This window comes from Rhodococcus sp. NPDC060090 (assembly GCF_042729855.1).
In the GTDB taxonomy this organism is placed as follows: Bacteria; Actinomycetota; Actinomycetes; order Mycobacteriales; family Mycobacteriaceae; genus Rhodococcus.
In genome coordinates this window covers 1-46,064 of the sequence record NZ_JBHWXB010000026.1, presented here as the reverse complement: position 1 = coordinate 46,064, position 46,064 = coordinate 1, and the positions used below count along the sequence as shown (strand labels likewise).

The window sequence follows — 46,064 nt, the reverse complement described above, 5'->3', positions numbered from 1 at the left end:
CAGGTTCCGGTGCGGGCGTTGTTCGAGGCGTCGACGGTGTCGGCGTTGGCGGCGCGGGTGGAGCAGGAGTCGGGTCGTGGTGGCCGGGTTCCGCTCGAGGCGCGGTCGCGCCCGGCGCGGGTGCCGTTGTCGCCTGCGCAGCAGCGGATGTGGTTCTTGAATCGGTTCGATCCGGAATCGACGGCGTACAACATTCCGTTTGCGTTGCGGTTGACCGGCGAACTCGACGCCGCAGCGCTGCAGTCCGCAGTCGCCGACCTGGTGGCGCGGCACGAAACGCTGCGCACCGAGTATCCCGAGACCGGCGACGGTCCCGTGCAGAGGATCCTCCCCGCTTCCCAGATGTCCGTCGATCTCACTCCGATGAACATCGACGCGGGAGACCTCGAGACGCGCCTTCGGGCGATCGCCGCGACGACCTTCGACGTGACGGCCGAAGTGCCGATGCTCATGCAGCTGCTGCGAGTGGCCGACGACGAGCATGTGCTCGTGGTCGTGGTGCACCACATCAGCGCAGACGGCTCGTCGATGGTTCCGCTCGTGCGCGACCTCGTCACCGCCTACGCGGCGCACACCTCCGGTACCGATCCGGTGTGGCCGCGGCTGCAGGTGCAGTACGCCGACTACGCGCTGTGGCAGCGTGAGGTGCTCGGCTCCGAGGACGACACGGAATCGATTGCGGCACAGCAACTCGGATACTGGCGCGAGGCGCTCGCCGATCTGCCCGACCAGCTGGATCTGCCGCTCGACCGTCCGCGGCCGGCGCAACAGACCTTCCGCGGTGATCGCGTCGAGTTCGTCATCGGCTCCGATGTCCACGCCGGGCTCCGAGACCTCGCCCGTAGCCACAATGCAACCGTGTTCATGGCGGTGCACGCGGCCTTCGCGGCGCTGCTCGCGCGACTGTCCGGAACCTCGGACATCGCGGTGGGCACCCCGATCGCGGGCCGAAACGAGCAGGCCGTCGAAGACATCATCGGCATGTTCGTCAACACCCTCGTGCTCCGGCTCGACGTATCCGCAGAGGCCACGTTCGCCGATCTGCTCGCAGCGGCTCGCGAGACGGATCTGCAGGCATTCGCTCACGCCGACGTGCCGTTCGAACGACTCGTCGAGGTGCTCAACCCGGCGCGTTCGACGGCCCGCCATCCGCTGTTCCAGGTCGGTTTCTCGTTCCAGAACCAGGCCGGAACCGAACTGCAACTGCCCGGACTCGAGGTGTCTCCGCTCGATCTCGAAGGTGGAACCGCCCAGTTCGACCTGCACCTGATCGTCGCCGACCGCTACGACGACGACGGTGCACCCGCCGGTATCGACGCGATCCTCACGTACGCCACCGATCTGTTCGACGACGACACCGCCCGCGGTGTCGCTGCGAGGTTCGAACAGCTTCTCGGTGCCGTCCTGCAGGCCCCCACAGTGCCGGTCGGTGATCATGCGGTGCTGCTCCCCGGCGAGCGCGACGACGTGCTCACCACGTGGAACGACACCGATCACGACGTCGACGGGACGCGCACGCTCGTCGACCTGTTCGACGAGCAGGTCGAACGCGACGGCGACGCGGTGGCGCTCGTGTACGAGGGCGCACAGTGGACGTACGCGGAATTCGATACGGCCGTCAACCGTCTCGCCCGGCACCTGATCGGGCTCGGCGTCGGGCCGGAGAACCGCGTCGCACTCGCCGTTCGCCGCTCACCCGAGTTGCTGATCGGCATGTATGCGATCGCCAAGGCCGGCGCCGCCTACGTGCCCGTCGACCCGGACCAGCCGTCGGAACGCAACGAGTACATCCTCGGTACCGCTGCACCCGCGGCGGTGATCACCACGACGGCCGACAGGATCGAGTATCCCGGTGTGGCCGAGGTCGTGCTCGACGATCTCGACCTGTCGAATCTGTCCGACGCGCCGATCACCGACCGCGACCGCACGGCCCCGCTGCGCGCACACAACACCGCCTACGTGATCTTCACGTCGGGGTCGACCGGTCGGCCCAAGGGCGTCGCGGTACCGCATGCTGCGATCGTCAACCAGCTCGAGTGGAAACGCGCCGCGTTCGACCTCGGACCGGACGACGCGGTGCTGCTCAAGACCATCGCCACGTTCGACCTGTCGGTGTGGGAGTTCTGGTCTGCCCTGACCTCGGGGGCGCGTCTTGTCGTCGCAACCGCCGACGGTCACCGTGACCCCGACCACCTGCTGACCCTGCTGCGTGAGCAGCACGTGACGACCCTGCACACCGTGCCGTCGATGCTGTCGATGCTCATGACCGTCGCGAACGGTGAAGTGTCGCAGTTGTTGCGGCGGGTGCTCGCCATCGGCGAGGCACTGCCGGCGCCGGTCGCACAGCAGTTCCGCGCGTCGAACAGTGCGGCCCTGTTCAACCTGTACGGCCCGACCGAAGCCGCCGTGTCCGTCACCGTCCACGAGGTGGGCGACGACGACACCGCCGCTGTCCCCATCGGTGTGCCCGAGTGGAACACCGCTGTGTACGTGCTCGACGGTCGCCTGCGGCCGGTCCCGCCGGGCGTGGCCGGCGAGCTGTACCTCGCGGGCGCCCAGCTCGCCCGCGGTTACCACGACCGCGCCGACCTCACCGCGGACCGATTCGTCGCCGACCCGTTCGGCCGCGGGCGGATGTACCGCACCGGCGACATCGTGCGCTGGAACCGTGAAGGCCACCTCGAATACCTCGAGCGCGCCGACTTCCAGGTCAAGGTTCGCGGTTACCGCATCGAACTCGGCGAGATCGAAGCGGTCCTGCGCGAGCGCGACACGGTGCGCGACGTCGCGGTACTCGTCCGCAGCGACGCCCACGTCGGTGACCGCCTCGTCGCGTACGTCGTACCGTCGGGCGAGGATGTCGACATCGACACGCTCAGAGTGCAGCTCGGCGAACGGTTGCCGTCGTACATGGTGCCGTCGGCGTTCGTCGTCCTCGACGCCCTGCCGCTCAACACCAACGGCAAGCTCGATCGGGCGGCACTGCCCGAACCGGAACTCGACGCGGGCACCTTCCGGGCACCCACAACTCCGGTCGAGGAGATCGTCGCGGCGACCGTGGCGGAACTGCTCGGCATCGAACGGGTCGGTCTCGACGACGACTTCTTCGAACTGGGCGGCAACTCGTTGCTCGCGACGCAGCTGTCGGCCCGACTCGGTGCGGCACTCGACACCCGTGTCGCGGTGCGCACCGTGTTCGAGGCATCGACGATCGTGGCACTCGCGGCGCACATCCAGCCGTCAGTCGGACGCGGTGCCCGTGCTGCGCTCGTGGCGGGCCTCCGACCCGATCGGATTCCGCTGTCGCTGGCACAGCAGCGCATGTGGACCCTCAACCAGGTCGATCCGGATTCCGGTGTCTACAACATCCCGGTCGCGGTGCGGCTCACCGGTGCCCTCGACACGGACGCGCTCCGTGCTGCGGTCGCCGACGTCGTCGCCCGGCACGAGGTGCTGCGCACGGTGTACCCCGACACCGAGGACGGTCCGATCCAGGTCGTGCTGCCCGTTGCGGAGGCAACGTCCGATCTCGAAGCAATCGAGGTGTCCGCCGCCGACCTCGTCGGACGGCTGACCGAGGTGCTCGGCACCGGGTTCGACGTCACCGCACAGATCCCGCCGGTGCGGGTCGCACTGTTCCGGGTCGCCGATACCACCGAGCATGTGCTCGCCGATACCACCGAGCATGTGCTCGCAGTTGTCGCCCACCACATCAGCGCCGACGGCTATTCGATGCGCCCACTGATCCGCGACGTGATGGTCGCGTACCTGGCGCGTGTCGAAGGTACGACGCCGGACTGGGCCCCGCTGGACGTTCAGTACGCCGACTACACGCTGTGGCAGTCGTCGGTGCTCGGTGACGCCGCCGATCCGGACAGCGAACTGGCACGCCAGCTCGCCTACTGGACCGACGAGCTCGCCGGAGTACCCGAAATGCTCGCGCTGCCCACCGATCGGCCGCGCCCGGCGCGACAGTCGACCAACGGTGAATCCGTCGTGTTCGGGCTCGGTGAGTCGCTCGCCCAGCGGGTCGAGAAGACCGCGCGTGATCAGGGCGTCACCGTATTCATGGTGATGCACGCCGCGTTCGCGGTGCTGCTGTCGCGACTGTCCGGATCCGAGGACATCACGGTGGGCACCCCGACCGCCGGCCGCGGGGAAGAGGCACTCGACGACCTCGTGGGCATGTTCGTCAACACCCTCGTGCTGCGCACCCGGGTCGCGGGAGGCTCGACGTTCTCCGACCTGCTCGGGCAGGCGAAGGAGAAGGACCTGGCGGCATTCGGCAACGCCGATGTCCCGTTCGAGCGACTCGTGGATTCGCTGGGGGTGCGCCGCACGAGCGCGCACACCCCGCTGTTCCAGGTGATGCTCACCTTCCAGAACATCGACACCGGCACACTCGAACTTCCGGGGCTGGCGGTCCAGCCGCTCGAGACCGGTGCGGACCAGGCGAAGTTCGATCTGCAGTGCACCGTCGTCGAACGGTTCTCCGCTGCCGGCCTCCTCGACGAGATGGACGTGACCTTCACCTACGCGACCGCGCTGTTCGATCGCAGCACGATCGAGGTGTTCATCGAACGGTTCCTCCGCGTCCTCGACGCCGTGACCGATGATCCGCAGGTCGTGCTGCGCTCCATCGATCTGCGAAGCGAGGACGAACGCGCGCGAGCAGCTCGACCACGGAAGGCTCGCACCGTGGCGGACCTGCCGGACCTCGCCGCCCGTGCGGCCGCGGTCGCCCCCGATGCCGTCGCGTTCGATCACGGCGACCGCGACGTCACATTCGGAGAGTTCGCGCAGCGTCTGGAGACGATGGCATCGACGACGGGCGGCGCACTCACTGCGGAGGCCTTGGTGTCGGTCGTGCTCAACGGGCTCGTCCCGGGAATGCTGCCTCAACTGGGTGCCGATGGCTTCGCTCAACTGATCCGCAACGTGATCGCCGCCGCCGAAGCCGTCGCGGACGGGGATTAGTCCGCTGCGGGTTGGTTCGGGATAATGGAGGATCGACTGTCGTTCGAACACCGGGGGCCGTACCGTCGCCGGTGGTATCGGGCTGCGGCGCGTGCGGGGATACGCCGGACGTAAGCAATTTCAGGAGGATGACGTACATGACGGGTGGTATGGCGGGCAAGCCGGCACTGACAATCGAGGACCTTCCTCGGTTGCTCGCCGCAGTTGTGGACATCGAGCCCGACCGCATCGCTCTCTCCGACGGTGACACGCACCTCACGTACGCCCGGTTGCAGGAGGAGATCACCACTCTCGACGCCGCGATGGGTGGCGTTCTCGGCTTCGACGCACTCCTTCCCGTCGTACTGTCCAACGTCGCACCCGGCCTGCTCGGCGGCGATGGCCTCCCCGCGGTCGTCGACACCCTGCTCACCGACTCGTCCGAGGTGCTCGGAGACGAGGCTCTCGTCCCCGCGACCGCGGACCCGAATACCCTCGTCGCCCGCTTCGACGCGCAGGTCGCGGCTACCCCCGACAGCACCGCACTCGAATTCGAGGGGGAGACCCTCACCTACCGCGAGTTCGACGCACGCGTCAACCGCCTCGCACGTCACCTCATCGGGCTCGGCGTCGGACCGGACGCGCGAGTCGGCCTCTCGATCCGCCGTTCCTTGGACCTGCTCATCGGCATGTACGCCATCGTCAAGGCCGGCGGCGCGTACGTCCCCCTGGATCCGGATCATCCCGCCGACCGCAGCGAGTACGTGCTCGACACGGCCGAACCGGTCGCGGTGGTCACCACCGAACGTGACGCCGTCGATCTGCCCGGTACCGTGCCGGTCGTGGCGATCGACACCGTCGATGTGTCGGGATACGCCGACGACCCGATCGGCGAGGACGAGCGCACCGGTCCACTGACCGCCGCTCACCTCGCCTACGTCATTTTCACCTCGGGTTCGACCGGCCGCCCGAAGGGCGTCGCAGTGGAGCACCGAGCCATCACCGCGAATATCGCATGGCGTCAGTCCGAATATGCGATGCGCGCCGACGACGTCGTGCTGCAGAAGACGCCGTTCACGTTCGACGTGTCGGTGTGGGAGTTCTTCTGGCCCCTGCAGGTGGGCGCGACCCTGACCATTGCGGTCCCCGACGGGCACCGCGACCCCGCCTACCTCGCCCGGACGATGATCGACCGGGGAGTGACCATCGCGCACTTCGTGCCGTCGATGCTCGCGGTCTACCTCGCCGAACCCACCGCCGCAGCGGTGAGCACCCTGCGCTACGTCTTCGCGTCCGGTGAAGCCCTGCCTCCGCAGACGGTTGCCCGCTTCTACGAGATCAGCTCCGCCGGTCTGCACAACCTCTACGGCCCGACCGAGGCGGCCGTGGACGTCACCTACTTCGCGACCGCCGCAGGCAACACCGTCGTCCCGATCGGTGAGGCGGTGGCCGATACCGGACTGTACGTGCTCGACGAAGGACTGAGGCCCGTCCCCGCCGGTGTCGAGGGAGAGCTGTATCTCGCCGGCGTCCAGCTCGCGCGCGGTTACCTGCGGCGCCCCGACCTCACGTCCGACCGGTTCGTCGCCGACCCCTTCGGTGAACCCGGCGACCGGATGTACCGCACCGGCGACCTCGTCGAACTCGACGACGCCGGCCGCCTCGTGTACATCGGCCGCACCGACTTCCAGGTCAAACTGCGCGGCCTGCGCATCGAACTCGGCGAGATCGAGTCTGCGCTGCTCGATCATCCGGGTGTGCGGCAGTCCGTCGTGGTCGTGCATTCCGATCCCGGACTCGGCGATCATCTCGTGGCCTATCTCGTCACCGACGGCAGGCAGATCGAGCGGACGGAGCTGGCCGACGCTGTGCGTCACCGGCTGCCCGACTACATGGTGCCGTCGCTGTTCGTCGAGATGGACGAATTCCCGATCGGCGCAAGCGGCAAGCTCGATCGCAGGGCACTCCCCGAGCCCGACTTCAGTTCTCTCGCACGCGAATACCGGGCGCCGAGCACACCCACGGAACACGCCGTTGTCGCGGCGTTCGAGCAGGTGCTCGGGGTGGAGCAGTTCGGTGTCGACGATGATTTCTTCGAGCTCGGTGGTAACTCGCTGAGTGCGACCCGCGTGGTGGCGCGCATCAATGCCGACCACAAGGTCCGCATCGACGTCCGCGAATTCTTCGACGCGCCCACCGCGGCCGAACTGTCGTCCCTCATCGACACGGCGATAGCCGCCGGGGGTGACGGGCGTGCGCCGCTGGTGGCTCAGGTTCGTCCGGAGCGGGTGCCGTTGTCGTTGGCGCAGCAGCGGATGTGGTTCCTCAACAGGTTCGAGCCGGATTCCGCGGTGAACAACATTCCGGTGGCGATCCGGTTGTCGGGGTCGTTGGATGTGGCGGCGTTGCAGGCTGCGGTGTCGGATGTGCTGGGTCGGCACGAGTCGTTGCGTACGGTGTATCCGGATGTCGATGGTGTCGGCTATCAGCGGGTGTTGCCGGTGTCCGAGGTCGCTCCCGATCTGTTGCCCGTCGAGGTCGACCGGTCGGATGTCGTCGAGGAGATCACCGCGCTCGTATCGGCGGGATTCGACGTCACCTCGTCGGTGCCGGTCCGAGTGCAGTTGCTCGAGCTGTCCGACACCGAACACGTCCTCGTCCTGGTGTTGCATCACATTGCGGCCGACGGCTTCTCGATGGGTCCGTTGACGCGCGACGTCGTCACGGCCTACGCATCCCGTGCTGCGGGCAGTGTGCCTGCGTGGGAGCCGTTGCCGGTGCAGTACGCGGATTATTCGCTGTGGCAGCGGGAGGTGCTGGGTTCGGAGGACGATCCGGACTCGGTGATCTCGTCGCAGGTGGCGTTCTGGCGCGATGCGCTGGCGGGGATCCCGGAGCAGCTGGATCTACCATCCGACCGTCCTCGACCGTCGGTGGAGTCGTACCGCGGTGCGGCACAGCAGTTCACGATCGGATCCGACCTCCGTGCACACGTCGCCGACCTGGCGCGTCGCACCGGAACCACCGACTTCATGGTCGTGCATGCGGCGTTGTCGGTGTTGCTGGCACGGTTGGCGGGTACCGACGACGTGGCGATCGGTACTCCGGTTGCGGGTCGTGGTGAGGCTGCGCTCGACGATGTGATCGGCATGTTCGTCAACACGTTGGTGTTGCGGACCCGTGTCGACGGCGGTGAGTCGTTCGACGAGGTGCTTTCTCGGGTTCGTGGCGGTGATCTGGATGCGTTCGGGCATGCGGATGTGCCGTTCGAGCGTCTTGTGGAGGTGCTGAATCCGGAGCGTTCGACGGCGCGTCATCCGTTGTTCCAGGTGATGCTCGCGTTCCAGAACCTCGACTCCGACTCGCTCGAACTCCCGGAGCTCACCGTGTCGGCGCTCGAGACCGACGCCGCGGTAGCCAAATTCGACCTGCAGGTCACCGTGTCGGACAACGCCGCCGAGGGCTACCTCGTCGACCTGACCTATGCGACCGACCTGTTCGATGCATCGACCATGACGACCTTCGCCGATCGTTTCGTGCGGGTGCTCGAGACGGTAGTCGCGGACCGGCAGGTGCGAGTCGGTGATATCGATCTGCTCGATGCCGATGAGCGGTCTCTGGTGCTCGAGCGGTGGAACGATACTGCGCACGAGGTCGAGTCGTCGTTGACGTTGGTCGCTCTGTTCGAGGCGCAGGTGCGTCGGACGCCGGATGCGGTGGCGCTCGAGTTCGAGGGGCAGTCGCTGACGTATGCGGAGTTCGATTCTCGTGTGAATCGGGTTGCGCGTCATTTGATTTCGGTGGGTGTGGGGCCGGAGTCGACGGTGGGTCTGGCGGTGCGTCGTTCGTTGGATCTGTTGGTCGGGATGTACGCGATCGTCAAGGCCGGTGGTGCGTATGTGCCGGTGGATCCGGATCAGCCTGCGGATCGCAATGGATACATTCTGGCCACCGCTGCGCCCGTTGTGGTGGTGACGACTGCTCGTGACGGGTTCGTTGTCGAGGGCGTGTCGGTCCCGGTGATCGAGTTGGATTCCCTCGACGTGTCGGGATTCTCCGATGCGTCGGTGACTGATGTGGATCGTGTGTCGCCGTTGCGGTCGTCGAATGCGGCGTATGTGTTGTTCACGTCCGGGTCGACGGGTCGGCCGAAGGGCGTCGCGGTCTCGCATGCCTCCGCGGTCAACCAGGTGCTGTGGCTGACTTCCGAATACGACCTCGGCCCGGCCGACGTCGTCCTGCAGAAGACGCCGTTCACGTTCGACGTGTCGGTGTGGGAACTGTTCGGTGCGCCGGCCGTCGGCGCCCGCCTCGTGATCGCCACCCCTGACGGCCACCGCGACCCCGCCTACCTCGGATCCGTGATCCGTGATCGGGCAGTGACGGCGACTTCGTTCGTGCCGTCGATGCTCGCGGTGTTCGCCGGTGCCGTCTCCGCCGAGGAATGTGTCTCCCTCCGCCTCGTCCTCGTGGCAGGTGAAGCCTTCCCCGTGTCGATCGCCGAGCAGTTCGCGCGCGTCAGCGATGCGGAACTGCACAACCTGTACGGACCCACAGAGGCGACCGTGCACGCCACCGCGAGGCCCGTGGGAGCCCTCACCGCAGGATCCGTGCCGATGGGCTCGCCGGTGTGGAACACCGGCGCCTACGTCCTCGACGAGCGCCTCGCACCCGTCCCCACAGGTGTAGTGGGTGAGCTGTATCTGTCGGGCATCCAGGTTGCTCGCGGTTACTTCGGACGGCCGGAGCTGACGGCCGAGCGCTTCGTGGCCTCGCCGTTCGAGACGGGCGCGCGCGTCTACCGGACCGGTGACCTCGTCCGGTGGACACCCGCCGGTGAACTCGAATATTTGGGCCGCAGCGACTTCCAGGTCAAACTCCGCGGTCTGCGCGTCGAACTCGGCGAGGTCGAGTCGGCGCTCCTCGAACACGCGCACGTGACCCACGCAGCAGTCGAGGTGCGGCACGAGCAACTCGTCGCGTATGTCGTTCCCGCTCAGGGAGACACGTTCGACAGGTCGGCCGTACACGAGGCCCTGTCCTCGGCGTTGCCCGCATACATGGTCCCGACGACCTTCGTGGTGCTCGATGCCATGCCGTTCGGTAGTTCCGGCAAGATCGACCGCAAGGCACTCCCCGAGCCCGCATTCGAAAGCCGCAGGTTCCGCGCTCCCACGACCCCGATCGAAGAGATCGTCGCGGGGGTGTTCGCGGCCGTGCTCGATATCGACCGCGTGGGCCTCGACGACGACTTCTTCGCACTCGGTGGTAACTCACTGATCGCCACCCAGGTGGTGGCCCGCCTCGGCGCGGCACTGGGAACCACCGTGCCGGTTCGCGCATTGTTCGAAGCGTCCGGTGTCGAAGACCTGGCGGCCCGCGTCGAGCAGGCCGGGGGTGACGGGCGTGCGCCGCTGGTGGCTCAGGTTCGTCCGGAGCGGGTGCCGTTGTCGTTGGCGCAGCAGCGGATGTGGTTCCTCAACAGGTTCGAGCCGGATTCCGCGGTGAACAACATTCCGGTGGCGATCCGGTTGTCGGGGTCGTTGGATGTGGCGGCGTTGCAGGCTGCGGTGTCGGATGTGCTGGGTCGGCACGAGTCGTTGCGTACGGTGTATCCGGATGTCGATGGTGTCGGCTATCAGCGGGTGTTACCGGTGTCCGAGGTCGCTCCCGATCTGTCGCCGGTGACGATCGCGGAGTCCGACCTGGTGACGCAGGTGCCCTTGTTGATCTCGGCGGGCTTCGACGTGTCGGAGACAGCACCGTTCAGGGCCCGACTGTTCGAGCTCTCTCCGTCCGAGCACGTACTGGTCCTGGTAGTGCATCACATTGCGGCCGACGGCTTTTCGATGGGTCCGTTGACGCGCGACGTCGTCACGGCCTACGCATCGCGGGCTGCGGGCGAGTCGCCCGCGTGGGAGCCGTTGCCGGTGCAGTACGCGGATTACGCGCTGTGGCAGCGGGAGGTGCTGGGTTCGGAGGACGATCCGGACTCGGTGATCTCGGCGCAGGTGGCGTTCTGGCGCGACGCGCTGGCAGGGATCCCGGAGCAGCTGGATCTGCCGGCGGACCGCCCGCGTCCCGGTGTTGCCACCAACGGTGGTGCCCAGTACGAGTTCACCGTCGACACACGCATCCACGACGGAATCCTGCGGCTCGCCCGTGAGCGCGCCGCGACACCGTTCATGGTGGTGCATGCTGCGTTGTCGGTGTTGCTTTCTCGGTTGGCGGGTACCGACGATGTGGCGATCGGTACTCCGGTTGCGGGTCGTGGTGAGGCTGCGCTCGACGATGTGGTGGGCATGTTCGTCAACACGTTGGTGTTGCGGACCCGTGTCGACGGCGGTGAGTCGTTCGACGAGGTGCTGTCTCGGGTTCGCGGCGGTGATCTGGATGCGTTCGGGCATGCGGATGTGCCGTTCGAGCGTCTTGTGGAGGTGCTGAATCCGGAGCGTTCGACCGCGCGTCATCCGTTGTTCCAGGTGATGCTCTCGTTCCAGAACCTCGCGGCCGACAGCGTCGAACTCCCGGCGCTCGCAGTGTCGGGTGTCGACATCGACACCACCACAGCCAAATTCGATCTTCAGTTCGTCGTCACCGAGACCGCCGAATCTGAGCGCACAGCCTACCGTGTGGGCCTGACCTACGCGACCGACCTGTTCGACGAATCGACCATCACCGGTTTCGCCGACCGGTTCGTGCGGGTCCTCGACGCCGTGGTCACCGATTCATCTGTTGCGGTCGGCGACGCCGACCTGCTCGACGCCGACGAGCGCACGCGGATGGTCGAGGAGTGGAACGACACCGACCGGGCGTCGGACACCTCGTCGACCCTGGTCGATCTGTTCGAGGCCCAGGTGCTCCGCGCGCCGGACGCGGTCGCACTCGAGTTCGAGGGCGAGTCGCTGACCTACGCGCAGTTCGCCGACCGCGTCCATCGTCTCGCGCGCCATCTGATCGGGCTCGGTGTGGGTCCGGAAACCCATGTGGGGCTGGCAATTCGGCGCTCGATCGACCTGCTGGTCGGCATGTACGCGATCGTCGAGGCCGGTGGTGCATATGTGCCACTCGACCCCGATCAGCCCGCCGACCGCAATGCCTACATCCTCGAGACCGCAGCGCCCGTCGTGGTGCTGACCGCCGAGCGCGACGGTGTCGAAGTCTCGGGGCAGATGAGCTCTGTCCCCGTCTTGTCGATCGATGCGGTCGATCTCTCGGCGGAGGCGTCCGGGCCGCTCGTGGATTCGGAACGTACCGCGTCGTTGCGGGCATCCGATACCGCCTACGTGATCTTCACGTCAGGGTCGACCGGCCGCCCGAAGGGTGTGGCCGTCACCCACGAGGCCATTGTGAACCGCCTGCGCTGGATGCAGGGCGAATACGACCTCACACCCGCCGATGTGGTGTTCCAGAAAACTCCGTTCACATTCGATGTGTCGGTGTGGGAGTTCTTCTGGCCCTTGCAGATCGGCGCACGTCTGCTCATTGCAGTACCCGACGGCCATCGCGATCCGCGATACCTGGTGACGACGATGCGTGAGAAGTCGGTGTCGGTGGCGCACTTCGTGCCGTCGATGCTCGCGGTGTTCGCGGCCGAACCGGCGGTGGCGGAACTGTCGGAGCTGCGGTATCTCTTCGCGTCCGGTGAGGCGCTTCCGGCCGCGCTCGCCGCCCGGGTCCGGGCGGCACTGCCCACCGTGGGGATCCACAACCTGTACGGCCCCACCGAGGCCGCCGTCGACGTGACGTACCACGAGGTGACCGATGCGGACGCCGTGGCGGTGCCGATCGGTGCCCCCGTGTGGAACACGAAGGTGTTCGTCCTCGACGACCGACTGCGGCCTGCTCCGCTGGGCGTCGCAGGTGAGCTGTATCTGTCGGGCGTCCAATTGGCCCGCGGCTACGTCCGCCGCGCCGACCTCACTTCCGAGCGGTTCGTCGCTTCGCCGTTCGGACCGGGGCAACGGCTGTACCGTACGGGCGACCTCGTCAGGTGGCAGGTCGACGGCGAACTCGAGTACATCGGCCGCACCGATTTCCAGGTCAAGCTGCGCGGTCTGCGCATCGAACTCGGTGAGATCGAGTCGGCGCTACTCGAACGGGACGACGTCGACCAGGCGGTCGTGCTGGTCCGTCAGGATCAGCTCGTCGCGTATGTCGTGCCAGCCTCCGGGCACACCTTCGACGATGGCGCGGTCGGCCGGGAACTGTCGTCGCTCCTACCCGCATACATGGTGCCCGCGACGTACATCGTGCTCGATGCTCTGCCGCTCGGTGCGTCCGGCAAGCTGGACCGCAAGGCCCTTCCGGACCCGGTGTTCGAGGTCAAGAAGTTCAGGGCGCCCACGACGGCGATCGAAGAGATCGTCGCAAGCGTGTTCGCCGAGGTGCTCGGTCTCGATCGCGTCGGCCTCGATGACGACTTCTTCGGTCTCGGCGGCAACTCGCTCATCGCGACGCAAGTTGTGTCGCGGATCGGTGCGGCACTCGACTCGACGGTGCCGCTGCGTCTGCTGTTCGAGGCATCCTCGGTGGACTCTTTCGCAGCTCGATTGGAGCACGGCGCGGCTGCCGGCCCCCGACGCCCGCTGGTGGCGGACGATCGCCCCGCACAGATCCCGTTGTCGCCGGCGCAGCGACGCTACTGGTTCCTCAACCAGTTCGATCCCGCATCGTCGGCGGTCGACAACATTCCGATCGCGGTGCGCCTCGTCGGCGACCTCGACGTCGCGGCGCTCCAGGCCGCTGCGCGCGATGTGATCGCCCGGCACGAATCGCTGCGTACGGTATATCCGGACTCGGCGGACGGTCCGCATCAGGTTGTGCTCCCGTTGGATCAGGTGGAGCCGGATCTCGCGATCCAGGACGTGAGCGACGAGGAGATCGAGCCCGCGATCATCTCGTTCATGTCCACCACATTCGATGTGACGCAACAAGTGCCGCTTGCCGTCCGTATTTTCCGGGTGCGCGAGGACGAACATATCCTGGCGCTCGTGGTTCACCACGTGTCGGCTGACGGAGCGTCGGTCGGTCCGCTGACTCGCGATCTCATGCGCGCATACGCAGCCCGCTCACAGGGGGAGGCTCCCGGGTGGGAGCCGCTGCCGGTGCAGTACGCGGACTACGCGCTGTGGCAGCGTGAGATTCTCGGTTCGGAAGGCGATCTCGAGTCGCTCGCAGCGAAGCAGGTCGACCACTGGAAGGGCGCGCTGGACGGCTTGCCCGACCAGCTCGATCTGCCCCCGGACCGGCCGCGTCCGCCGAGCCAGAGTTTCCGCGGTGAATCCCTGCAGTTCACTATCGATCCCGAACTTCACGGCCGTCTGCAGAGCCTTGCGCGATCCAAGAATGCCACCCTGTTCATGGTGGTCAACGCTGCCTTCGCGACCCTGCTGGCGCGCTTGTCCGGAACGGACGACATCGCGATCGGTACGCCGATCGCCGGCCGCGGTGAGCGCGAACTCGACGATCTGATCGGCATGTTCGTCAACACGCTGGTGTTCCGCACCCGAGTGGACGGCAGTACGAGCTTCGCCGAACTCCTCGAACAGACCCGCGAGAGCAACCTCGGTGCATTCGCGAACGCTGATGTCCCGTTCGAGCGTCTCGTCGAGGTTCTCAATCCGGTCCGTTCCACGGCGCGTAACCCGTTGTTCCAGGTGGGGCTGTCCTTCCAGAACCTGGCCCGCACCGAACTCGAGCTGCCCGGACTCACGGTCAGCTCGACCGACTTCGAACTCCAGCTCGCCAAGACCGATCTGCAGCTCACCGTCTTCGATCACTACGACGACGACGGCGCTCCTGACCGGATCGACGCCACCTTCACTTACGCGACGGATTTGTTCGACGAGTCCACGGTCGCGGGCTTCGCCCACCGCTTCGTGCGAGTCCTCGAGGGGATCGTCGAGGATCCTTCCCTTCCCGTCGGCGACATCGAACTGCTGGATCCGGCCGAGAAGACGCGGGTACTCGAGGCGTGGAACGATACCGCGCACGAGGTCTCCTTCTCCTCGACGCTGGTGGACCTGTTCGACGAGCAGGTTCGGAGCAATCCGGACGCTACTGCGCTGGCGTTCGAGGACAGGACCCTGACCTACGGAGAGTTCGACGCTCGCGTCAACCGTCTGGCCCGGTATCTCATCGGTCTGGGTGTGAGGCCGGAGTCGACGGTCGTGCTGACGATGCGTCGGTCGGTAGAACTGCTGGTGGGCATGTATGCCGTGGCGAAGGCCGGTGGCGCCTATGTGCCGGTGGATCCGACTCAGCCGGACGAGCGCAACGCCCACATTCTCGACACGGCCGCTCCGGTCGCGGTACTCACGACCACCCGCGACGGGCTTGTGGGGACGGGGGACAGCTCTGTCTCCACCATCGAAATCGATGTCCTCGATCTATCCGGGTTCTCCGCCGAGCCGGTGGTCGACGCGGATCGCGGTGCGCCGCTGCATTCGTCGAACACGGCGTATGTGATCTTCACGTCGGGTTCGACGGGCAGGCCGAAGGGCGTGGCCGTGCCGCACTCCGCGGCAGTGAACCAGATGTTGTGGAAGCGCGAGTACTTCGGTCTCGGCGCCGACGATGCGTTGCTGCTCAAGACCGCAGCGACGTTCGACCTGTCCGTGTGGGAGTTCTGGTCGGCGCTCGTCTCCGGTGGTCGTGTGGTGATCGCATCGCCGGACGGGCATCGTGATCCGGCGTATCTGAATGCGCTGATCGCGGAGCAGGGCGTGACGACGTTGCATGTGGTGCCGTCGATGCTCGAGGCGTTGCTCGTCGAATCGTCGGGCGTGTTGTCGTCGTCGTTGCGTCGGGTGTTGGCGATCGGTGAGGCGTTGCCGCCGTCGACGGCGCAGCGGTTCGTGGCGTCGAACGAGGCGCGGTTGGTGAACCTGTACGGACCGACCGAGGCTGCGGTGTCGGTGACTGCAGGTGAGGTGGTCGAGCCGTCGGGTGCGTCGGTGTCGATCGGTGTGCCCGAGTGGAATACCCGGGTCTATGTTCTCGACGAGCGTTTGCATCCGGTGCCTGCAGGTGTCGCGGGTGAGTTGTATCTGGCGGGTGTGCAGTTGGCGCGGGGCTATCACGGTCGGGTGGATCTGACCGCGGAGCGTTTCGTCGCGTCGCCCTTCGCGGCGGGGGAGCGGCTGTACCGCACGGGTGATCTCGTCAGGTTCACCGCTGACGGCGAATTGGATTACTTGGGGCGCACGGACTTCCAGGTGAAGGTGCGTGGTTTCCGGATCGAGCTCGGTGAGATCGAGTCGGCGCTGCGTGGCGTGGACGGTGTCCGTGACGTGGCTGTTGTTGTTCGGGAGGACGAGCGGACCGGTGCGCAGTTGGTGGCGTACGTGGTTGCGGCGCCCGATGTCGACATCGATGTGGCGTCGGTGAAGGCGGGGTTGGCGGCGGGGTTGCCCTCGTACATGGTGCCGTCGGCGTTCGTAGTGCTCGAGGCGTTGCCGTTGAATGTGAACGGCAAGTTGGATCGCAACGCGTTGCCGGATCCGGTGTTCGAAGCTCGCGAGTTCCGTGCGCCGGTATCGCCGGTGGAAGAGTCGGTGGCGGCGGTGTTCGCCGAGGTTCTCGGGGCCGACCGGGTGGGTCTGGATGACGACTTCTTCGAACTCGGCGGCAACTCTCTGCTCGCAACCCAGGTAGCGTCGCGGTTGAGCTTCGCGCTCGGCACGAAGATCCCTGTGCGTGCCTTGTTCGAAACACCGACGGTCGAGGCGCTCGCTACGACGGTCGAGTCGCAGGACACCGAGACCCGTGTGCCGCTCGAGGCCGGTCACCGGCCCGAACAGGTGCCACTCTCGCCTGCACAGCAACGCATGTGGTTCCTCAACCGCTTCGACACCGACACTGCTGCCTACAACGTGCCGATGGCTATCCGGTTGAGCGGCGATCTCGACGTCGATGCACTGCAGGCCGCGGTCGCGGACGTCGTCACGCGCCACGAATCTCTGCGCACCTACTACCCGGAGACCGCCGACGGTCCTGTTCAAGTGATAGTCCCGGCCACCGATGTCACACCGGACCTCACCCCGGTCCGCGTAGCCGAGCACGACATCATCGATGCCGTGATCGCCGTGGGAGCCACCACGTTCGACGTCACTGATGAGGTGCCGCTCGCCGCGAAGCTCTTCCACGTCGGCGATTCGGATTACGTGTTGGCGTTCGTCGTACACCACATCTCCGCGGACGGCTCGTCGATGGGACCGCTCACCCGCGACCTCATGCAGGCGTATGTGTCACGTTCCGAAGGCGGCGTCCCCACGTGGGAGGCACTTCCGGTGCAGTACGCGGACTACGCCGTGTGGCAGCGGACGGTGCTCGGCTCGGAGGATGATCCCGACTCGATCGCGTCCAAGCAGGTCGGCTACTGGAAGCAGGCTCTCGCGGGACTTCCGGACCAGCTGGATCTTCCGACCGATCGCCCGCGCCCCGCAGCGCAGTCGTTCCACGGCGCACGGGTCGACTTCACGGTCGACGCCGATCTACATCAGCGACTGACCGATCTCGGACGGCAGACCAACACGACGCTGTTCATGGTGCTGCACACCGCGTTCGCGGTGTTTCTCGCGCGTATGTCGGCGAGCAACGACATCGCGATCGGCACACCGATCGCCGGCCGTGCCGAGCGCGAGCTCGACGACCTGATCGGCATGTTCGCCAACACCCTGGTGTTCCGTACTCGGGTCGACAGGGGTGTGGGCTTCGCCGAGCTCCTCGAGCAGACACGCGAGACGGATCTCGGTGCGTTCGCGAACGCGGACGTCCCGTTCGAGCGCCTGGTCGAGGTGCTCAACCCGGCTCGGTCGACCGCGCGGCACCCGCTGTTCCAGGTGGGCCTGTCGCTCCAGAACCTCGCGCAGTCGTCGCTCGAACTGCCCGGGCTGACGATCTCGGGGATCGACGCCGATATGGCGATTTCGCAGTTCGATCTGCACCTGATCGTCACCGATCGATACGACGCCGACGGGCGCGCAGCCGGCATCACCGGTTTCTTCACCTACGCGACCGATCTGTTCGACGAGTCGACGGTGGCAGGCTTCACCGAGAGGCTCGTCCGGGTCCTCGCCACTGTGGTCGCCGACGCGACGTTGCCGGTCGGCGACGTGCCGCTGCTCGACCCGGTCGAGAAGACCCGAGTACTCGAAGCGTGGAACGACACCGCGCACGAGCTCGACGGTGCGGTCACACTCGTCGATCTGTTCGATGAGCAGGTGCGAAGCAATTCGGATGCCGTCGCGTTGGTGTCCGAAGACGGATCGCTGACATACGGCGAGTTCGATTCCCGAATCAACCGTCTTGCCCGGAAGCTTGTCTCGATGGGCGTCGAACCCGAGGCGACCGTGGTCCTGGCCATGCGTCGTTCGGTCGAGTTGCTCGTGGGCATGTATGCCGTGACGAAGGCCGGTGGCATCTACGTGCCGGTTGATCCGGATCAGCCGGACGAGCGCAACGCGTACATCTTCGAGTCGGCTGCGCCCGCGGTGGTGCTGACGACCGAACGCGACGAGTTCGTCATGCCGGGGACCGGGGCCGGAGCGGGGGCCGGGGCGAGCGAAGCGACGGGGGATGGAGCCGGGGCGAGCGAAGCGACGGGTCACTCTGTTCCCACCGTCCTGGTGGATGTTGCGGATCTGTCCGAGTTCTCGGCAGAGCCGATGACGGATGCCGATAGGCGTGCACCTTTGCGGTCGTCGAACACCGCGTACGTGATCTTCACGTCGGGTTCGACCGGCCGGCCCAAGGGTGTGGCCGTGCCGCACGCGGCGATCGTCAACCAGATGCTGTGGAAGCGCGACCATTTCGCGCTCGGTGCCGACGACGCGGTGCTACTCAAGACCGTTGCAACGTTCGACCTGTCGGTGTGGGAATTCTGGTCGGCGCTGGTGTCCGGTGGTTGTGTGGTGATCGCCTCGCGGGATGGTCACCGTGATCCCGCGTATCTGAACCGTCTGATGGACGAGCACGGTGTGACCACGTTGCATGTCGTGCCATCGATGCTCGAAGCGTTGATGATCGACGGTAGCGGCCGCTTGCCGACGTCGTTGCGCCGTATTCTCGCCATCGGTGAGGCGTTGCCGGTGTCGACTGCGGAACGCGTCGCGGAGCACAACACTGCCCGGCTTGTGAACCTGTACGGGCCGACCGAAGCTGCGGTGTCGGTGACCGCGGGTGAGGTGGTCGAACCATCCGGCGCATCGGTTCCGATCGGCGGACCCGAATGGAACACCCGGGTCTACGTCCTCGACGAACGCTTGAATCCCGTCCCGACGGGTGTCCCGGGTGAGTTGTATCTGGCGGGCGTCCAGTTGGCCCGGGGCTACTACGGTCGCGTCGATCTGACCGCGGAGCGTTTCGTTGCCTCGCCGTTCGGGTCGGGGGAGCGGTTGTACCGCACCGGCGATCTTGTGAAGTGGACGGCGCAGGGAGAGTTGGATTACCTGTTGCGTACCGACTTCCAGGTGAAGGTGCGTGGCTTCCGGATCGAGCTCGGTGAGATAGAGACGGCTCTGCGGGAGCAGCGCGAGGTGCGTGAGGCCGCGGTCATCGCACGTGAGGACGAGCGCACGGGCGCGCAGTTGGTCGCGTACGTGGTCCCGGAGTCGGGCGTCCGACTGGACATGACCGACGTCAGGACAGCACTCGGCGAACGTGTTCCGTCGTACATGGTGCCGTCGGCGTTCGTGGTGCTCGAGGCGTTGCCGTTGAATGTGAACGGCAAGTTGGATCGTAAGGCGTTGCCGGATCCGGTGTTCGAGGCCCGCGAATTCCGGGCACCGCGCACTCCGGTCGAGGAGATCGTCGCCGGTGTCTTTGCCGACGTCCTGGGTGTCGCCCGAATCGGTGTCGACGACGACTTCTTCGAACTCGGTGGCAACTCCCTGCTCGCGACGCAGGTGGTCTCCCGAATCGGTGCAGCACTCGGTACACGGGTGCCGGTCCGGATCGTGTTCGAGTCTCCGAATGTCGCTGCACTCGCGGTTGCCGCCGAGCAGCACGTGGACACCGGTGTGAGAGCACCGCTCGTACCGCAACAGCGCCCCGATCGGGTGCCGCTGTCGCTCGCGCAGCAGCGCATGTGGTTCCTCAACCGCTTCGACTCGGGCTCGGCGGTCGACAACATTCCCGTCGCCGTGCGTCTGGCGGGTGAACTCGATGTGGCCGCCCTGCAGACCGCGGTACAGGACGTGCTGGCACGCCACGAGGTGCTGCGCACGACCTACCCCGAGGTCGACGGTCAGCCGTACCAGCTGGTCGTCCCCGCGGCCGACGCTGCACCCGAAGTCGTCGCCGAAGTCGTCGCGGAGGCCGAGCTGCCCGCGCGAGTCCGCGAGGTGGTGTCGGAGGGGTTCGACGTCACCTCCGAGATTCCGTTGCGTGTTGCGCTGTTCGCGTTGTCGGGCAACGAGGGGGAAAGTGTTGCCGACCACGTGCTCGTGTTCGTGGCGCACCACATCAGTGCTGACGGCTGGTCGATGGCGCCGCTCACGCGTGATGTGATGACCGCCTACATGTCCCGCGTGGCCGATACGGCTCCGGGCTGGGCGCCGCTGCCCGTGCAGTACGCGGACTTCGCGCTGTGGCAGCGCGAGGTACTCGGCTCGGAAGACGATCCGGCGAGTGTGCTCTCGGCCCAGGCGGAATTCTGGAAGCGCACCCTCGCGGGCGTTCCGGACGAGCTGAACCTGCCGATGGACCGCCCGCGCCCGTCGGTACAGTCGTTCGCAGGCAGCAAGGTCGGGTTCGCACTCGATGCACAGACCCACCGCGGCCTTGCGGCGCTGGCCCGCCGGACCGGCACGACCATGTTCATGGTCCTGCACACCGCGTTGGCGGTGTTCCTTGCGCGGATGTCCGACTCCGAGGACATCACGATCGGTACGCCGATTGCGGGTCGCGGCGAGTCGGAACTCGACGACCTGATCGGCATGTTCGTCAACACCCTGGTCTTGCGCAGTCACGTCGATGCCGGGGACGGGTTCGAGGATCTGCTGTCGCGCGTGCGGGAGTCCGATCTCGAGGCGTTCGCACACGCCGACATCCCGTTCGAGCGTCTCGTGGAAGTGCTGAAGCCCGAGCGATCCACCGCGAGGCATCCGCTGTTCCAGGTGGTGCTCTCGTTCGAGAACATGCCGGAAACAGCCCTCGAACTGCCCGGGCTGAGTGTGTCCAGCGTGCCGTTCGACCTCGACATCGCGAAGTTCGACCTCGGGCTGACTCTGCGAGAACATGTCGATGCTTCCGGAGATCCGGGCGGAGTGTCCGCGGAATTCTCTTACGCGAGTGCACTGTTCGATCACAGGACGGTCGAGCGGTTCGCGGAGCGATTCACGCGACTCGTGAACGGTATCCTCGCCGGAACCACGACACCGGTCGGAGACCTGCCCCTGCTCGGCGACGAGGAATTCGCGCAGCTCACCCGCATGCGCGGGCACGAGGTGATCACCGAACCGAAGACCCTCGCGGACTTCCTCACCATCGGTGTGACGATGGATCCCGATGCCGTGGCAGTCCGCTACGAAGGGCGCTCGATCACCTACCGCGAAATCGACGAGACGTCGTCGAAGCTCGCCCGGTTGCTCATCGGCCGTGGAATCGGAGCGGAGGACTTCGTCGCCGTCTCGTTCCCGCGTTCGTACGACATGGCGGTCACCGTCATGGCCGTCGCGAAGACCGGCGCCGCGCACATTCCGGTGGACCCGACCTACCCCGCCGAACGCGTGCGGTACATGCTGTCCGATTCCGGTGCAGCGCTGGGGATCACGTCGACGCAGTACGTCGCTGGTTTGCCCGATGACGCGGAATGGCTGCTCGTAGACGAGCCTGACTTCGTCGCGGAGGTCGACGCGCGCGCGTCCACACCCATCAGTGACGCGGACCGTGTGCGACCCACCCACGTGGATCAGCCCGCTTACCTGATCTACACGTCGGGTTCGACAGGGCAGCCCAAGGGCGTCGTCGTCACCCACTCGGGCCTGGCCGGCCTGAAGGACATGGTCACCGATCTGTACGGGGTGACCTCCGAATCGCGCTTCCTGCAGATCTGCTCGCCGAGCTTCGACCCGTCGGTGCTCGAGTGGATGGCAGCGTTCTCGTTCGGTGCGACGTTGGTCATCGTGCCGTCCACCATCATCGGTGGCCCGGACCTCGCAGAGCTGCTGCGCACCGAGCGGGTGACGCACACGATCATCACCCCGGCGGTGCTCGGGACGATGGAGTCCGACGGCGTCGACAGCTTCGAGGTCCTGTCGGTCGGTGGCGACGTCACCACTCCGGAACTGCTTGCGGAGTGGTCGAAGCGCACGACCTATGTCAACGCGTACGGGCCCACCGAGGCCACGATCGTGTCGACCTTCGGACAGATGGTGCCCGAGCGTCCGATCACCATTGGCGAGCCCATCGTCGGGATGACCACCCTCGTGCTGGATTCACGCCTGCGGCCGGTTGCGGCAGGCATGGCAGGTGAGCTCTATGTGGCGGGCCGGGCGCTTGCCCGCGGTTACCACCGCCGAAATACCCTCACCGCTGAGCGATTCGTGCCCAACCCCTACGGCGAGCCCGGCGACCGCATGTACCGCACGGGCGACGTGGTGCGGTGGCGGGCGGTCGAGGATCGCCTCGAGCTCGAGTTCGTGGGGCGCAGCGACTTCCAGGTGAAGGTGCGCGGTTTCCGTATCGAACTCGGCGAGATCGACGCCGTGCTCTCGGCACACGGCACCGTCAACTGGTCAACCACTGTCGGTCGTTCCACGGCGTCGGGTGCGACGGTGTTGGTGTCGTATGTGTTGCCGGTCAAGGGCCGGACTGTGGATGTGGCGGGGTTGACGGAGTTTGTGGCTCGGTCGTTGCCGCCGCATATGGTGCCGTCGGCGATTGTGGTGCTCGATGAGGTGCCGTTGACGCCGGTGGGCAAGTTGGATCGTGATGCGTTGCCGGAGCCGGTGCTCGCCGAGCGTAAATATCGTGCGGCTGCCGGTGAGGTCGAGGAGATCATTGCGGAGGTGTTCGCGGAGGTTCTGCACCTGGAGAAGGTGAGTGTGGACGAGTCGTTCTTCGCGCTCGGTGGTGACAGTATCGTGTCGATTCAGTTGGTGTCGCGGGCGAAGGCTCGTGGTGTGGTGTTCTCGCCGCGGGATGTGTTCGAGCGGCGTTCGGTGGCGGGCCTTGCCGAGGTGGCAGTTCGGAGCGACGAGTCCCAGGGCATCGTGCGACTCGAGGAACTGCCCGGTGGCGGTGTCGGTGATGTGCCGTTGACGCCGATCATGCGTGAGGTGCTCGGGTGGCCGGGTGGCTTCGACCGGTTCTCGCAGACCATCGCTGTCGACCTTCCGCAGGACATCACCGCGGACGTGCTCGAGCGAACCATCGGTGCCGTGGTGGATCATCACGACGCGCTGCGGTCGATCCTCGAACGCATCGGCGACGAGACGACGCTGCGCATTCGCGCGGCGGACACCGTCGACTCCGCATCCTTGATCGCCAGGGTCGAGGTCGCTGCCGAGATCTCCGATGCAGAGCTGACCGAGATCGCTTCGCACGAACTCGATTCTGCGCTCGGACGTCTCGACCCGTTCGCCGGGTCGGTGCTGCAGTTCGTGTGGTTCGATTTCATCGGCGGCTCCCGGCCGGGTGTGTTGCTGATCGTTGCCCACCACTTGGTGATGGACGGTGTGTCGTGGCGAATCCTGTTGCCGGATCTCGGTCTTGCGTGGGGACAGATCGTTTCCGGGCAGGAGAAGGTCGAACTCGCCGCGGTCGGCACGTCGCTGCGTCGGTGGGCACACGGCCTCGTCGAGGCGGCGCCGTCGCATCGCGACGAAATGGAACTGTGGGAGCGAGTTCTCGGTGAACCCGACCCACTGCTCTCGCAGCGTCCTTTCGACCCCGCGGTCGACGTCACCTCCACCGTGGAACGCATCGAGCTGACTCTGGATTCACGCCGAACCGAGGCGTTGTTGACGTCGGTGCCGTCGTTGTTCCGCGGTGGTGTTGCCGATGGTCTGGTGGCGGCGTTGGGGTTGGCGTTGGTGCGGTGGCGTCGTGATCGTGGGGTCGAGTCGTCGTCGGCGTTGGTGAAGTTCGAGGGTCACGGCCGTGAGGAAGCGGTGGTGCCGGGTGCGGATCTGTCGCGGACGGTGGGGTGGTTCACGAGTGCGTATCCGGTGCGGGTGGATCTGGCCGGTGTCGACGTGGACGACGCATTCGCCGGTGGGGATGCGGTCGGTGCTGCGGTCAAGGCTGTGAAGGAGCAGTTGCTGGCGATTCCGGACAAGGGCATGGGCTTCGGTTTGTTGCGGTTCTTGGATGGTGAGTCGTCGGAGCGGTTGGCGGCGGTGGTGAAGTCGCCGCAGATCAGTTTCAACTATCTGGGGCGGGTGTCTGCTGCGGATGTGCCGGAGGAGTTGGCGGCGATCGGGTGGGCACCGACACAGGCCCTCGGCCAGGTCGATGCTGCACTCGACGCCGATATGCCGGCGAACGCTGCGATCGACATCAACGCGATCGTCAACGACGGGCCGGACGGACCGCAACTCGGTGCCGGAATCGCATTCCCCACCGGCCTGCTCGACCGGGACGACGTCGAGGAATTCGCGCAGCACTGGCGCGCAGCCCTCGAGGCCCTCGCCGGACACGCCTCCGCGCCCGGTGCCGGCGGGCTCACTCCGTCCGACGTGCCGCTGGTGAACGTGACCCAGGCAGACCTCGAACGGTGGGAATCTCGGTACCCGGCGCTCGGCGACGTGTGGTCGCTCTCGCCGCTGCAGTCCGGTCTGCTGTTCCACGCGTTGATGACCGGCGACGACGACGTCGACGTGTACACGATGCAGGCCGTGTTGGATCTCGAAGGCACCGTCGACGCAGAGCGTCTGCACCGAGCAGCCCAGGGACTGCTCGATCGACATGCGAACCTGCGCACGGTCTTCGTCACCGACAACGAGGGCGATTCGGTCCAGTTGGTGCTCGACGAGGTGCAGGTGCCGTGGCGCACGGTCGACATGTCGTCGGAGGTCGCGGCCTCCGGCGTGACCGCCACCGTCCCGTTCTGGCGCGACGAGGAGACCCGCGGGTTCGTGATGGACACCGGGCCGCTCATGCGGTTCGTGCTCGTCTCGCTCGGCGATGATCGTTACCAACTCGGCGTGACCACGCACCACGTGCTGGTCGACGGCTGGTCGATGCCGCTGCTCATGCAGGATCTGATGGCCCTGTACGCAACCCGCGGCGATACGTCGATGCTGCCGCGTGTCCGGTCGTACCGCTCGTTCCTCGAATGGGTCGGCACACGCGACCTGGATGCCTCGCGCGCGGCCTGGTCGCACGTGTTCGACGGATTCGACGAGCCGACATTGCTCGCCCCGCAGTCACCCCGACATCCGGGCGAGCAGGGCGACGACCGCGTCAAGATCGAGCTGGACGCGCAGCGCCTCAATGCGATCAGCGACGCTGCCGCGCGCCTCGGCGTCACCGTGAACACTCTTGTGCAGGCCGCATGGGGTGTGCTGATCGGTCGGCTCACCGGCCGCGACGATGTGGTGTTCGGCGCGACCGTCTCCGGGCGTCCCGCCGACCTGTCCGGCGTCGAGTCGATGGTGGGTCTGTTCATCAACACCCTGCCGGTACGGGTGTCGTTCGACCCCGACGAGCCCGTCGTCGAGTTCCTCGGCAGGCTGCAGAGCGAACAGGCAGCGCTGCTCGAACATCATCACCTCGGCCTGACCGACATTCAGCGGGCCTCGGGCCCGGCGGTCGCATTCGACACCCTCACGGTGTTCGAGTCGTACCCGCTCGACGAAGAAGGCCTCGCCCAGCAGGCCTCGTCGATCGACGGTATGTCCGTCACGGGTGTCGGTACGCACGACGCAACGCACTACCCGCTGAGCTTGTTCGTTCATGTCAAGACAGGCATGGAAGTCGAACTGCGCTACCAGCGTGCTCTTTTCGACCGTGACCAGGTGTCCACGCTCGTTGCCCGCTTCGTGCGCGCACTCGAATCGCTCGCTGCGCAACCCCAGAATCAGGTGGGCGACATCGAGCTCCTCGATGCTGAGGAACTCGACAGGATCCTCCACGACTGGAACGATTCGGCGCACGAACTCGACGCGTCGACATTGCTCACCGACCGCTTCGACGCGCAGGTGGCACGCACACCGGGCGCCGTCGCACTCGTCTACGAGGGTGAATCCCTCACCTACGCAGAGTTCGACGCTCGTGTTACGCGCCTCGCGCGACACCTGATCGCACAGGGTGTCGGTCCTGACGCGTTGGTGGGATTGGCCATCCGGCGGTCTCTCGACCTGATGGTGGGCATGTATGCGATCGTCCGGGCCGGTGGTGCGTGGGTGCCGATCGATCCGGACCATCCCGCCGACCGTGTCCGGCACATCCTCGACACGGCCGATCCGGTCTGCATCGTGACGACGGCCCGCGACGAGTTCGAGGTGCCGTCGGACCTCGCCCTCCGGTCGATCGCCATCGATGTGCTCGACCTGTCGGACACCTCGTCCGCACCGATCACGGATGCGGATCGGATCGCCCCGCTGCGTCCCGACAACACCGCCTACGCGATCTTCACGTCGGGCTCCACAGGACGTCCGAAGGGCGTCGCGGTGACACACCGCGCGATCGTCAACCAGACGGAATGGATGCTGCACGAGTTCGAGATGACCTCGGACGACGTGTACTTCCAGAAGACAGCCACCACGTTCGACGTGTCGCTGTGGGGCTTCTTCATGCCGCTGAGCGTGGGTGCCCGACTGGTGATCGCCACCCCGGACGGCCACCGCGACCCCGCGTACCTGTCCGAGGTCATCGCGCGCGAACAGGTCACGATCACCGACTTCGTGCCGTCGATGCTCACGGTGTTCGCCGCTCACGCCGACGCCGCGGAATGCCGTACTCTGCGCGATATCTTCGTGATCGGTGAAGCACTGCCACCCGAGACGATCGACGGCGTCCGCCGGATCAGCTCGGCAGACATCGACAATCTGTACGGCCCCACAGAAGCAGCCGTATCCGCCACCTATTGGCAGGCACCGGCGACCGGCTCGGTCGACATCGTGCCGATCGGTGTCCCGGAATGGAACGTGCAGGCCTACGTCCTCGACGGCCGGCTCCGGCCGGTTCCCGTCGGTGTATCGGGAGAGCTGTATCTCGCGGGTGTCCAGCTCGCGCGCGGCTACGTGCGCCGGCCCGACCTCACCTCCGATCGGTTCGTGGCGAACCCGTACGGGGAACCCGGCGACCGGATGTACCGCACGGGCGACCTCGTGACCTGGGACGAACAGGGCGCACTCGAATACATCGGCCGCACCGACTTCCAGGTGAAGTTCCGCGGTCAGCGCATCGAGCTCGGTGAGATCGAAACCGCTCTGCTGGCCCACGATTCGGTGAACCAGGCCGCGGTGCTCGTGGTGCAGACGCCTACCGGCGACCAGCTCGCCGGATACGTCGTGCCGACACCGGGGCGGAACATCGACACCGGAGAGCTGGTCGACTCCGTGTCGGAGACACTGCCCTCCTACATGGTGCCGTCCGCATTGGTCGTCCTCGACGAGTTCCCGCTCAACACGTCCGGCAAGCTCGACCGCAAGGCCCTGCCGGCACCGACCTTCGAAGCGCGGGAGTTCCGTGCTCCGACGACACCGATCGAGGAGATCGTCGCGACGACCTTCGCCGATGTTCTCGGCGTCGAGCGGGTCGGCCTCGACGACGACTTCTTCGCGCTCGGCGGCAACTCGCTGATCGCCACGCAGCTCGTCGCACGTCTCGGGTCGGCGCTGGATGTACGGATCCCGGTGCGGGTGTTGTTCGAGTCTTCGACGGTGCACGCGCTTGCCGCGCAGGCAGAGCAGCACACCGGTTCTGTGCGTCGGGCACCGTTGGTGCCGCAGCAGCGCCCGGATCGGGTGCCGCTGTCGCTCGCGCAGCAGCGCATGTGGTTCCTCAACCGCTTCGATGCCACGTCGAGCGCCGACAATCTTCCTGTCGCAGTGCGTCTGACCGGCGCGCTCGACGTGGATGCATTGCAGGCGGCGGTTCGTGACCTGCTCGATCGGCACGAGGTGCTCCGCACGATCTACACGGAGGACGACGGTCGTCCCTACCAGCAGATTCTCTCGGTCGATGAGGCGCTGCCGAACCTCGATGCTGTGCAGGTCGACGAAGCCGAACTGCCCGCGAGGATCCTGGAGATCGTGGGAACAGGGTTCGACGTGACCACGCAGGTCCCGTTGCGTGCGGTGCTGTACCGGCTGGGGGAGTCCGTTCCCGATCATGTGCTCGTGTTCGTGGTCCATCACATCAGTGCCGACGGCTGGTCGATGGCTCCGCTCACGCGTGATGTCATGGCCGCCTATGTATCCCGTGCGGCCGGTGAAGAACCCGCATGGGCTCCGCTTCCGGTGCAGTATGCGGACTTCGCGCTGTGGCAGCGCGAGGTGCTCGGTTCGGAAGACGATCCGGAGAGTCTGCTGTCGACGCAGGCTCAGTACTGGAAGCGCGCACTCGCCGGTGTTCCGGACGAGCTGAACCTGCCGATGGACCGTCCGCGTCCGCCGGTGCAGTCGTTCGCCGGTGGTCGGGTCGAGTTCGCGCTCGACGCGTCCACGCATCGTGCGCTGGCGGCACTGGCCCGCCGGACCGGCACGACGATGTTCATGGTCGTCCACACCGCGTTGGCGATCTTCTTGGCACGTATGTCCGACTCCGACGACGTGGCGATCGGCACGCCGATCGCGGGTCGCGGCGAGTCGGAACTCGACAACCTGATCGGCATGTTCGTGAACACTCTCGTGTTGCGGAGCAGGGTCGATGCGGGCGAGCCGTTCACGGATCTGCTGTCGCGGGTTCGTGAGACCGACCTCGAAGCGTTCGCCCACGCGGATATTCCGTTCGAGCGGCTCGTCGAGATCGTCGAACCCGAGCGGTCGACCGCACGGCACCCGCTGTTCCAGGTGGCCCTGTCGTTCGAGAACCTGCCGTCGGCGGGACTCGAACTGCCGGAGCTGAGCGTGTCCGGGGTGCCGTTCGATGTGGACACCGCGAAGTTCGACCTGTCGCTCACGTTGCGCGAGAGCATCGGAGAAGACGGTGCACAGACCGGCATGTCGGCCGAGTTCTCCTACGCGAGTGCGTTGTTCGATCACAACACCGTCGAGCAGTTCGCCCACCGGTTCGAACTGTTGCTCGCGGGCATCCTCGCGGATCCGCAGGCACCGGTCGGGGATCTCCCGATGCTCGGCGACGACGAGTTCGGCCGGCTCACGCATGTCCATGGGGATCACGTCGGTGCAGGTGGATCTCTTGCCGACATCCTCACGGCGGCGGTGACGCTCGATCCGAATGCAACTGCGGTCCGGTACCAGGGGCGTTCGATCAGTTACCGCGAACTCGACGAGACCTCGTCGAAGCTCGCACGGATCCTCATCGGACGCGGTGTCGGTCCGGAGGACATCGTCGCGGTGTCGTACCCGCGGTCGTACGAGATGGTTCTGAGCGTGTGGGCGATCGCGAAGGCCGGTGCCGCGCACCTGCCGGTCGACCCGACGTATCCCGTCGACCGGGTCCGGTACATGCTGGCCGATTCCGGTGCGGTCCTGGGTATCACGTCCTCGACCTATCGGGACGGGCTGCCCGGCGACTCCGACTGGATCGTGCTCGACGATTCGGCGTTCGCGAGCGAACTCGACGGACAGTCGGCGTTGCCGGTGGGCGCCTCCGACCGGGTGCGTCCGCTGTCGCTGTTCCACCCGGCCTACGTCATCTATACATCGGGTTCGACGGGCCGCCCCAAGGGCGTTGTCGTCACGCACCAGGGTCTCGGCGGGGTGGTGGATACCGCTGTCGAGCTGTACCACCTGCGCGCCGGCCATCGTTTCCTGCACATCTGCTCGCCGAGTTTCGACCCGTCGGTGCTCGAGTGGATGGCAGCCTTCACGAGCGGCGCGACGTTGGTCATCGTGCCGTCCACCATCATCGGTGGCCCGGACCTCGCCGAGCTGCTGCACAGCGAGCGGGTCACGCACACGATCATCACGCCTGCGGTACTCGGGACGATGGATCCGACCGGTATCGACAGCCTCGAGGTCGCGTCGGTCGGCGGCGACGTCACCACACCCGAACTGCTCGCCAAGTGGGCACCGGGACGTAAGTACTTCAACGGGTACGGCCCCACCGAGACGACGATCATCTCGTCGTTCGCGCGGCTCGAACCGGGACGTCCGATCACGATCGGTCATCCCACGCACGGTGTGTCCGCACTCGTGCTCGACACGCGGTTGCGTCCCGTCCCCGAGGGCGTCGCCGGTGAGCTGTACATGGCCGGCGCTGCGCTTGCCCGCGGTTACCACGGCCGTAGCGCTCTCACCGCCGAGATGTTCGTTGCCAATCCTTACAGCCCGGACGGTTCACGCATGTACCGCACGGGTGATGTGGTGCGGTGGCGTGCCGGCGAAGACCGGCTCGAGCTCGAGTTCGTGGGGCGCAGCGACTTCCAGGTGAAGGTGCGCGGTTTCCGTATCGAACTCGGCGAGATCGACGCCGCCCTGGCCGCACACGAGACCGTCGACTTCGCCGCAACCCTCGGTCGTTCCACGGCGTCGGGTGCGACGGTGTTGGTGTCGTATGTGTTGCCGGTCAAGGGCCGGACTGTGGATGTGGCGGGGTTGACGGAGTTTGTGGCTCGGTCGTTGCCGCCGCATATGGTGCCGTCGGCGATTGTGGTGCTCGATGAGGTGCCGTTGACGCCGGTGGGCAAGTTGGATCGTGATGCGTTGCCGGAGCCGGTGCTCGCCGAGCGTGAATATCGTGCGGCTGCCGGTGAGGTCGAGGAGATCATTGCGGAGGTGTTCGCGGAGGTTCTGCACCTGGAGAAGGTGAGTGTGGACGAGTCGTTCTTCGCGCTCGGTGGTGACAGTATCGTGTCGATTCAGTTGGTGTCGCGGGCGAAGGCTCGTGGTGTGGTGTTCTCGCCGCGGGATGTGTTCGAGCGGCGTTCGGTGGCGGGCCTTGCCGAGGTGGCAGTTCGGAGCGACGAGTCCCAGGGCATCGTGCGACTCGAGGAACTGCCCGGTGGCGGTGTCGGTGATGTGCCGTTGACGCCGATCATGCGTGAGGTGCTGGGGTGGCCCGGTGGCTTCGACCGGTTCTCCCAGTTCGTCTCCGTGACGCTTCCTCAGGACATCACCGGTGAGGTGCTCGAGCGGACTGTGGGCGCGGTCGTGGGTCATCACGACGCGCTGCGGTCGATCCTCGACGGCGACGGAGACGGCATCTCCTTCCGGGTGCGCGCTGCCGGCGACGTGGACGCCGGATCGCTCATCACCCGCATCGACGTGTCCGCCGATATCAGCGACGAGGATCTCACGGCCGTCGCCGGACGCGAGATCGACGCGGCACTGGGTCGCCTCGACCCGTTCGCCGGGTCGGTGTTGCAGTTCGTGTGGTTCGACTTCGGTCAGGCCGGTCGCGCCGGTGTGCTCGCCGTCGTCGCCCACCACCTGGTGGTCGACGGTGTGTCGTGGCGAATCCTGTTGCCGGATCTCGGTCTTGCATGGGGGCAGGTCGTCTCCGGGCAGGATGTGCAGCTTGCCGAGGTCGGTACGTCGTTGCGCCGCTGGGCACACGGCCTCGTCGAGGCCGCGCCCGACCGGCGCACCGAACTCTCCCTGTGGGAGCAGATTCTCGAAGGCCCCGACCCGTTGCTCGGGGCGCGGCCCTTCGACCCGTCCGTCGATACGGCGTCGACCGTCGAGCGCTTCGACATCAGCGTGCCCGCCTCGGACACCGAGGCGTTGTTGACGTCAGTGCCGTCGTTGTTCCGCGGTGGTGTTGCCGATGGTCTGGTGGCGGCGTTGGGGTTGGCGTTGGTGCGGTGGCGTCGTGATCGTGGGGTCGAGTCGTCGTCGGCGTTGGTGAAGTTCGAGGGTCACGGCCGTGAGGAAGCGGTGGTGCCGGGTGCGGATCTGTCGCGGACGGTGGGGTGGTTCACGAGTGCGTATCCGGTGCGGGTGGATCTGACCGGAATCGACGTGGACGACGCATTCGCCGGTGGGGATGCGGTCGGTGCTGCGGTCAAGGCTGTGAAGGAGCAGTTGCTGGCGATTCCGGACAAGGGCATGGGCTTCGGTTTGTTGCGGTTCTTGGATGGTGAGTCGTCGGAGCGGTTGGCGGCGGTGGTGAAGTCGCCGCAGATCAGTTTCAACTATCTGGGGCGGGTGTCTGCTGCGGATGTGCCGGAGGAGTTGGCGGCGATCGGGTGGGCACCTACGGACGCCCTCGGCAAGCTCGACGTGACCCAGGACGAGGACATGCCCGCGAACGCGGCGGTCGACATCAACGCCGTGGTCAGTGACGGTCCGGACGGTCCTCAGCTGGGCGCGAACATCGCGTTCCCGGTGGGCCTGCTCGACCGTGACGACGTCGACGAACTCTCACAGCACTGGATTGCGGCGCTGAGCGCGCTCGCGCAGTACGCGACGGGGCCGGATGCGGGTGGCCTCACCCCGTCGGATCTGCCGCTTGTCGACCTCGATCAGGCCGAGATCGAACATTGGGAGCACCGGTACCCGGCACTCGGCGACGTGTGGCCGCTCTCGCCGCTGCAGTCCGGTCTGCTGTTCCATGCCTCGATGACCGACGAGAGTCACGTCGACGTGTACACGATGCAGGCCGTGCTCGACCTCGAAGGCACCGTCGACGCAGAGCGTCTGCGCGGTGCCGGTCAGGCGCTGCTCGACCGGTACCCGAACCTGCGCACCGCGTTCGTCACCGACGACGAGGGCGACTCGGTCCAGTTGGTGCTCGACGAGGTCGAACTGCCTTGGAAGCAGGTCGATCTCGGGGCTGTACCGGCAGACCGTCGCGAGGCGGAACTGGCAAAGGTTCTCGCAGCCGAGCAGGCCCGCCGGTTCGACATGGACACCGCTCCGCTGATGCGGTTCCTGCTCGTCAAGGAGGCCGACGACCGGTACCACCTCGCGGTCACGAGCCACCACATCCTGCTCGACGGCTGGTCGATGCCGTTGCTCATGCAGGACCTGATGGCGCTGTACGTGTTGCGTGGGGACCAGTCGCTGCTGCCGCGTGTCCGGTCGTACCGGAACTTCCTGTCGTGGTTGGCAGAGCAGAATCGGGACGACTCCCTCGACGCGTGGGCCGACATGTTGCGCGGGCTGGAGGATCCGACGATCCTGGCGCCGGTCGTCCGCGACGCGGACAACGACACGATCGCCAAGGTGTCGGTGCTGTACGACACCGAACGCACCGCGCAATTGACCTCACTTGCGGGGCAACTCGGCGTCACGGTCAACACGTTCGTCCAGGCGGCATGGGCGGTTCTTGCAGGCAGGCTGACCGGACGGGACGACGTGGTGTTCGGCGCGACGGTCTCGGGGCGTCCCGCCGACCTGCCCGGTGTCGAGTCGATGGTGGGTCTGTTCATCAACACCCTGCCGGTGCGAGTGAACGCCGACCCCGACGAGTCGGTCGAGGCCCTGCTCACCCGTCTGCAGGCGGAGCAGGCCGGACTGCTCGATCACCATTACGTCGGTTTGTCCGACATCGAGGAGCGCACGGGCACCCCGATCGGATTCGATTCACTGTTGGTGTTCGAGTCGTATCCGATCGACCGCGAAGCGCTGTCCGACGCGGCAGGCTCGATCGACGGGATGACCATCACCGGTGTGGGCGTCAAGGATGCGACGCACTACCCGATCACGTTGCTCACCGTGGCGGACACCGCGATCGACTTCACGTTCAAGTACCTCGAGCGCTTCTTCGACGAAGCCGCCATCTCGCGGGTCTCCGAACAGTTCGTTCGGGTGCTCGACGCGTTCGTTGCCGACCCGGATTCGCCGGTGGGAGACATCGACCTGCTCGGTGCCGACGAGGCGGCGCGCATCGTCGAGGAGTCGGGGCCGGCGGCTCCGGTCGTCGTGTCGGCGGCGCGCACGCTGGCCACCGTCCTCGGTGAGGTCATCGAGGAGGATCCGTCCGCGCCGGCTCTGGCCGTACCGGCGGACGCCGGTACCGGCGAGGAAGGAAGAGAGTTCTCGTATCGGGAACTCGACGAGCGGTCGTCGCAGCTTGCACGTGTGCTCATCGCGCGCGGTCTCGGCACCGGCGACGTCGTGTCGATCGCGATGCCGAGGTCGGTGCACTCGGTGGTTGCGCAGTGGGCGGTCGCGAAGACCGGCGCTGCCCTGGCAGTGGTCGATCCGCAGCGGTGGACCACTGTCCTGCAGTCGGGTGCGGTGCTGGGCTTGACCATCGCCTCCGTTACGGACGGCGAGCCCGTCGGAGAATGGCTCGTGGTCGATGACGAGGGCGTTGCGCAGGACGTCGCAGCAATGCCGTCGGACCCCGTCACCTATGCCGATCGTGTGCGTCCGGTCGAGCCTTCGGACCCGGCGGTGGTTCTCGATTCGCGGATACTGTCGAACAAAGAACTGGTCGACCTGCTCGGCACCCTCCGAGATCGGTACTCGATGACCTACGAGTCCCGGAGCGTCGCGGTCGCGCGCGCAGGGATCGACGGCGCGGGTGCGGAGGCACTGGCGCTCGAACAGCTGCTCGTCACCGCCGCCGGGGCCGTCGTCGTCCTGGTACCCGAGGGCATCGTGGGTGGTGAGGACCTCGACGGCGTCCTCTACAACGAATGGGTCACGCACGCGCATCTGCCTGCGTCGTCCTTGGAGACTTTGGAACCAGGCCTCGAGGACCTCGCGGTGGTCGTGGTGCTCGACGAAGCTCCCGCGGGAGTTCTCGCACAGTGGCGGAGTGCACATCACGTGCACATCGCTACTGACCAGCACTGATACCCGTGGGGCCGCCGAGAGGCGGCCCCACGGTCGTCCATCGGCCGGCCGCCAGTGCGCTCGACGGTAACGTCGAAGCTGCCCGGAGAGATCAACCAAGAGGTTACTAACGGGTAAGGAATGCTCGCCGATCCGGATGACTATGCTGGCTCGGTTCGGATCAGGCGAGCTCAGAGGTACCGAAAGCGAAGGGTGTGGGCTTTTACATGCGTTCACGACACGACGGCGGCTCGGATGGGGTTACTCCGGATAATGCCACGCAGTCGAACGACCCGCAGCAGACGGTACCCGAATCGAGCGCCGAGCATCCGGCGGAAGGCACCCGCAGCCGCAATGCCGATCGCAGCGGCGGGCGTGCACCCCGCCAGGCGCGTGCCCCTCGGGCTCCTCGGGTCGAACGTGCTGCGCGTGGTGAGCGTCGTGGTGGGCGTGGTCGTGGTGTGGTGTTGCCGCAGTTGTTGGTGTCTGCGGTGGAGTCGTGTGGTGATGCGGTGGCGGTGGTGGCGGGGGGTCGGTCGTGGTCGTATCGGGAGCTTGATGAGTGTTCGTCGCGGTGGGCTCGGTGGTTGATTTCTCGGGGGGTGGGTCCTGGGGATGCGGTGGTGGTGGCGGTGCCGCGTTCGTGGGAGTCGGTGGTGGTGTTGTGGGCGGTGGTGAAGTCGGGGGCGACTTTCGTGCCGGTGGATCCGGGGTATCCGGTTGAGCGTGTGCAGTTCATGGTGGCTGATTCGGGTGCTGTGTTGGTGGTGACGGTGTCGTCGGTGGTCGATGTGGTGTCTGTGTCGTGTCCGTCTGCGGTGCCGGTGGTGGTGTTCGATGATGTGGGGTTGGTTTCTGAGGTGGGGGGGTTGTCGTCGCGTCCGGTGTCGTATGTGGATCGGGTGCGGTCGGTGGAGTTGGCGGATGCGGCGTGGATGATTTATACGTCGGGGTCGACGGGGCGGCCTAAGGGTGTGGTGGTGTCGCATGCTGGTGTGGCGTCGTTGATTTCGGCTGAGCGTGAGCATTTCGGGGTGGATGCGTCGTCGCGGGTGTTGCATGTGTGTTCGCCGAGTTTCGATGTGTCGTTGTTGGAGTTGTTGGTGGGGTTTTCGGCGGGGGCGTCGGTGGTGGTGGCTCCGGCGGGTGTCGGTGGTGGTGTGGAGTTGGCGGAGTTGATTGCGGCGGAGCGGGTGTCGCATGTGTTCATGACGCCGGGGGCGTTGGGGTCGATGGATCCGGTGGGGTTGGATTCGTTGGTGTCGGTGGTGGTGGCGGGGGAGTCGTTTACGCCGGAGTTGGTGCGGCGGTGGTCTGTTCCGGGTGTGCGGCGTTTTTTCAATGCGTATGGTCCGACGGAGACGACGATTTTGGCGACGAGTTCGGCGGAGTTGGTGCCGGGTTCGGTGGTGTCGATCGGGTCGGCGATTGCGGGGGTGGGGTGTTTTGTGCTGGATGAGCGTTTGCGTCCGGTGGCTGATGGTGTGGTGGGGGAGTTGTATGTGGCGGGGGCGCAGGTGGCGCGGGGGTATCACGGTCAGGTGGGGTTGACGTCGTCTCGTTTTGTGGCGGATCCGTTTTCGGTGTCGGGTGGGCGGATGTATCGGACGGGGGATGTGGTTCGTCGTGGTGGGGGTGGGGTGTTGGAGTATGTGGGGCGTAGCGATTTTCAGGTGAAGGTGCGGGGTTTTCGTATCGAGTTGGGTGAGGTCGATGCGGTGTTGGCGTCGTTGCCGGGGGTGGGTTTTGCGGTGACGGTGGGGTCGGTGTTGGCGTCGGGGGAGTCGGCGTTGGTGTCGTATGTGGTGCCGGAGTCGGGTGTGGTGCTCGAGTCGGGTGTGGTGCGTGAGCAGGTGTCGGGGGTGTTGCCGGGGTATATGGTGCCGGCGTTGGTGGTGGTGCTCGATGAGGTGCCGTTGACTCCGGTGGGGAAGGTGGATCGGGGGGCGTTGCCGGAGCCGGTGTTTGCGGTGCGGGAGTTTCGGGCGCCGCGGTCTGTGGTGGAGGTGTCGGTGGCGTCGGTGGTGGCGTCGGTGTTGGGGGTGGAGCGGGTCGGTTTGGATGATTCGTTTGTGGATTTGGGGGGGAATTCGTTGGGGGCGACGCGGTTGGTGGCGCGGTTGTCGTCGGTGGTGGGTGTGCGGGTGCCGGTGTCGGTGGTGTTCGAGGTGGGGTCGGTGGAGGAGTTGGCTGCCCGCATCGAATCACTGGCGGCCGGCGACAATTCGGTGCCGCTGGAAGCGCGGGAGCGTCCGGATCGCGTGCCGTTGTCGTTGGCGCAGCAGCGCATGTGGTTCCTCAACCGCCTGCAGCCGGAGTCGTTCGTCGACAACATTCCGATGGCCATCAGGCTCTCCGGAAAGCTGGATCATGCCGCATTGCGCGCAGCGATCAACGACGTCGTCGCCCGGCACGAATCGCTGAGAACCGTATATCCGGAGATTGACGGTACCGGCTACCAGCAGGTTCATCCGGCATCGGAGGCCCGACTCGACGTGGCGTCCGAACCGCTGTCCGCAGACGAGGTACCCGATCGTATCGCGGAGATCGTGACCACCGGATTCGATGTCACTCGTGACGTTCCACTCCGGGTGCGTCTGCTCGAGGTGTCGGAGCGCGAGCACGTGCTGGTTGTGGTCGTGCATCACATCTCCGCCGACGGGTACTCGATCGGGCCACTGGTGCGCGACGTGATCACTGCATACGACGCACATTTCTCGGGGAACGAGCCGTCGTGGACTCCGCTGGAAGTGCAGTACGCGGACTACACCCTGTGGCAGCGGGAAGTGCTCGGCGACGAATCCGATCCCGACTCACTGATGTCGAAGCAGGTGGAGTTCTGGAGCCGGACCCTCGCCGACCTGCCGGAAGAGCTCCCGCTTCCCGTCGATCGCCCGCGACCCGCAGTGGCGAGCAACCGCGGTGCATCGCTGCGTGTCGATCTCGACCGCGACCTGCGTGCAGGTATTGCTGATCTCGCACGTCGCAGTGGCGCAACGGAATTCATGGTCGTTCATGCCGCACTTGCTGTGTTGCTCGCGAGGATGAGCGGTACCGAGGACATCGCGATCGGCACGCCCGTTGCCGGACGCGGCGAGGCCGCCCTGGACGACGTGATCGGCATGTTCGTCAACACGCTCGTGCTGCGCACCGAGATCGACGGTGGGGAGTCGTTCGAAGACGTGCTGGGACGGGTGCGTGTTGCGGATCTGGATGCATTCGTGCACGCGGACATCCCGTTCGAGCGCCTCGTGGAGGTGCTCGACCCGCCGCGCTCGCAAGCCCGTCACCCGCTTTTCCAGGTGATGCTGACGTTCCAGAACATGCCCGTGTCGAACCTCGAGCTGGCCGGACTGAGTATCGCGGGTGTCGAATTCGACGTGGCGACAGCAAAATTCGACCTCCAGGTCACCGTCGCCGACATTACCGGCCCGGATGGCGCACCCGGTGGGTTCGCCGTCGAATTCAACTACGCAACAGAGCTGTTCGACGACACTACAGTGGAAAGCCTCGCGCGCAGGTTCGAGCGGATCCTCGGTGCGGTGGTCTCCGACGAGCGGACCTCCATCGCGGATCTGCCGCTACTCGAAGAACGCGAACGCGACCGGATCCTGACCGACTGGAGTTCGCTCGGCGCCGGGTCTGCGGCACGGCCTCCGGTCACGCTGGCCGATCGCCTGGCCGAATCCGTGCTCGGTCACCGAACTTCGCCGGCGATCAGCTTCGACGGCACCACCGTCGACTATGCCGAACTTTCGATCCGGGCCAACCGGATGGCGCGTCGTCTCGTCGCCGCGGGCGTCGGTCCGGGGTCTCTCGTGGCGGTGGCGTTGCCGCGCTCGATCGATCTCGTCGTCGCGCTTCTGGCTGTGATCGAGTCGGGCGGGGCCTACCTGCCGGTCGATCCGACCTACCCGCAGGATCGCATCCGGTACATGCTCGATGATGCCCGCCCCCGCGTGATCGTCACCTCCGACGCGATCGGGCGGGACGGTGATGCGAAGGTGCTGTGGGACAGTGGAATCGACGTCGTGCATATCGACGGCGCGGACGAGGTCGCGGAGTCGGTCGCGCCGGGTCCGCTCACGGACGCGGACCGTCTCTCACCACTGAGTCCCGATGATCTCGCCTACGTCATCTACACCTCGGGTTCCACGGGCCGTCCCAAAGGCGTCGGTATCACCCATCGCAACGTGCTCACGCTCTTCGAGAACGCAGAGCCACTGTTCGGTTTCGGATCGGATGACGTGTGGACTCTGTTCCACTCGTACGCATTCGATTTCTCGGTGTGGGAACTGTGGGGCCCGCTGCTCCACGGCGGCCGGCTCGTCGTCGTCGACTACCCGACGTCGCGGTCGCCGGAACTGTTCGCCGCTCTGGTGCGCACCGAAGGCGTGACGGTCCTCAATCAGACGCCGTCGGCGTTCTACCAGTTCGACGAGGCCGACCGCGTCCTCGCCGCGAGTGAGATAGAGGCTGCGCCGTCGACATTGCGGTACGTGGTGTTCGGCGGCGAGGCGCTCGATCCGGGACGACTCGAGGGCTGGTTCGACCGGCATCCCGTCTCGCCCCGCATGATCAACATGTACGGCATCACCGAGACGACCGTGCACGTGTCGTTCCACCCGATCGAACCCGCTCATGCGCAGGCCGGAGCGGCGAGTGCGATCGGACGATCCCTGCCCGGACTCACGGTGCGGGTGCTCGACCGGCGGCTGCAGCCGGTGCCGACGGGCGTCCCCGGGGAGGTCTACGTCTCCGGCGACCAGTTGTCGCGCGGATACCTCGGTCGTCCCGATCTGACGGCAGTGCGGTTCGTCGCGGATCCGTTCGGTGGCGCCAGGCTCTACCGCACCGGCGACATTGCCCGCTGGAACTCCGACGGCATCCTCGAATATGCCGGTCGCAGTGACTCGCAGGTGCAACTGCGCGGATTCCGCATCGAACTCGGCGAGATCGAGGCGGCGCTGCTGCAGGCACCAGGAGTTGCGCATGCCGTCGCTCTGGTTCGAGATGACGGTCTCGGTGAGCGTCTCGTCGGCTACGTCGTGCCGCGCGCCGGTGAGACCGTGGTTGCGGCAGAGGTACGTACCCGTGTGTCGGAGTTCCTGACCGGATATATGGTGCCCGACATCGTGACCGTGCTCGACGCGCTGCCCCTGACCGTCAACGGAAAACTCGACCGATCCGCTCTGCCGGCTCCGCGAATCGACGCCGTCGGCGACGACTACCGGGAACCGGTGACGGAGTCCGAACGCGTGGTGGCGCAGATCCTGGCACAGGTACTCGACGTCGAGAAGGTCGGCGCGGACGATTCGTTCTTCGACCTCGGCGGCAACTCACTCATCGCGACACGAGTGATCGCACGGATCAACGAGGCGCTGGGCGCCACCCTCGCGATCCGTGAATTGTTCGAGGAACCCACTGTCGCAGGTCTTGCGGCGCGAGCCGATTCCGGTCGCGGCGGCAGGGCCCTCCCCGAACTGGTGCGCGGACCACGGCCGGACCGGATTCCGTTGTCACTGGCGCAGCAGCGCATGTGGGTGCTGAACCAGCTCGACCCGGGATCGGCGACCTACAACATTCCACTCGCCATCCGATTGCGCGGAGGCCTCGACACCGCAGCGCTGGCTGCTGCGGTTCGCGACATCGTCGAACGACACGAGTCGCTGCGCACGGTCTATCCGCAGGACGAGCAGGGCCCCCACCAGAAGATCCTGGAAGCCGACGCAGTGGATGCCCTCACGACGGTGAGCGTCGCATCCGACACGGACGCATTCGCAGCGGTCGTCGAGGTGGTCTCCCAGGGATTCGACGTTGCCACGGAGGTTCCGGTCCGCGGGCGTCTTGTGAGTGTTGCGTCCGACGACCACGTCCTTGCGCTCGTGGTCCATCACATCTCGGCCGACGGCGCGTCTTTGCCGCCGCTCGCCCGCGATCTGATGTCGGCCTACGTGGCGCGGCTCTCAGGGGTGGCTCCCGCCGCCGACGACCTCGAGGTCCAGTACGCAGACTTTGCACTGTGGCAGCAGGAAGTGTTCGGCGACGCCGACGACCCGCAGTCGCCGGCAGGCCTTCAGCTTGCGTACTGGCGTGAGCGTCTCGCGGAGGTCCCCGACCTGCTCGACGTGCCCACCGATCGGCCGAGGCCCGCGACACCCAGCCTGCGCGGTGCCACGCACGTCACCGAGGTGAGTGCAGCAACCCGCCGCCGCCTCGACGAACTCGCGGCGGCACACCGGTCCACATTGTTCATGGTGGTGCACTCGGCGCTTGCTGTGTTGTTGTCGCGGCTGAGCAGCTCACGCGACATCGTCGTCGGCACGCCCGTGGCCGGACGTGGCGCACGCGCGCTCGATGATGTCGTCGGCATGTTCGTCAACACACTTGCATTGCGCACCGACATCGACCCCGGCGCCTCCTTCGATTCGGTCCTCGATGTTGCCCGTGCTACGGATCTCGAGGCGTTCGCGAACGCCGATGTGCCGTTCGAGCGGATCGTCGACGAGGTCGTCGCAGCACGATCGGCAGCGCGACATCCCGTGTTTCAGACGGTGTTGTCGTTCCAGAACATCGAACCGGCGCGACTCGAACTTCCAGGTCTGATCGTCGAAGCCCTCGACGGTGGAGAGCTGGCAGCGAAGTTCGACCTGCAGGTCACTGTGGAGCCGCGGGAAGGGGCCGACGGTGCGACCGGAGGGCTCGCAATCGCTGTCACCTACGCGACCGACCTGTTCGATGCGGGCACTATCGACACATTCGCAGGCAGATTCGTGACGATTCTCGATGCGGTTGCGGCCGACGCCGCATCGGTGGTCGGTGACATCGATATCCGCACGGAACGTGAGCGTTCCGTCAGCATCACTGCGGCACCGGCAATATTGCCTGCGACGCAGACGAGCGTGGACCGCACCATCGCGCAGGAACTCCAGGTTGCCGTCGAATCGGATCCGGACGCTCCCGCCGTCGTCTTCGGCGATACGGAATCGAGCTTCGCGGAGATCGAAGCGCGCTCCTCGCAGTGGGCGAGATATCTGATCTCCCTCGGCGCGGTGCCGGGCGATGTCGTGACCGTGGACCTTCCGGTCGGTGTGGATCTGGTGGTCGCATTGTGGGCGGTGGCGAAGTCGGGGGCCGCGGTATCCGTCGGCCGGCAGACGCCCGCGCGCTGGGGACTGTCCACGGTCGAGAGGGTCGGAGAGCTCACGGAGACGGCAACTGCTGCCGAGGCGACGTGGATCTCGATCGATGATCCGGTGGTCGCTGCGGCGGTGGCCGGGCTGTCCGGACGGTCACTCGGCTACACAGATCGTCCCGAGGTGCTCGGTCCCGGTGACCGGGCGTTGCACTTCGGTGATGTGCATCTCAGCCATGGTGAGGTCGTTGCCGCGTTGCGTCGGGGGCAGGAGGAACTGGCCCTGACCTACGATTCGCGCGTCCTCCCGCACAGATCGGAGGTCGATCGATGGACGGTGTTCGCGGTATTGGCCGCGGCCGTTGCCGGTGCGGTGGTCGTTGTTCCTGGTCGAGACGATGATCTCGGCGCGTTGGCACTCGACGAGTGGGTCAGCCACGTGTTCGTGCCCTCCGTCGACGTGTCGTCTCTGTCCGACTCCGAGGACCTCGCGGCTGTGATCGTCACCGACCGCCACGCCCGGGAAGATGGCGTTGTTTCGGGTCCTCTGGCAGGCAAAACTGTCGCTCCAGCTGATCCGTGGGTAGTGCGAGTGAAGTGACCGAACGGTAACTTGGCTTGCGGTCGAGCAACGTCGGGGTTGCTCGTCCGGAAGGAGTCGATTCGTGGTAAGTGCTGCCCGGGGGGCGCGTTCGGTTGAGCAGATCGAGACGGCAGAAGCGCGACATGGCGGTCGGGCTCCTCGGGTCGAACGTGCTGCGCGTGGTGAGCGTCGTGGTGGGCGTGGTCGTGGTGTGGTGTTGCCGCAGTTGTTGGTGTCTGCGGTGGAGTCGTGTGGTGATGCGGTGGCGGTGGTGGCGGGGGGTCGGTCGTGGTCGTATCGGGAGCTTGATGAGTGTTCGTCGCGGTGGGCTCGGTGGTTGATTTCTCGGGGGGTGGGTCCTGGGGATGCGGTGGTGGTGGCGGTGCCGCGTTCGTGGGAGTCGGTGGTGGTGTTGTGGGCGGTGGTGAAGTCGGGGGCGACTTTCGTGCCGGTGGATCCGGGGTATCCGGTTGAGCGTGTGCAGTTCATGGTGGCTGATTCGGGTGCTGTGTTGGTGGTGACGGTGTCGTCGGTGGTCGATGTGGTGTCTGTGTCGTGTCCGTCTGCGGTGCCGGTGGTGGTGTTCGATGATGTGGGGTTGGTTTCTGAGGTGGGGGGGTTGTCGTCGCGTCCGGTGTCGTATGTGGATCGGGTGCGGTCGGTGGAGTTGGCGGATGCGGCGTGGATGATTTATACGTCGGGGTCGTCGGGGCGGCCTAAGGGTGTGGTGGTGTCGCATGCTGGTGTGGCGTCGTTGATTTCGGCTGAGCGTGAGCATTTCGGGGTGGATGCGTCGTCGCGGGTGTTGCATGTGTGTTCGCCGAGTTTCGATGTGTCGTTGTTGGAGTTGTTGGTGGGGTTTTCGGCGGGGGCGTCGGTGGTGGTGGCTCCGGCGGGTGTCGGTGGTGGTGTGGAGTTGGCGGAGTTGATTGCGGCGGAGCGGGTGTCGCATGTGTTCATGACGCCGGGGGCGTTGGGGTCGATGGATCCGGTGGGGTTGGATTCGTTGGTGTCGGTGGTGGTGGCGGGGGAGTCGTTTACGCCGGAGTTGGTGCGGCGGTGGTCTGTTCCGGGTGTGCGGCGTTTTTTCAATGCGTATGGTCCGACGGAGACGACGATTTTGGCGACGAGTTCGGCGGAGTTGGTGCCGGGTTCGGTGGTGTCGATCGGGTCGGCGATTGCGGGGGTGGGGTGTTTTGTGCTGGATGAGCGTTTGCGTCCGGTGGCTGATGGTGTGGTGGGGGAGTTGTATGTGGCGGGGGCGCAGGTGGCGCGGGGGTATCACGGTCAGGTGGGGTTGACGTCGTCTCGTTTTGTGGCGGATCCGTTTTCGGTGTCGGGTGGGCGGAGGTATCGGACGGGGGATGTGGTTCGTCGTGGTGGGGGTGGGGTGTTGGAGTATGTGGGGCGTAGCGATTTTCAGGTGAAGGTGCGGGGTTTTCGTATCGAGTTGGGTGAGGTCGATGCGGTGTTGGCGTCGTTGCCGGGGGTGGGTTTTGCGGTGACGGTGGGGTCGGTGTTGGCGTCGGGGGAGTCGGCGTTGGTGTCGTATGTGGTGCCGGAGTCGGGTGTGGTGCTCGAGTCGGGTGTGGTGCGTGAGCAGGTGTCGGGGGTGTTGCCGGGGTATATGGTGCCGGCGTTGGTGGTGGTGCTCGATGAGGTGCCGTTGACTCCGGTGGGGAAGGTGGATCGGGGGGCGTTGCCGGAGCCGGTGTTTGCGGTGCGGGAGTTTCGGGCGCCGCGGTCTGTGGTGGAGGTGTCGGTGGCGTCGGTGGTGGCGTCGGTGTTGGGGGTGGAGCGGGTCGGTTTGGATGATTCGTTTGTGGATTTGGGGGGGAATTCGTTGGGGGCGACGCGGTTGGTGGCGCGGTTGTCGTCGGTGGTGGGTGTGCGGGTGCCGGTGTCGGTGGTGTTCGAGGTGGGGTCGGTGGAGGAGTTGGCTGCCCGCATCGAATCACTGGCAGAGGCCGACGAACCCGCCTCGGGTGGCGCATTCGACATGGTCATTTCGCTCCGTGCCGGCGATCCGGGCCTCGAAGCGGTCTTCTTCGTGCACCCCGTGGTCGGCCTCGCCTGGAGCTTCGCGGAATTGGCGAAGTATGTACCGGAGGGCAGACCCGTCTACGGACTCCAATCGCCCGCATTGTCCGGTACCGGCGCAATGCCCGAATCGATCGAGGAATGGGCCCGGCTCTACGTGTCCGAGGTTCGTCGCCTGCAGCCGCATGGATCTGTCCATCTCGCCGGGTGGTCGATGGGCGGCGTGATCGCCCACGAGATGGCCGTGCAGTTGCAGCGGAGCGGCGACGCGGTGGCCTCGTTGATTCTGCTCGATACGCAGGTTCCCGTGCCGTTGGAGTCGCCCGTCGACGTCGAGCAGGTCGCCCTCGCAGCATTGCAGGGCGGTGTAGGACCAGGCCTACTCCGCGGGGACGATGTGGTGGCAGATATCACACGCGAATTGGACGCGGGTGTCGACGGGGTTCCGACGACGGCCGACTTCCTCGAAGGGATCGGGCGGTCGTTCGACGTTCTCGCGGAGCATCGGCCGGGTTGTTTCTCGGGAGATCTGCTCTTCGTGGCAGCTCGGGGATCCACACCGGGAGCGGATCATTCTCTTCTCGACTGGTCCGCGTTCGTGGCGGGCGAGGTACATCGTTGCGAGGTCGAGGCATCCCACTGGGAGCTGACGGGAACCGATGCGTGTAGGGTGATCGGGCCCCTCGTGGAGGCATGGATCACGGTCAACGAAATGTCCGAATTGTTCACTCTTTCAGTGGATGTCGAATAGGCCAGACGCCATTCGAGTGGAAGAGGCAGTGTTCTCGTGTAAGACTCGCAATGGTCGGTGCACGTGACCCGGTTTGTCGGGGGCCTCGTTCACGTAACAGCACTCGACCCGTGTGTATCGCCGAACGCGCTGCCCACGACCGCATTCCGCCCCGGTGCAGAACGGGGAGTGGTATGACGGTGAAGGTCATCGAGTCCGGGGATGTCGATTCGAGCAACGCGGGCCGTGACGTCAGCCGTCGAAACGGTCGTATCAGACGAACGCGGCGACATGCTCCGGTTCCGCTGCTCCCGCACTTGCTGACCGCTGCTGTCGAACGCGACCCCGACGCTCCGGCGATCGTGTCCGATGACGGAGCCCTCGTCTATCGCGAGCTCGATGCCCGTTCCTCCGCGCTGGCGCGGTTGCTGATCGGCCGCGGTGTGGGGCCGGAGGATCGCGTGGCCATCCTCATGACCCGCTCGCTCGAGTCGGTGCTCGCGACCTGGGCCGTCGCGAAGACTGGTGCCGCAATCGTTCCCGTCGACCCGAACTACCCGGCCGACCGCATCGAGTACATGCTTGCCGACTCCAGCTGCGGTCTCGTCCTGACTCTGTCGGCGCACGCGGAGACAATAGCGACCGATGCCGACGTCATCCTCGTCGATACACCGGCGACCGAGGCCGCGCTCGCCGCACTGCCGTCCACCCCCGTCATGTTCGATGAGCGGGTTCGGACGTTGCGGGTCGAGCATGCGGCGTATGTGATCTATACGTCGGGGTCGACGGGTAGGCCCAAGGGCGTGGTGGTCA

General features: G+C 66.2%; 5 protein-coding genes. All 5 read left to right on the top strand.

Annotated features, from left to right (window positions below):
- Positions 1–4,977: amino acid adenylation domain-containing protein (locus ACFWCF_RS25035; protein WP_378567479.1), on the top strand; the 4,977-nt coding region annotated here is incomplete at its 5' end.
- 137 nt (positions 4,978–5,114) lie between these two features.
- Positions 5,115–34,784 (top strand): non-ribosomal peptide synthase/polyketide synthase, encoded by a 29,670-nt coding sequence (locus ACFWCF_RS25030; protein WP_378567476.1) that lies wholly within the window; start codon positions 5,115–5,117, stop codon positions 34,782–34,784.
- A 206-nt stretch (positions 34,785–34,990) separates the two neighbouring features.
- On the top strand, positions 34,991–42,499 hold the full coding sequence (locus ACFWCF_RS25025) for an amino acid adenylation domain-containing protein (RefSeq protein WP_378567473.1): 7,509 nt from the start codon (positions 34,991–34,993) through the stop codon (positions 42,497–42,499).
- Between the two features lie 223 nt (positions 42,500–42,722).
- The gene (locus tag ACFWCF_RS25020) at positions 42,723–45,272 is read left to right on the top strand and encodes an amino acid adenylation domain-containing protein (protein WP_378567482.1); all 2,550 of its coding nucleotides are present in this window, start codon (positions 42,723–42,725) and stop codon (positions 45,270–45,272) included.
- Between the two features lie 173 nt (positions 45,273–45,445).
- Positions 45,446–46,064, top strand: a 619-nt coding sequence (locus tag ACFWCF_RS25015) for an AMP-binding protein (protein ID WP_378567470.1), incomplete at its 3' end; no start/stop codon positions are given.

Coding starts and splice junctions, on each gene's coding strand:
- ACFWCF_RS25030 (WP_378567476.1), top strand. CDS start 5,115: ATGACGGGTGGTATGGCGGGCAAGCCGGCACTGACAATCGAGGACCTT.
- ACFWCF_RS25025 (WP_378567473.1), top strand. CDS start 34,991: ATGCGTTCACGACACGACGGCGGCTCGGATGGGGTTACTCCGGATAAT.